52 protein-coding genes and 1 pseudogene (2 of these 53 only partly in view) are annotated in these 56,379 nt (G+C 64.7%); 30 read left to right on the forward strand and 23 right to left on the reverse strand.

The window, feature by feature from the left end; translation table 11 throughout:
• Positions 1–369, reverse strand: partial view of a stimulus-sensing domain-containing protein gene (locus ACKWRH_RS04240; RefSeq protein WP_445219449.1) — the beginning only. 1,434 nt of this gene lie to the left of the window's left edge; the window shows 369 of its 1,803 coding nt (coding positions 1–369); it begins with the start codon at positions 367–369; its stop codon lies off the left edge, out of view.
• Positions 370–486: 117 nt separating this feature from the next.
• The gene (locus ACKWRH_RS04245) at positions 487–1,188 is read right to left on the reverse strand and encodes a response regulator transcription factor (RefSeq protein WP_008542552.1); all 702 of its coding nucleotides are present in this window, start codon (positions 1,186–1,188) and stop codon (positions 487–489) included.
• 241 nt (positions 1,189–1,429) lie between these two features.
• Here ACKWRH_RS04245 and ACKWRH_RS04250 point away from each other — a divergent pair, with 241 nt between their 5' ends.
• The 3 genes from ACKWRH_RS04250 to ACKWRH_RS04260 all read left to right on the forward strand — a co-directional run bounded on the left by ACKWRH_RS04250 (position 1,430) and on the right by ACKWRH_RS04260 (position 6,735).
• Positions 1,430–2,164 (forward strand): HugZ family pyridoxamine 5'-phosphate oxidase, encoded by a 735-nt coding sequence (locus tag ACKWRH_RS04250; RefSeq protein ID WP_445219450.1) that lies wholly within the window; start codon positions 1,430–1,432, stop codon positions 2,162–2,164.
• A gap of 78 nt (positions 2,165–2,242) precedes the next feature.
• Complete coding sequence (locus tag ACKWRH_RS04255) at positions 2,243–4,834, forward strand: CHAT domain-containing tetratricopeptide repeat protein (RefSeq protein WP_445219451.1); 2,592 nt, start codon at positions 2,243–2,245, stop codon at positions 4,832–4,834.
• 284 nt (positions 4,835–5,118) lie between these two features.
• Entirely contained in the window at positions 5,119–6,735 is a 1,617-nt protein-coding gene (locus tag ACKWRH_RS04260; RefSeq protein WP_445219452.1) for a phosphoenolpyruvate carboxykinase, read from the forward strand.
• 173 nt (positions 6,736–6,908) lie between these two features.
• Here the strand turns inward: ACKWRH_RS04260 and ACKWRH_RS04265 are convergent, their stop codons facing one another.
• Positions 6,909–7,724, reverse strand: coding sequence for an acyl-CoA thioesterase (locus ACKWRH_RS04265; protein WP_445219453.1), 816 nt, complete (start codon positions 7,722–7,724; stop codon positions 6,909–6,911).
• Positions 7,725–7,952: 228 nt separating this feature from the next.
• The gene (locus ACKWRH_RS04270; RefSeq protein ID WP_445219454.1) at positions 7,953–10,469 is read right to left on the reverse strand and encodes a glycogen/starch/alpha-glucan phosphorylase; all 2,517 of its coding nucleotides are present in this window, start codon (positions 10,467–10,469) and stop codon (positions 7,953–7,955) included.
• A 204-nt stretch (positions 10,470–10,673) separates the two neighbouring features.
• Here ACKWRH_RS04270 and ACKWRH_RS04275 point away from each other — a divergent pair, with 204 nt between their 5' ends.
• On the forward strand, positions 10,674–10,907 hold the full coding sequence (locus tag ACKWRH_RS04275) for a hypothetical protein (protein WP_354113370.1): 234 nt from the start codon (positions 10,674–10,676) through the stop codon (positions 10,905–10,907).
• Positions 10,908–10,934: 27 nt separating this feature from the next.
• On the opposite strand, the gene ACKWRH_RS04280 is transcribed toward ACKWRH_RS04275, so the two are convergent.
• The 3 genes from ACKWRH_RS04280 to ACKWRH_RS04290 form a co-directional block, all read right to left on the reverse strand.
• Complete coding sequence (locus ACKWRH_RS04280; RefSeq protein WP_445219455.1) at positions 10,935–11,501, reverse strand: PAN domain-containing protein; 567 nt, start codon at positions 11,499–11,501, stop codon at positions 10,935–10,937.
• Positions 11,502–11,613: 112 nt separating this feature from the next.
• Positions 11,614–12,984 carry a glutamate--cysteine ligase gene (locus ACKWRH_RS04285; protein ID WP_445219456.1) on the reverse strand — a complete coding sequence of 457 codons (1,371 nt, stop codon included), beginning with the start codon at positions 12,982–12,984 and terminating at the stop codon, positions 11,614–11,616.
• Positions 12,985–13,086: 102 nt separating this feature from the next.
• Positions 13,087–13,581: a MarR family winged helix-turn-helix transcriptional regulator gene (locus tag ACKWRH_RS04290; RefSeq protein WP_014498535.1), complete on the reverse strand. Its 495-nt coding sequence runs from the start codon at positions 13,579–13,581 to the stop codon at positions 13,087–13,089.
• A gap of 127 nt (positions 13,582–13,708) precedes the next feature.
• Here ACKWRH_RS04290 and gstA point away from each other — a divergent pair, with 127 nt between their 5' ends.
• The 3 genes from gstA (at position 13,709) to ACKWRH_RS04305 (ending at position 15,302) form a co-directional block, all read left to right on the forward strand.
• Positions 13,709–14,323 carry a glutathione transferase GstA gene (gstA, locus tag ACKWRH_RS04295; RefSeq protein WP_445219457.1) on the forward strand — a complete coding sequence of 205 codons (615 nt, stop codon included), beginning with the start codon at positions 13,709–13,711 and terminating at the stop codon, positions 14,321–14,323.
• 119 nt (positions 14,324–14,442) lie between these two features.
• Positions 14,443–14,787: a hypothetical protein gene (locus ACKWRH_RS04300; RefSeq protein WP_445219458.1), complete on the forward strand. Its 345-nt coding sequence runs from the start codon at positions 14,443–14,445 to the stop codon at positions 14,785–14,787.
• Positions 14,788–14,993: 206 nt separating this feature from the next.
• Positions 14,994–15,302 (forward strand): hypothetical protein, encoded by a 309-nt coding sequence (locus tag ACKWRH_RS04305; protein ID WP_014498532.1) that lies wholly within the window; start codon positions 14,994–14,996, stop codon positions 15,300–15,302.
• A gap of 450 nt (positions 15,303–15,752) precedes the next feature.
• On the opposite strand, the gene ACKWRH_RS04310 is transcribed toward ACKWRH_RS04305, so the two are convergent.
• From ACKWRH_RS04310 to ACKWRH_RS04325, 4 genes are all read right to left on the reverse strand, one after another.
• Positions 15,753–17,966 carry an FAD-dependent oxidoreductase gene (locus tag ACKWRH_RS04310; RefSeq protein ID WP_445219459.1) on the reverse strand — a complete coding sequence of 738 codons (2,214 nt, stop codon included), beginning with the start codon at positions 17,964–17,966 and terminating at the stop codon, positions 15,753–15,755.
• Positions 17,967–18,121: 155 nt separating this feature from the next.
• Positions 18,122–19,330, reverse strand: coding sequence for an acetyl-CoA C-acetyltransferase (locus ACKWRH_RS04315; RefSeq protein ID WP_445219460.1), 1,209 nt, complete (start codon positions 19,328–19,330; stop codon positions 18,122–18,124).
• Positions 19,331–19,399: 69 nt separating this feature from the next.
• Entirely contained in the window at positions 19,400–21,190 is a 1,791-nt protein-coding gene (locus tag ACKWRH_RS04320; RefSeq protein WP_445219461.1) for an acyl-CoA dehydrogenase C-terminal domain-containing protein, read from the reverse strand.
• Between the two features lie 40 nt (positions 21,191–21,230).
• Complete coding sequence (locus ACKWRH_RS04325) at positions 21,231–21,617, reverse strand: nuclear transport factor 2 family protein (protein WP_028151642.1); 387 nt, start codon at positions 21,615–21,617, stop codon at positions 21,231–21,233.
• A 196-nt stretch (positions 21,618–21,813) separates the two neighbouring features.
• Here ACKWRH_RS04325 and ACKWRH_RS04330 point away from each other — a divergent pair, with 196 nt between their 5' ends.
• Positions 21,814–22,416, forward strand: a complete 603-nt coding sequence (locus tag ACKWRH_RS04330) for a PadR family transcriptional regulator (RefSeq protein ID WP_445219462.1) — start codon at positions 21,814–21,816, stop codon at positions 22,414–22,416.
• Positions 22,417–22,428: 12 nt separating this feature from the next.
• Here ACKWRH_RS04330 and ACKWRH_RS04335 read toward each other — a convergent pair whose 3' ends face one another.
• Complete coding sequence (locus tag ACKWRH_RS04335) at positions 22,429–23,178, reverse strand: outer membrane protein (protein ID WP_445219463.1); 750 nt, start codon at positions 23,176–23,178, stop codon at positions 22,429–22,431.
• 322 nt (positions 23,179–23,500) lie between these two features.
• Here ACKWRH_RS04335 and ACKWRH_RS04340 point away from each other — a divergent pair, with 322 nt between their 5' ends.
• The 3 genes from ACKWRH_RS04340 (at position 23,501) to ACKWRH_RS04350 (ending at position 29,076) form a co-directional block, all read left to right on the forward strand.
• Positions 23,501–27,010 (forward strand): hypothetical protein, encoded by a 3,510-nt coding sequence (locus tag ACKWRH_RS04340; protein ID WP_445219464.1) that lies wholly within the window; start codon positions 23,501–23,503, stop codon positions 27,008–27,010.
• A gap of 381 nt (positions 27,011–27,391) precedes the next feature.
• Positions 27,392–28,309, forward strand: a complete 918-nt coding sequence (locus ACKWRH_RS04345; RefSeq protein WP_445219465.1) for a sulfite exporter TauE/SafE family protein — start codon at positions 27,392–27,394, stop codon at positions 28,307–28,309.
• Positions 28,306–29,076 carry a TIGR02186 family protein gene (locus tag ACKWRH_RS04350; RefSeq protein ID WP_445219466.1) on the forward strand — a complete coding sequence of 257 codons (771 nt, stop codon included), beginning with the start codon at positions 28,306–28,308 and terminating at the stop codon, positions 29,074–29,076. Before ACKWRH_RS04345 ends, ACKWRH_RS04350 begins: the two co-directional genes overlap by 4 nt.
• A gap of 159 nt (positions 29,077–29,235) precedes the next feature.
• On the opposite strand, the gene ACKWRH_RS04355 is transcribed toward ACKWRH_RS04350, so the two are convergent.
• Positions 29,236–30,009, reverse strand: a complete 774-nt coding sequence (locus tag ACKWRH_RS04355) for an MBL fold metallo-hydrolase (protein WP_445219467.1) — start codon at positions 30,007–30,009, stop codon at positions 29,236–29,238.
• Positions 30,010–30,022: 13 nt separating this feature from the next.
• Positions 30,023–30,934, reverse strand: coding sequence for a DMT family transporter (locus ACKWRH_RS04360; RefSeq protein WP_445219468.1), 912 nt, complete (start codon positions 30,932–30,934; stop codon positions 30,023–30,025).
• 98 nt (positions 30,935–31,032) lie between these two features.
• Between ACKWRH_RS04360 and ACKWRH_RS04365 the strand changes: the two genes are divergently transcribed.
• Positions 31,033–31,896, forward strand: coding sequence for a LysR family transcriptional regulator (locus ACKWRH_RS04365; RefSeq protein WP_445219469.1), 864 nt, complete (start codon positions 31,033–31,035; stop codon positions 31,894–31,896).
• 135 nt (positions 31,897–32,031) lie between these two features.
• Here the strand turns inward: ACKWRH_RS04365 and ACKWRH_RS04370 are convergent, their stop codons facing one another.
• From ACKWRH_RS04370 to ACKWRH_RS04385, 4 genes are all read right to left on the reverse strand, one after another.
• Positions 32,032–32,373 (reverse strand): MmcQ/YjbR family DNA-binding protein, encoded by a 342-nt coding sequence (locus tag ACKWRH_RS04370; protein ID WP_445219470.1) that lies wholly within the window; start codon positions 32,371–32,373, stop codon positions 32,032–32,034.
• Between the two features lie 9 nt (positions 32,374–32,382).
• Positions 32,383–33,159 carry a signal peptidase I gene (gene lepB / locus ACKWRH_RS04375; RefSeq protein ID WP_028151632.1) on the reverse strand — a complete coding sequence of 259 codons (777 nt, stop codon included), beginning with the start codon at positions 33,157–33,159 and terminating at the stop codon, positions 32,383–32,385.
• Entirely contained in the window at positions 33,156–34,583 is a 1,428-nt protein-coding gene (gene tldD, locus ACKWRH_RS04380; RefSeq protein WP_212453083.1) for a metalloprotease TldD, read from the reverse strand. The genes lepB and tldD overlap by 4 nt, the downstream gene beginning before the upstream one ends.
• A 120-nt stretch (positions 34,584–34,703) precedes the next feature.
• Complete coding sequence (locus ACKWRH_RS04385) at positions 34,704–35,249, reverse strand: invasion associated locus B family protein (RefSeq protein WP_445219471.1); 546 nt, start codon at positions 35,247–35,249, stop codon at positions 34,704–34,706.
• A 447-nt stretch (positions 35,250–35,696) separates the two neighbouring features.
• Here ACKWRH_RS04385 and coxB point away from each other — a divergent pair, with 447 nt between their 5' ends.
• The 13 genes and pseudogenes from coxB to ACKWRH_RS04450 all read left to right on the forward strand — a co-directional run bounded on the left by coxB (position 35,697) and on the right by ACKWRH_RS04450 (position 47,692).
• On the forward strand, positions 35,697–36,539 hold the full coding sequence (coxB, locus tag ACKWRH_RS04390) for a cytochrome c oxidase subunit II (protein WP_445219472.1): 843 nt from the start codon (positions 35,697–35,699) through the stop codon (positions 36,537–36,539).
• An 88-nt stretch (positions 36,540–36,627) separates the two neighbouring features.
• Entirely contained in the window at positions 36,628–38,253 is a 1,626-nt protein-coding gene (gene ctaD / locus ACKWRH_RS04395; protein ID WP_445219473.1) for a cytochrome c oxidase subunit I, read from the forward strand.
• Positions 38,254–38,314: 61 nt separating this feature from the next.
• Positions 38,315–39,259 (forward strand): heme o synthase, encoded by a 945-nt coding sequence (locus tag ACKWRH_RS04400; RefSeq protein WP_028151627.1) that lies wholly within the window; start codon positions 38,315–38,317, stop codon positions 39,257–39,259.
• Positions 39,256–39,432: a hypothetical protein gene (locus ACKWRH_RS04405; RefSeq protein ID WP_014498510.1), complete on the forward strand. Its 177-nt coding sequence runs from the start codon at positions 39,256–39,258 to the stop codon at positions 39,430–39,432. Before ACKWRH_RS04400 ends, ACKWRH_RS04405 begins: the two co-directional genes overlap by 4 nt.
• 5 nt (positions 39,433–39,437) lie before the next feature.
• The gene (locus tag ACKWRH_RS04410; protein WP_445219474.1) at positions 39,438–40,100 is read left to right on the forward strand and encodes a cytochrome c oxidase assembly protein; all 663 of its coding nucleotides are present in this window, start codon (positions 39,438–39,440) and stop codon (positions 40,098–40,100) included.
• A 79-nt stretch (positions 40,101–40,179) separates the two neighbouring features.
• Positions 40,180–41,076: a cytochrome c oxidase subunit 3 gene (locus tag ACKWRH_RS04415; RefSeq protein ID WP_208067435.1), complete on the forward strand. Its 897-nt coding sequence runs from the start codon at positions 40,180–40,182 to the stop codon at positions 41,074–41,076.
• Between the two features lie 188 nt (positions 41,077–41,264).
• On the forward strand, positions 41,265–41,666 hold the full coding sequence (locus ACKWRH_RS04420; protein WP_445219475.1) for a DUF983 domain-containing protein: 402 nt from the start codon (positions 41,265–41,267) through the stop codon (positions 41,664–41,666).
• Complete coding sequence (locus ACKWRH_RS04425; RefSeq protein WP_445219476.1) at positions 41,663–42,415, forward strand: SURF1 family protein; 753 nt, start codon at positions 41,663–41,665, stop codon at positions 42,413–42,415. The genes ACKWRH_RS04420 and ACKWRH_RS04425 overlap by 4 nt, the downstream gene beginning before the upstream one ends.
• A 117-nt stretch (positions 42,416–42,532) precedes the next feature.
• A complete protein-coding gene (locus ACKWRH_RS04430; RefSeq protein ID WP_445219477.1) occupies positions 42,533–42,898 on the forward strand; it encodes a nuclear transport factor 2 family protein in 366 nt (121 codons plus the stop codon).
• Positions 42,899–43,214: 316 nt separating this feature from the next.
• A pseudogene (locus tag ACKWRH_RS04435) lies at positions 43,215–45,574 on the forward strand (TonB-dependent receptor).
• A gap of 28 nt (positions 45,575–45,602) precedes the next feature.
• Positions 45,603–45,878, forward strand: coding sequence for a hypothetical protein (locus ACKWRH_RS04440; protein ID WP_445219478.1), 276 nt, complete (start codon positions 45,603–45,605; stop codon positions 45,876–45,878).
• 3 nt (positions 45,879–45,881) lie between these two features.
• The gene (locus ACKWRH_RS04445; RefSeq protein ID WP_445219479.1) at positions 45,882–47,417 is read left to right on the forward strand and encodes a PepSY-associated TM helix domain-containing protein; all 1,536 of its coding nucleotides are present in this window, start codon (positions 45,882–45,884) and stop codon (positions 47,415–47,417) included.
• Entirely contained in the window at positions 47,414–47,692 is a 279-nt protein-coding gene (locus ACKWRH_RS04450) for a DUF3325 family protein (protein ID WP_445219480.1), read from the forward strand. Before ACKWRH_RS04445 ends, ACKWRH_RS04450 begins: the two co-directional genes overlap by 4 nt.
• Here the strand turns inward: ACKWRH_RS04450 and ACKWRH_RS04455 are convergent.
• Positions 47,676–49,004, reverse strand: a complete 1,329-nt coding sequence (locus tag ACKWRH_RS04455; RefSeq protein ID WP_445219481.1) for a histidine kinase — start codon at positions 49,002–49,004, stop codon at positions 47,676–47,678. The two genes, ACKWRH_RS04450 and ACKWRH_RS04455, sit on opposite strands and share 17 nt — an antisense overlap.
• 86 nt (positions 49,005–49,090) lie before the next feature.
• Here ACKWRH_RS04455 and ACKWRH_RS04460 point away from each other — a divergent pair, with 86 nt between their 5' ends.
• The 5 genes from ACKWRH_RS04460 to ACKWRH_RS04480 all read left to right on the forward strand — a co-directional run bounded on the left by ACKWRH_RS04460 (position 49,091) and on the right by ACKWRH_RS04480 (position 54,403).
• Entirely contained in the window at positions 49,091–49,735 is a 645-nt protein-coding gene (locus ACKWRH_RS04460) for a response regulator transcription factor (protein ID WP_014498503.1), read from the forward strand.
• Positions 49,736–50,298: 563 nt separating this feature from the next.
• Positions 50,299–51,717 (forward strand): threonine synthase, encoded by a 1,419-nt coding sequence (thrC, locus tag ACKWRH_RS04465; RefSeq protein WP_445219482.1) that lies wholly within the window; start codon positions 50,299–50,301, stop codon positions 51,715–51,717.
• Positions 51,714–53,003 carry a M16 family metallopeptidase gene (locus ACKWRH_RS04470; protein ID WP_028148714.1) on the forward strand — a complete coding sequence of 430 codons (1,290 nt, stop codon included), beginning with the start codon at positions 51,714–51,716 and terminating at the stop codon, positions 53,001–53,003. Before thrC ends, ACKWRH_RS04470 begins: the two co-directional genes overlap by 4 nt.
• Positions 53,004–53,042: 39 nt before the next feature.
• Positions 53,043–53,630: a GNAT family N-acetyltransferase gene (locus ACKWRH_RS04475; protein WP_008139934.1), complete on the forward strand. Its 588-nt coding sequence runs from the start codon at positions 53,043–53,045 to the stop codon at positions 53,628–53,630.
• A gap of 119 nt (positions 53,631–53,749) precedes the next feature.
• Complete coding sequence (locus tag ACKWRH_RS04480) at positions 53,750–54,403, forward strand: hypothetical protein (RefSeq protein WP_445219483.1); 654 nt, start codon at positions 53,750–53,752, stop codon at positions 54,401–54,403.
• A gap of 197 nt (positions 54,404–54,600) precedes the next feature.
• Here the strand turns inward: ACKWRH_RS04480 and ACKWRH_RS04485 are convergent, their stop codons facing one another.
• The 4 genes from ACKWRH_RS04485 to ACKWRH_RS04500 all read right to left on the reverse strand — a co-directional run.
• Positions 54,601–55,086 carry a F0F1 ATP synthase subunit B family protein gene (locus ACKWRH_RS04485; RefSeq protein ID WP_445219484.1) on the reverse strand — a complete coding sequence of 162 codons (486 nt, stop codon included), beginning with the start codon at positions 55,084–55,086 and terminating at the stop codon, positions 54,601–54,603.
• A 5-nt stretch (positions 55,087–55,091) separates the two neighbouring features.
• Entirely contained in the window at positions 55,092–55,658 is a 567-nt protein-coding gene (locus tag ACKWRH_RS04490; RefSeq protein ID WP_445219485.1) for a F0F1 ATP synthase subunit B, read from the reverse strand.
• A gap of 66 nt (positions 55,659–55,724) precedes the next feature.
• On the reverse strand, positions 55,725–55,955 hold the full coding sequence (locus ACKWRH_RS04495) for a F0F1 ATP synthase subunit C (protein WP_007599451.1): 231 nt from the start codon (positions 55,953–55,955) through the stop codon (positions 55,725–55,727).
• 53 nt (positions 55,956–56,008) lie between these two features.
• Positions 56,009–56,379: the 3' end of a F0F1 ATP synthase subunit A gene (locus tag ACKWRH_RS04500; protein ID WP_007605089.1), read on the reverse strand. Its footprint extends 379 nt past the window's final position; 371 of the gene's 750 nt are visible here — the last part of the coding sequence; its start codon lies beyond the right edge, outside the window — the gene reads right to left on this strand; the stop codon is at positions 56,009–56,011.

The following is a 56,379-nucleotide window of genomic DNA, read 5'->3' on the forward strand; positions in this document are numbered from 1 at the left end:
GAGCAGGCGGTCAGGATCGACCGTGATCGCGTTGGTCTGCACGGTCGCCGACGCTCCGATGGCACCGGCGATGATCTCGGCCTGCACCAGCAGGCTCTGCGCACGCGCGTCGATCAGGCCGGCTCGGAACTGCGAGAGATAGAGAATGCTCGCGACCAGCGCGACGAGGCCGGCGAGGTTGAGCGAGACGATGCGGCGGGTCAGGCTCGAGAAGGAGAGCGCGAAGAAATACTGACCGGCGCGCGTCAGCCAGGACAGCGGCCGCCAACCTTGTGCGGCCGGCTTGTCGTCGGCGACGTGCTCCGGTACGCCGTCGGATGCGATATCCCCGGCATTCTGGCTCTCATCAGGCTGCGTTCGGTCAAGCAATGCTTATGCCCGCGTTAGGACATCTCGTGCGAAGGGTCCCCGCATCCTAGAGCCATCCCGGTCCCGATGGAACGAGAACCGGCGATGCTCTCAGTCTTTCGTGAAGGCGCGTGAGCCTCAGGCTTCCTTGAAGCGGTAGCCGACGCCGTAGAGTGTCTCGATCATCTCGAACTCGTTGTCGACCACCTTGAACTTCTTGCGCAGCCGCTTGATGTGGCTGTCGATGGTGCGGTCGTCGACATAGACCTGGTCGTCATAGGCGGCGTCCATCAGCGCGTTGCGGCTCTTCACCACGCCGGGCCGGGTCGCCAGCGCCTGGAGGATCAGGAATTCGGTGACGGTCAGCGTCACCGGCTCGTTCTTCCAGGTGCAGGTGTGCCGCTCGGGGTCCATGCGCAGCAGGCCGCGGTCGAGCGCCTTGGCATCGTTCTCCTTCGGCGCGACGGTCGGGTCCTTCGGCGCTGAGCGGCGCAGCACGGCCTTGACGCGCTCGACCAGCAGGCGCTGCGAGAACGGTTTGCGGATGAAGTCGTCGGCGCCCATCTTGAGGCCGAACAGCTCATCGATCTCTTCGTCCTTGGAGGTCAGGAAGATCACCGGCAGGTCGGATTTCTGCCTGAGACGGCGCAGCGTTTCCATGCCGTCCATGCGCGGCATCTTGATGTCGAGGATGGCAAGATCGGGCTGGGTGGTGCGGAAACCGTCGAGCGCGGAGGCGCCGTCGGTGTAAGTCATGATGCGGTAGCCTTCGGCCTCCAGCGCGATCGAGACGGATGTGAGAATGTTGCGGTCGTCGTCGACCAAAGCGATTGTGGGCATGAGCCTCTGCTTTCTGCTTTCCGTTTGGGTCGTGGCTTAAAACGGCGAGCAATCCACTGATGCGCCGCATACATGGGTGCCGAAGTCGGCGGTCGAACCTTGTCACCGAGCAATGCAAGCTGGGCTGAAGTGTGACCAAGTTCCACGAAGCGCGGCAGATTCGCCGCGTTTCGACCCTTAACCTGACCCCCGTTTACCCGAAAAAAGACCTCCCTTGCAACCACCTGACCCGAGAAAGCCGATGCAACCGACCCCCGATTTCGACCCCGGAACGCTCGCCAAATCGCTGCTCAGGCGCTCGCGCCAGGGGGCGCTGGCGACGCTGATGGCCGGCAGCGGCGATCCCTATTGCTCCCTGGTCAATCTGGCGAGCCACCCCGACGGCTCGCCGATCCTGCTGATCTCGGGCCTGGCCGTGCACACCAGGAACATCCTGGCGGATCACCGGGTCTCCCTGATGCTGGACGAACGTGCGGCCGGCGATCCGCTGGAGGGTGCCCGAATCATGCTGTCCGGCCTGGCGGAACAGGCCGATGCCGACAAGGATGTGCTCCAGCGGCGGTATCTCAATGCCCATCCATCGGCCGAAGCGTTTGTTTCGTTTAAGGATTTCTCTTTCTTCAGAATTCGGCCCACGGGAACCCATCTGGTCGCCGGGTTCGGCCGCATCGTCGATCTCAAGCCCGAGCAGTTCCTGACGGACCTTACCGGTGCCGAGGGTCTGCTGGCGGCGGAGGAGGGGGCGGTCGCGCACATGAACGCCGACCACCGCGACGCCATGGGCCTCTATGCAACAAAACTCCTCGGCGCGGCGGAGGGCGACTGGCGCTGCACCGGCTGCGACCCCGAGGGCCTCGACATGCAGGATGGCCAGACTGCGCTGCGGTTGGACTTCCCGGAGCGGGTGACTGATGGCACGGCGCTGCGCAAGATGCTGGTCCGCCTTGCTGGCGAAGCGCGCGCGAAGGTGGACTAGCGCGCAACAATTTGAACGCCGCCCCCCATCGCTGCGACCCAAGACCGTAATGGTTCGAAGCCGGCAGCGAGAGGGTTCATGATACGTCGTCGTTTGACGCTGGTTGCGGGCTTGGCGCTCGCGATCACCGCATCGCTTGCCACGCCCGGCTTTGCCCAGAAGGGTCTCGCCTCGGAGAGCGCGCGGATCAACGCACTCCGAAGCGCCGGCAAATATTCGGAGGCGCTGCCGCTGGCGCAGGCCATGGTGGCGTCTCTCGAGAAGACCACCAACAATCGTGATCTCGCGGGCGCGCTCAACAACCTCGCGCAGATCTACGCCGACCAGGGCCACGACGACCAGGCCGAGCCGCTCTACAAGCGCGCCATTGCACTGATGGAGAAGGGGACCGGTCTCGACAGCGTCGAGATCGCACCAGTGCTGACCAACCTCGCCGCGCTCTATCAGAGGCAGAGCCGCTTTGCAGAGGCCGAGCCGCTGTTCAAGCGTGCGCTCGCCGTTCGCGAGAAGGCGCTGTCGCGCGAGCATCCCGACGTCGGTCAGTCCCTCAACAATCTCGCCACATACTATGTGAAGCAGCAGCGTCAGGCCGAAGCCGAGCCGTTGTTTCAGCGCGCGCTCGCGATCTACCAGAAGGCCGGTGGCCCCGAGCATCCGGCGGTCGCGACGCTCCTGAACAATCTCGGCCAGCTCGATCGCGACCTCAATCGCGATGCGGATGCCGAGGCGCCGATCAGGCGTTCGCTCGCGATCCGCGAAAAGGTGCTGGGACCGGACCATCCCGACGTCGCGCGCTCGCTGAACAATCTCGCCGGTCTCTACGAGCACCAGCGGCGCTATGCCGATGCGGAGCCGCTCTATCGCCGTGCGCTGTCGATCCGCGAACGTGCGCTCGGTCCCGATCATCCGGACGTCACGACCTCGACCAGCAATCTCGCTTATTTCCTCTACGTCTCCGGGCGGAACGCCGACGCGCTGCCGCTCGCGGAAAAGACGCTTTCGACCAATCGCGCGCAGCTGCGCGTCGTGCTGCCGGTTCTGTTCGCCGCGCGACGGCAACGTCTGCTGGCTGACGACAAGGCGCTGGACGAGGCGCTCGCCGCGATCCAGCGCGGCACGCAATCCTCCGCCGCATCCGCCGTGAACAAGCTGGCCGTGCGCCTTGCTGCCGGCAGCGACCGGCTGGCCGAGCTCGTGCGCCGGGACCAGGATCTTGCGGCCGAGTCCGAGGCGCTCGACAAGGCGATCATCGCCGCGGTGTCGAAGCAATCGGCCCAGCGCGACGTCGCGGCCGAGCAGCGCAGCCGGATGCGGATCGCGGCGATAGCGAACGAGCGCACGGGCTTGCAGAAGACGCTCGCGGTCGAGTTTCCCGATTACGCGTCGCTCTCCAACCCCCTGCCGCTGGCGGTCAAGGATATCCAGCCCTTGCTGTTACCCGACGAAGCGATGGTGCTCTACTCCGTCGTCGACAAGCAGAGCTATGTCGTCGCGATCACGCGCGAAGGCGTCGAATGGAGGGAGATTCCGCTCGGCGCGGACGCGCTGACGCAGAAGGTGACAGCCTTCCGCAAGGGGCTCGATGTCGGCAAGGCGCGCGATGCCTCCGGCAAATCAGGATTGTTCGATCTCGGGCTCGCCAACGAGCTCTATGTCGCACTGCTCGGCCCGGTCGAAGCACTGACGAAGGACAAGCGCAACCTGCTGGTGGTGCCGTCGGCCGCGCTGACGGCGTTGCCATTTCATCTGCTCGTCACGGAGACGCCGCAAGCTGCGATCCCGGACACGCTCGAAGGCTATCGCAGCGCCGCCTGGCTGTTGCGGCGTCAGGCGGTGTCGGTGCTGCCCTCGGTGGTCAGCCTGAAATCGCTGCGTGCCGTCGCGCGTCGGGAGCAGGGCGTGAAGCCGATGACCGGCTTTGGCGATCCCGTGTTCAATCCCGCGCTGGAAGGGCCGGCCGATCGTCGCGCTGCAGGCGGCAAGGTCGCTGCACGCAACATTGCAACAATTGCCTATAGCGATTTTTGGCGCGGTGCCGGCGTCGATCGCGCGCGGCTTGCGCAGGCGCTCCCGCAACTGCCGGACACCGCGGACGAGTTGAACGCTGTGGCAAAGGATGTTGGCGCGGCCGAGGCCGACATCCATCTCGGCCGCGATGCCAGCGAAACGACGCTGAAGCGTGCAGCGCTTGCTCAATACAGCATCATCTACTTTGCCACCCACGGTCTCGTGGCCGGCGATATCAAGGGATTGGGCGAGCCCTCGCTTGCGCTCTCCATTCCCGATCGGCCGACGGAGCTGGATGACGGCCTGCTCACGGCAAGTGAAGTCGCTCAGCTCAAGCTCAACGCGGATTGGGCTGTGCTGTCGGCCTGCAACACCATCGCCGGCGACAAGCCCGGCGCCGAGGCCCTGTCGGGACTGGCGCGCTCGTTCTTCTACGCGGGTGCACGCGCGCTGCTGGTCTCGCATTGGGCCGTGGATTCGGAAGCTGCCACCCGCTTGACCATTTCGACTTTCGATCTGCTCAAGAACGAACCAAAAATCGGCCGTGCCGAAGCCTTGCGCCGCGCGATGTTAACGTACGTCGATGACACCTCGTCACCGCGCAACGCCTATCCCGCGATGTGGGGGCCGTTCGCACTCATCGGCGAAGGCGAGGTACGATAGGACGGTCCTGCGATTGTGCGTCGCAATAACCACAGGAAACGCCGAATTGCGTATTTGGTTGCGCGATCATTTGTGATTTTTTGACGCGGACGCACAGGGCTGACATGCGCGACGTTTGGCGCGGTCCTTGAATAAACCAAATCCTGCGGGATCGGCTTGGCAACGCCAGCGTTCACCATTATTACGTCGTTCAACCGAGGCCGGACGGCCTGTAATTCACGGTGACTGCGATGGCGCCAAAGCTTGGTCGCGCTGAGTGTCGCGGGTTCTAGGAGGATTTTTTCGTGCAAGAGACGGGCGTGCGCAACGGTGCCTTCGGTGCCGACAAATTCGGCTTAAAGAATCTCAAACAGGTTCACTGGAACCTCGGCGCGCCGCAACTCTATCAATACTCGCTTTCCGCGGGCGAGGCGGTGCTGTCGGCTGACGGTTCGCTTTGCGCCGACACCGGTGAGTTCACCGGCCGCAGCCCGAAGGACAAGTTCACGGTGCGTGACGCCACCACCGACAAGAAAATGTGGTGGGCGGGCAACCAGTCGATCACCGCCGAACAGTTCGAGACGCTCTACCAGGACTTCCTCAAGCACGCTGAAGGCAAGAGCCTGTTCGCGCAGGATCTCTATGGCGGCGCCGATCCGGCCTACCGGATCAAGACCCGCATCTTCACCGAGCTCGCCTGGCACTCGCTGTTCATCCGTACGCTGCTGATCCGCCCCGAGTCGGTCGAGCTGCCGAGCTTCACGCCGGAGCTCACCATCATCGACATGCCGAGTTTCCGCGCCGATCCCAAACGCCACGGCTGCAAGTCGGAGAACGTCGTCGCGATCGATTTCGCCCGCAAGATCGTCCTGATCGGCGGGTCTTATTATGCCGGCGAGATGAAGAAGTCGGTCTTCACCACGCTGAACTATTATCTGCCCGAGCGCGGCGTGATGCCGATGCACTGCTCTGCCAATGTCGGCGCCAATGGCGACACCGCGATCTTCTTCGGGCTATCAGGCACCGGCAAGACCACGCTGTCGGCCGATCCGAACCGCACGCTGATCGGTGACGACGAGCACGGCTGGGGCCCGAACGGCGTCTTCAACTTCGAGGGCGGCTGCTACGCCAAGTGCATCAAGCTCTCGCAGGAAGCCGAGCCCGAGATCTACGCGGCGTCGACGCGCTTCGGCGCGGTGCTCGAGAACTGCGTGCTCGACGAGGACACCCGAATCGTCGATTTCGACGATGGCTCCAAGACCGAGAACACGCGTTCCGCGTACCCGCTCGACTTCATCCCGAACGCTTCGCGCACTGGCCGCGCGCCGCAGCCGAAAAACGTGGTGATGCTCGCCGCCGACGCCTTCGGCGTGCTGCCGCCGATCGCAAAGCTCTCGCCGGCGCAGGCGATGTATCACTTCCTGTCCGGCTACACCGCCAAGGTCGCCGGCACCGAGCGCGGTCTCGGCAACGAGCCGCAGCCGGAATTCTCCACCTGCTTCGGCTCGCCCTTCCTGCCGCTCGATCCCAGCGTCTATGGCAACATGCTGCGCGACCTCATCGCCCAGCACAATGTCGATTGCTGGCTGGTCAACACCGGCTGGACCGGCGGCAAGTACGGCACAGGCTCGCGCATGCCGATCAAGGTGACGCGCGCGCTGCTCACCGCCGCGCTCGACGGCTCGCTTCGCAACGTCGAATTCCGCACCGACAAATATTTCGGCTTCGCGGTCCCGACCGCGCTGCCCGGCGTGCCGGCCGAGATCCTGAACCCGGTCAACACCTGGAAGGACAAGGACGAGTTCGACAAGACCGCCCGCGCGCTGGTCGGCATGTTCCAGAAGAACTTTGCCAAGTTCGAAGCCCAGGTCGACGCCGAAGTGCGCGCAGCCGCGCCGGACGTGAAGCTGGCGGCGGAGTAATCTCTCGCTCTGTCTTCAATGCAAAAGGGCGGCCGCGAGGCCGCCCTTTTTTCGTGCGCGAACTCTCTCCACCGTCATTGCGAGCGCAGCGAAGCAATCCAGAATCCCTCCGCGGAGACAGTCTGGATTGCTTCGTCGCTACGCTCCTCGCAATGACGAGCTTGCGGAAGCAGTCACGCCTTGAAATACGCAATCTGCGTCGTGGTCGCGAGCAGCCTGCCGTTCGGCGACCACAGCTCGGCGTTTTGATCGGCGTAGCTCTTGTGCATGATCTTCGAATCGGCTGTCGCGAGCACGCGCGTGATGTCCTCGGCGGCGAGCTCTTCGCTGTCGGTGTGAAAATACGTCGTCAGCGACACCGTGCCGAACGGCACCAGCTCGCGCCTGGCGTGGAAGATGCGGCCGAAGAAGGCGTCGGACATCGACATCAGCGACAGCATGTCGAGCTTGCGCGGCGTGCGGTCGCCGATCCAGAGCTTGGAATAGGTGCCAGAGAGCTCGGTCTGCGGCGGGCCGATCCGCATCTCGCCCTCGACGAAGCGGAATTCATACTGGTTGGCCCAGGACGCTGCGATCTTCGGGAACGGCAGCGTCTGCTCGAACGGTTTCGCGTCCGGATATTGCGCCACCCTGTGCTCCCAGGACGGCCGGCGCTCGGCAAACACGGCGGTGGCGAGCGTTGCGACCTCGCCGCCGCCCTGCGACAGTTCGACGCTCCAATGCTGGCTGGAGCGATTGGCCTTCACCAGCCGCACGTCCAGATCGAACGGCCCCTTGGCGATCGGCGCGCAGTAATTGACGGTCAGCGCCAGCGGATCGCCGGCGCGCTGCGGATGGTCGATCAGCGCGCGCAGGATGGTCGCTGCCGTGGCACCGCCGAACGGGCCGACAAACGCCCAGTAGTCGTCGCTGGTATGCCCCTGCCAGCTGGAGTCACCGGCACTGATGCGGGTGGCGTCGTCGAACGGGTGCGGGAGCTTGGCGTGCATTGTATTCCTCGGTGCCGACCCCATCGTCATTGCGAGCGCAGCGAAGCAATCCAGAGTCTTTGCGCGGGGACAGTCTGGATTGCTTCGCTGCGCTCGCAATGACGGTGTTTGAGGTTGCCGCGTCAGTATCGCTGACATCGCCTCTTGGGGATGATGACGATCATATCATCATCCTCCCCGCGAGATGCAATAACCTCGCAGGTCAAACCGATTTCACGCCGCGGAAAATCAACCCGCGACGTCGCGCAGATCCGGCAGCAACGGCGTGGTCGGATTGACCGGCACGTTCCAGATTTCCTCGGCATATTCGCGGATGGTGCGATCCGAGGAGAACCAGGCCATGCGCGCGACATTGAGGATGGAGGCGCGCGTCCAGGCCGGCGCCACCTGCCAGCGAGCGTCAACGCTGCGCTGCGCTTCGTAATAGGAATCGAAATCGGCGCTGACCATGTAGTGGTCGAGATAGCGCAGCGCGTGCGCAATGGATTCGAAGCGGCCGGGATCGCCGGGCGAGAACTCGCCGGTGCCGATCGCGTTGATGGCGCGCTGGAGCTTTGGCGAATTGCGGATCACGTCGGAGGCATCCAGCCCCTGCTTGCGGCGGATCATCACGTCGCCGGCCTCCATGCCGAAGATCGCGATGTTCTCCGCGCCGACATGGTCGCGGATCTCGATGTTGGCGCCGTCGAGCGTGCCGATGGTGAGCGCGCCGTTCAGTGACAGCTTCATGTTGCCGGTGCCGGAGGCCTCCATGCCGGCGGTCGAAATCTGCTCAGACAGGTCGGCCGCGGGAATGATCACCTCCGCAAGGCTGACATTGTAGTCGGGCAGGAAGACGACCTTGAGCTTGCCGCCGATCGCGGGATCGTTGTTGACGACCTCCGCGACGTCGTTGATCAGCTTGATGATCAGCTTGGCGTATTTGTAACTCGCGGCGGCCTTGCCTGCGAAGATCTTGACCCGCGGCACCCAATTCCCGTTGGGATCATCCTTGATCGACTGGTACAGCGCGACGGTCTCGATGACGTTGAGGAGCTGGCGCTTGTATTCGTGAATGCGCTTGATCTGCACGTCGAACAGCGCGGTCGGATCGACCTTGATGCCGAGCCGCTCGCCGATCAGGCGCGCCAGCGCGGTCTTGTTGTGAAGCTTGACGCTGCGGAACTTCTTCTGGAATTCGACGTCGCTGGCGCGGGCTTCGATCAGGCTGAGCTGGGTCGGATCGTCGAGCACGGCTTCGCCGCAGGTCTCGCGCAGCAGGTCGGTCAGCTTCGGATTCGCCAGCATCAGCCAGCGGCGGAAGGTGATGCCGTTGGTCTTGTTGGTGATGCGGCCGGGATAGAGATGGTTGAGATCGTGGAACACGGTCTCGCGCATCAGGTCCGAATGCATCGCCGAGACGCCGTTGATGCGGTGCGAGCCGACGAAGGCGAGCTGGCCCATGCGCACGCGGCGTCCGCTCCTCTCGTCGATCAGCGAAACCGAGGCACGGAAATCGATGTCGCCGGGCGCGCGCGCTTCAGCCAGCGCGAGATGCTGCACGTTGATGCGGTAGATGATCTCGAGATGGCGCGGCAACAGCCGCTCGAACAGTTCGACCGGCCAGGTCTCCAGCGCCTCGGGCAAAAGCGTGTGGTTGGTGTAGGACAGCGTCGCGACCGTGATCTTCCAGGCCTCGTCCCAGCGGAAATTGTGCAGGTCGACCAGGATGCGCATCAGCTCGGTGACGGCGAGGCTCGGATGGGTGTCGTTGAGCTGGACCGCGACCTTCATCGCGAGGCTGCGAAGCTGGCCGTCGGAGGTGAGGTGGCGATTGACCAGGTCCTGCAGCGAGGCGGAGACGAAGAAATACTCCTGGCGCAGCCGCAGCTCGCGGCCCGCCGGGCTCTCGTCGTTCGGATAGAGGAATTTGCAGATCGCTTCCGCGCGCGACTGTTCGGCGCTGGCGCTGACATAGTCGCCCTTGTTGAAGGCGTCGAGCTTCAACGGATCGGGCGAGCGCGCCGACCACAGGCGGAGCGCGTTGACGTGCTGGCCGCGCCAGCCGACGATCGGTGTGTCGTAGGCGATCGCCTGCACGGTCTCCGCCGGATGCCAGATCGCGCGGTCGCGGCCCTTGTCGTCGACATGCTCGACGCCACCGCCGAAATGGACGTGATAGATCACCTCGGGCCGCTGCAATTCCCAGGGATTGCCGAAGCTCAGCCATTCGTCCGGATATTCCTGCTGCCAGCCCTGATTGATGATCTGGCGGAACAAGCCGTAATCGTAGCGGATGCCGTAGCCGATCGCGGGGATCGAGAGCGTGGCCATGCTCTCCATGAAGCAGGCGGCGAGCCGCCCCAGGCCGCCATTGCCGAGCGCGGCATCCGGCTCGCATTTGCGGAGCTCAGGCAGCGACACGCCGAGATCGCCGAGCGCGACCTCGAAGATCTTGAGCAGCCCCATGTTGTTCAGCGCGTCGGTGAAGAGACGGCCGATCAGGAATTCGAGCGAGAGATAATAGACGCGCTTGCGTCCCGCATCGTAGCTGTGCTTCTCGGCCGTGAGCCAGCGATGCACGATGCGGTCGCGCAGCGCGAGCGCTGCGGCCTGGTACCAGTCGTGCTTGGTCGCCATGCCAGCATCCTTGCCGATGGCAAGGCGCAGCTTCGCCAGGATCGCGCCCTTGACGTCAGCCAGCGCGAGCTCGTCGATGGGCTCGCCGGAGGCCGGCAAACTTGGCTGGAACGATTGATCTTGCAAGGCCGTCACTTCCTGGTCGCGAGAACACCACTAACTTACGCGTCTTGCCCCTGCACCGGAACCATCGCTGGCGCGGCCGTGCACTGCGCTGGCGTAAATTTATGCAAGGAACGGGCCGATTTGGGAACCCGGAAGCGTACGGAGAGATGCGGATTCGGTGCTAGATTGAGGGCAGATTCAGCCATCAGTGTGGAGGAAACGTCCATGAGACTGCTGATCGAAATCGCCGCCGCGGCCTTCCTCGTCGTCTGCATCACCGCCTCCAGCGCCGCCTTTGCCGCCGGCAAGACGGGCCGCAGCGCCGACGGCCTGAGCTGCGGCTTCAGCGTTCCGGAAAATGCGTCTCCCGCGGTGCGCTGCGCCGCCATCAAGCGCCAATGCGGCGGCAAGTTCTACGCGAATGCGTGCGGGGACAGGCTGGTGTCGGCAGCGAATTGAGGAGCGGGTCGCTGGAATCGCTGCGCGCTATCTGACCACGCCCGACGTGAAGCCCGCCTTGCGGCGCGGCGGCTTGATTTCCTTTTTCAGGAAGCAGCGTGCTTCACGCCCGGTGTAGCCGGGACGGGAATAGGTGAAGGCGCGACACTTGTTGTCGGCGATGCAGGCGGCCTTGCAGGCTTCTTCGCCTTCGCCGTCCTTGATCTCGAAATTGCGCAAGTCGCCGCCGGGGCGGTCGATCGACGTTTCAACGCCTTCGATCCGCGGCTCGATCACGCCGGCGCCACGCACGCCGGAGATGCAGCAGCTGCCCGGGACACGCGGCGGCACCGTATTCTTGAGCCAGCACACTGCCGAGCCGCCTTCGACGTCGGGATAGTTGAAGCTCCAGGAGCGGCAGCGGCGGTCACGCTCGCAGAGCAGCGCACAATCCTCGGGGTCACCTGACGTCACCGGCGAGCTGAAATAGTCGCCGCCGGGCCGGTCGAACGCCGTCTGGGCGCGCGCAGGCACGCTCGCAAACACGAGCAAAAGCAACGTGGCGCAGGCCACGACGTTTGCCATGACGGCCCCACGCAGGCGGCCCTTCCCCATCGGAACAGCTTTCGAGTTATTGACGGCGCTCAGGTTTTTTCAGCCGGTCATTTGATCGCCGCAAACCTGTATGGGCGATGAACGGCTCCGGTCCTGGTCGTCGGCCTCTGGCCTAGAACGCGTATTCCGCGTAGGCCGGTTCCACGGAGCCGTTCCAGGCGCCGTTGAACTTCTCCAGCATCTCCTCGGCCGGGGTCCGGCCGGAATCGATGATGCGATCGAGCGGCTCCAGATGCCGGGTTTCGTCGCGGCCGAGCTGGTCGATCCGGCCGCGACGGCGCAGGCCGGCATGGGCCAGAACGAGGGATTCCTTGGCGATCTCGAACAGATAGCGGTCCTTGATCCGCGCCTTGAAGCCGAACCGCGGCACGTCGTCGCGCAGGGCCTGGCGCTCATGCGCGGTCCAGTGCTTCACGAGGTCCCATGCGGCATCGAGCGACACATCGTCGTAGAGCAGCCCGGCCCAGAACGCCGATAGCGCCGGCAGGCGGCCCCACGGGCCACCATCGGAGCCGCGCATCTCGAGATAGCGCTTGAGGCGCACCTCCGGGAAGATCGTCGAGAGATGGTTGGCCCAATCGGACAGCGTCGGACGTTCGCCGGGCAGATTGTTGTTGCGGCCGTCGAAGAAGGCGCGGAACGAGGAGCCCGAGACATCGATGTAATCCTCGTCGCGCTTGACGAAATACATCGGCACGTCGAGCGCGTAGTCGACATAGCGCTCGAAACCCATGCCGTCCTCGAATGCCCACGGCATCATGCCCGAGCGCGCATTGTCGGTGTCGCGCCAGATCTCGGAGCGGAACGACAGGAAGCCGTTCGGCTTGCCCTCGGTGAACGGCGAATTGGCAAACAGCGCGGTCGCGACCGGCTGCAGCGCGAGCGAGACGCGCAGCTTCTTGACCATGTCGGCTTCGGAGGAGAAGTCGAGATTGGTCTGCACCGTGCAGGTCCGGTACATCATGTCGAGGCCGTATTGGCCGACCTTCGGCATGTAATTGGTCATGATCTTGTAGCGGCCCTTGGGCATCACCGGGATGTCGGCGCGCGACCAGGACGGCGTCATGCCGAGCCCGAGGAAGCCGATGCCGAGCGGGGTCGCGATCTCGCGCACCTGCGCCAGATGCGCCATCAGCTCACCCTGGGTCTGATGCACGTTCTCGACCGGCGCGCCGGAGAGCTCGAACTGTCCGCCGGGCTCGAGCGAGATGGCGCCGCCGCCGGTGACGTCGTAGAGGCCGATGATGTTGCCCTTCTCCATGATCGGCTCCCAGCCGAGCAGGAGCTTCATGCCCTCGAGCAGCGCGCCGATGCCCCGCGCGCCCTCGTAAGGCACCGGACGGTGGCCTTCGAGCGTGAACGGCGTCTTCTCGTGCTCGGTGCCCATGCGGAATTCGGACGGGTCCTTGCAGCCGGCCTCGAACCACGCGACGAGCTCGTCGCGCGACTGCAGCGGCGTCATATCGATCTGGTCTCGCGCCATATCAAACTCTAATCAAAAAGGGCGCTTCGATCGAAGGCGCGCGGGTGACGGGGTGGTCCGCGAACCCAAGGGGGGGCACGGACGAGCTGGTGTGCCGCACGATCATCGCGACGGCGTGGTTTCGTTGACGTGGACGGGCGGCAGTTTCATCTCGCCGCACGAGCAGCCGAGACGGTCGAGCAGACCGCTGAGCTTGACGGCATCCGCATCGGACAGTTTCGAGCCGACATACTTTTCGATTGCGGCCGAATAGGCGCCCCACATCCGCTTCTGCAACTCGCGGCCGGCTTCCGTGATCTCCACGAACTGGCCGCGCTTGTCGATCTTGCATTCGCGCCGGGAGGCGAGCCCCTCGTCGACCAGGCGGTCGATCAGCCGCGAAGTTGAGTATTGCGGGATCAGCATTTGCCGCTCGAGTTCCACCGGCCGCAGCTCACCCGAGGGCGCTCGCGACAATTCGAGCAGCGCGTCGTACCAGGCCAGCGGCGGGAACCCCGCCTTCTTCAAGTCCTGCTCGACGCAATCGAGCACGCGGCTCTGCACCCGCATCAGGCGGATCCAGGCGGAAGTTGCCTCGGTCGATGGTTTGCGTTTCATGGTCCCGCTCAAGCTCGTCGTTCCGTCTCTTACCCCACTCGATGCACCTGCATCAATCTTGACTATTGGATGCAGATGCATGTAGGCGTTCCTTCGGCCCAACCAAGCGTCAAGAGAAGGAAATTCCATGAAACTCTATTACTCGCCCGGCGCCTGCTCCCTGTCCCCCCACATCGCGCTCCTGGAAGCCGGCCTGCCCTATGAGCTGGTCAAGGTCGATATCCGGGCCAAGAAGCTCGAAAATGGTGAGGATTATCTGAAGCTGAACCCGAAGGGCCAGGTCCCTGCGCTGGGCCTCGACAGCGGCGAGATCGTGACCGAAGGCCCGGTCATTGTCCAGATGATCGCCGACCTGGCTTCGGCCGAGGCGCTGGCGCCAGCTCACGGCAGCTCCGAGCGCTACAAGCTGCTCGAATGGCTGAACTTCCTCACCTCGGAGGTGCACAAGAGCTTCGGCCCGCTGTTCGCGCCGGCGCTGAACGACGAGGCCAAGGCCTTCTTCAAGGACCGCGTCATGGGCAAGCTGACATACATCGACAGCCAGCTCGCCGGCCGCGACTACCTTATGGGAAAGCAGTTCACGGTGGCCGACGGCTATCTCTTCACGATGCTGACCTGGGGCGACCGGATGAAGTTCGACCTCTCGGCCATGCCGAACCTGACCGCCTACAAGGCTCGCGTTGCAGCGCGGCCGCAGGTGCAGGAGGCGCTGAAGAAGGAAGGCCTTGCGCAGGCGAAGTAAGCGCTTTGCACGATGCAACATGCGAAAGGCCGGATCGACGATCCGGCCTTTTTCTTGTGAACCATTCGATCGGCGGCCACGTCGAAATCGCGGAGCACCTCCACGAGACAGCCGCCGCCATGAACATGATCGTCCTTATGACCGCCGCGGGCGCGCCGCTCGCGATGCTTGGCCTGTCGACGCCGGACCTGCCGCAGCGCAATTGCATCTTCATGATCCATCCGCAGGTCACCTCGGCCGTGTTCGAGAGCAAGGAAGGAATGATCGTCTTTCCCGATCGGCCGACCGAATATCCGTGCAGCTATGCCAGGAAGGAGGGCGGAACGGACATCTCCTTCACCAACCAGAATGGCTGGCGCTTCGAAGTCCGCATTGGCCGCGGCGATGAAGGCGGCTGGAGAGCGAGTCTTGCCGACGATGCGATCTCGGGCCGGGCGTTCTCGCCGCTCGGAGACCGCAAATAAAACGGACCGGATCGTCGATCCGGCCCCTTTTTATTCTGCCCCGGGCAGGTGGGCGCGAACCCATCTCGCCGGATCATCGTACCTATCATTAGACTTATGAACTACTGTTCGCCGAATGTAAGTAGTGCTGTCTTGTCAGTACCCGTAAAGCGCGCGAGCTTGGCGGAATTGTTAGAGGATTATTTGTACTTTCATCGGAGTTGAACTTGACGATTGCCTTGGTCCTGATCGTCGCAAGTGCATTGGTGGGAATAGCGACAGGTTATGTTTTCAGGATCTGGGCGCTGATATTGATTGCGCCGGCGATCGCGGTTTTCTCGGCAATCATTCTTCGCGCTTACGAATTCGGCATGATGGCGGGTGTTACCGTCATCGCCATCTGTCTTGCCGTCTGCCAGCTCGCCTACTTCGCGGCGGCCTACCTGCTGCACGCGCGCGGGGTCTCAGCCCATGACGAAGTCGACGGCGAGCCAGGCGAGGGAAGCCAGCATAAAATCCGCCGCCAGCACAAGTAACGCCAAAGCGGCCCAAAGCATCGGCCCCTTGCGGCGCAGGCGCGCCGGCTTCTGTTGCGGGGAGAGGCGGCGAGTTGCGGGTTCAACAGCATACTTCGCGGTAAGATCGCGACCGAGCGCGGTCTTCCGCAGCACCAAAGAGTTCATCAAGGATACTTTCTTATTTTGTCTTCAACCTGCCGATGGCTCGGCAAGTGTCCCAACCGGGTTCGTGGCCCTGACCCAGAGCAAGACTAGTGCCAGGGCCGAGCAAAAGAACGGCGCCGCTTTGACACGCCTATGACAATTGCGCGACGCTGCGGCAGCAGGGACTCTGGCACGGTTCCTACGCGAATTCTGTGACTGGTTCCACAAGCCGGGAACAAATCTGACGCAACCGTGATGACGTCTCCCCAAACAAAAAAGGCCGGATCGACGATCCGGCCTTTGTTCTCAAATGACCTTGGATGATCAGGCTGCAGCCCTCTTCGGCGCGAAGCGACCGTAGAAAGTTTCTCCCTTCGCGGCCATCTCCTCGAGAAGCTTCGGCGGGGTGAAGCGCGAGCCGTACTTCGCCTCCAGCTTGTGGCAGAGCTCGACGAATTTCTTCGTGCCCATGAAGTCGATGTAGGACAGCGTGCCGCCGGTGAACGGCGCGAAGCCGAAGCCGAGGATCGAGCCGACATCCGCCTCGCGCGGGTCGGTGATGACGTGGTCTTCGACCGTGCGCGCGGCTTCCACCGCCTGCACCACCAGGAAGCGCTGCTTCAACTCCTCGATGTCGAGCGTATCGGGGTCGAGCTGCTTCGGCTGCAGCGCCGAGAGGCCCGGCCACAGGCTTTTCTGGCCCTTGCCCTTCTCGGGGTAGTCGTAGAAGCCCTTGCTGTTCTTGCGGCCGAGACGGCCCTGCTTCTCGACCATCTCCACCATCAGCTTCTTCTGATCGGGGTTGATGGCGTTCGGGCCGAGATCGGCTTCCGTCGCCTTCATGATCTTGAGGCCGAGATCGAGCGCGACTTCGTCCGAGAGCGAGAGCGGGCCGACCGGCATGCCGGCCATCTTGGCGCAGTTCTCGATCATCGCCGGCGGCACGCCCTCCAGGAACATCTCGTTGCCTTCGGCGACGTAGCGGCCAACGCAGCGATTAGCGAAGAAGCCACGGCTGTCGTTGACGACGATCGGCGTCTTGCCGATCTGCCGGACGTAGTCAAGCGCGGTCGCGAGCGCAACGTCGCCGGTGTTCTTGCCTTTGATGATCTCGACCAGCATCATCTTCTCGACCGGCGAGAAGAAGTGGATGCCGACGAACTTGCCCTGGTCCTTGAAGCCCTCGGCCAGCGAGGTGATCGGCAGCGTCGAGGTGTTCGACGCGAAGATCACGTCCGGCTTCATGTGCTCCTGGGCCTTGGCAAAGGTATCCGCCTTGACCTTGCGATCCTCGAACACGGCCTCGATGACGAGGTCGACGTCCTTGAGTGCAGCATAATCGGCAGTCGGCGTAATGCGCGCGAGCAGCGCATCGGCGTCACCGGGCTTGGCGCGGCCCTTCTTGATCTGCTCCTCGATCACCTTCTGAGCGTGCGCCTTGCCCTTGTCGGCACTCTCCTGGTCGCGGTCGATCAGAACGACGTCGAGGCCGGCACGGGCCGAGACGTAGCCGACGCTCGCACCCATGAAGCCGGCGCCGATCACGGCGATCTTCTTCACCTTGGTCGGGGCTACGTCCTTCGGACGGCGCGCACCCTTGTTGAGCTCCTGCATCGACAGGAACAGGCTGCGGATCATCGCGGCTGCTTCCTTCGAACGCAGCACCGAGGTGAAGTAGCGCGACTCGACGCGCAGCGCCGCGTCGATCGGCAGCTGCAGGCCTTCATAGACGCAGCTCATGATCGCACGCGCGGCCGGATAATTGTCGTAAGTCTCGCGGCGATAGATCGCGTTGCCGGCCGGGAACATCATCATGCCGGCCTTGGAGAACACCGGACCGCCCGGCAGCTTGAAACCCTTCTCGTCCCAGGGTGCGACGGCCTTGCCGCCGCCCTTGATCCAGTCCTTCGCTGCCTTGACGAGATCAGCCGCAGGGACGATGGCGTGAATGAGGTTCAGCGCCTTGGCCTTCTCGACCGTGACCGGATCGCCCTTGAGCAAAATGGTCATCGCGTCCTGCGGCGGCACCAGGCGCGGCACGCGCTGCGTGCCGCCGGCGCCGGGGAACAGGCCGACCTTGACCTCGGGCAGGCCGAGACGCGACTTGGGATTTTCCGCCGCCACGCGATAGTGGCAGCACAGCGTGATCTCGAAACCGCCGCCGAGCGCGAGGCCGTTGATCGCGGCCGCCCACGGCTTGCCGGAGGTCTCGATCGAGCGCAGCACCTGCGAGAAGCGCCGGCTCTGGTCGAACAGCATCTGGTTCGCCGCAGTCTCGTCCTGCTCCTTCAAGACCTTGGCGTAGGCCTGGTTCATGCCCTCGAGCATCGACAAATCGGCGCCGGCGCAGAATGCCTCCTTGGCGGAGGTGATGACGACGCCCTTCACCGCGGCGTCGGCTGTGGTTTCCTTGACGATCGCATCGAGCTCGCTGGTCGAGGTCTCGTCGAGCACGTTCATCGAACGGCCCGGGATGTCCCAGGTGACGAGCGCGATGCCGTCGGAATCGGTCTCAACCTTGAAGTTCTTGTAAGCCATGTTGGTTGCTCCTCGGTGCCGCAGCCGATCTCAGGCGCGGCGGTTGATCTGGATCTCGTAGGGTGGATTAGCCGAAGGCGTAATCCACCACTGTCTTCCTCCGCAGAAACAGAAGAGGTGGGTTACGCTGCGCTAACCCACCCTACGGCAGCTCGTTAGACCCGCTCGATGATGGTCGCAGTGCCCATGCCGCCGCCGATGCACAGCGTCACCAGCGCGGTCGCCTTGTTGGTGCGCTCGAGCTCGTCGAGCACGGTGCCGAGGATCATCGCGCCGGTGGCGCCAAGCGGATGGCCGAGCGCGATCGCGCCGCCATTGACGTTGATCTTGGCGTTGTCGATGTCGAAGGCCTGGATGTAGCGCAGCACGACCGAAGCGAAGGCTTCGTTGAGCTCGAACAGGTCGATGTCCGACTTCTTCATGCCCGAACGCGCGAACAGCTTTTCGGTGACGTCGACCGGACCGGTCAGCATCATCGCCGGCTCGGAGCCGACATTGGCAAACGCGCGGATCCTTGCGCGCGGCTTCAGGCCGTATTTCGCACCCGCTTCCTTGCTGCCGAGCAGCACGGCGCCGGCGCCGTCGACGATGCCCGACGAGTTGCCGGCGTGGTGCACGTAATTGACGCGCTCGATTTCCGGGTGCGACTGCACCGCGACGCCGTCAAAGCCGCCCATCTGCGCCATCATCGTGAACGACGGTTGGAGCTGTGCCAGCGACTGCATCGTCGTCGAGGGACGCATATGTTCGTCCTTGGCGAGGATGGTGAGGCCGTTGATGTCCTTCACGGGCACGATGGACTTGTTGAACCGGCCCTCGTCCCAAGCCTTGCCGGCGCGCTGCTGGCTCTGCACGGCATAGGCGTCGACGTCGTCGCGCGAGAAGCCGTACTTCGTGGCGATCAGGTCGGCCGAAACGCCCTGCGGCATGAAGTAGGCCGGCACCGCCATCGACGGGTCCATCGGCCAGGCGCCACCGGAGGCGCCGATGCCGACGCGGCTCATGGATTCGGCGCCGCCGCCGATCACCAGTTCATGCTGGCCGCTCATCACCTGGGCTGCGGCAAAATTCACGGCGTCGAGGCCGGAAGCGCAGAAGCGGCTGATCTGCACGCCGGGCACGGCTTCACCGAGGCCGGCCTTGAGCGCCGCGAAGCGCGCGATGTCGGAGCCGGCTTCGCCGACCGGATCGACCACGCCGAGCACGACGTCGTCGACGGAATCTTCCGGCAGATTGTTGCGGTCCTTCAGCGCCTTCAGCGGCACGGTGGCGAGCGCGAGCGCGGTCACCTCGTGCAGCGCGCCGTCCGCCTTGCCGCGGCCGCGCGGGGTTCGGACGTGGTCGTAGATATAGGCATCTGCCATGGGAGCCTCCTGATTGCAGTTATTGGTTACGACCGCGGCGCGGTCGGATCATTGGCGAAGCGGGAAGCCTCAGAAAGCTTCCGCCGGCAGTTCCATGATGGTGGCGCAGCCGGCCTGGATGCGGGCGAGATTGGCGGCGGTCTCCGGCAGCACGCGCTCCATGAAGAAGCGGCCGGTGACGAGCTTGGTCGAGAGATAGGGCGTCGCTCCGCTCTCGGCAATCTTCGCCTGCGTCACCTTGGCCATCTTCGCCCACATGTAGCCGAGCGCGACGAAGCCGAAGAGATGCAGGTAATCGGTTGCGGCAGCGCCAGCATTGTCCGGCTTCGCCATGGCGTTCTGCATCAGCCAGGTCGTGGCCTGCTGGAGATGGCCGAGCGAGGCGGAGAGCGGGGTGATGAAGGGTTTCAGCGCCTCGTCGCCGCCGTTCTCCTTGGCGAAGGTCATGACCTCGCCGAAGAAGGCCATGATGGCGCGGCCGCCGTCGCGCGGCAGCTTGCGGCCGACGAGGTCGAGCGCCTGGATGCCGTTGGCGCCTTCATAGATCATCGCAATACGCGCATCGCGCACGAACTGCTCCATGCCCTGCTCGGCGATGTAGCCGTGGCCGCCATACATCTGCTGCGCCTGCACCGCGTTGGCAAAGCCGTAATCAGTAAGGAAGCCCTTCAGCACGGGCGTCATCAGGCCCATGTGGTCGTCGGCGGCCTGACGGTCCTTGGAATCCTCGGAACGATGGGCGACGTCGCTCTTCAGCGCGGTCCACATCACGAAGGCGCGCGCGGCCTCGTTGAAGGCGCGGATCGAGAGCAGCGTGCGGCGCACGTCGGGGTGCACGATGATCGGGTCGGCCTGCTTGTCCGGCGCCTTGGCGCCGGTCAGCGAGCGGCCCTGAATGCGCTCGCGGGCATAGGCGACCGCGTTCTGATAGGCGACCTCGGACTGCGCGAGACCTTGAACGGCGACGCCGAGGCGGGCCTCGTTCATCATCACGAACATGCCCTGCATGCCCTTGTTCTCTTCGCCGATCAGCCAGCCGGTGGCGCTGTCGTAGTTCATCACGCAGGTGGAATTGCCGTGGATGCCCATCTTGTGCTCGATCGAGCCACACACCACGCCATTGCGTGCGCCGACCGAACCATCAGCATTGACCAGGAATTTCGGCACCACGAACAGCGACACGCCCTTGATGCCGGCCGGTGCGCCCTCGATGCGGGCGAGCACGAGGTGGATGATGTTGGGGGCGAGGTCATGCTCACCGGCCGAGATGAAGATCTTCGTGCCCGTGATCTTGAAGCTGCCGTCGGGCTGGCGGACCGCCTTGGTGCGGAGCATGCCGAGATCGGTGCCGCAATGCGGCTCGGTCAGGTTCATGGTGCCGGTCCACTCACCCGCCACCATCTTCGGCACGTAGGTCTGCTTCTGCTCGGGCGAGCCGTGCACGATCAGCGCCGCGGTCGCGCCCATGGTGAGGCCGCCATACATCGAGAACGCCATGTTGGCGGAGATCTGGAATTCGTTGACCGCCTGGCTCAGCGTCACCGGCAGGCCCTGGCCGCCGAACTCGGTCGGCGCCGACAGGCCAAGCCAGCCGCCCTCTGCCACTTGCTTGAAGGCGTCCTTGAAGCCCTTCGGCGTGGTGACGCTGCCGTCATCGGCGCGCTTGCAGCCTTCGAGATCGCCGACACGGTTGAGCGGCTGCAGCACTTCTTCCGCAAGCTTCGCGGCTTCGCCGAGAATGGCTTCGCGCACGTCGCTCGACGCATCGGAGAAGCCGGCCAGATTGTCGTAGCGATCGATCTGGAAGACGTCGTTGAGCAGGAAGTTCACGTCTTCGACGGGGGCTTTATAGATCGGCATAATGGTCTCCCGGCAAGCGGTCTGAAGTGATGATGTAGGCTTATGACTGGGCGGCGGCCAACTGCTCCGCCATCAGGCGGTGCAACATGTTGATCGCCTTGAGCGGACGCACCATCACCTTGAAATGGGTGATGCGTCCCTCGGCATCGAAGGTGATGATGTCGACACCGTTGATCTCGATGCCGTCGATGACATTCTTGAATTCGAGCACGGCGCCGTTGGCGCTTTTCCACTCGCCGACATAGGTGAAGCCGGGGCCGCCGAGTACTTTCTCGGCACTGGCGAGATATTTGAAGGTGATGTCGCGTCCGCGCTGCGGCGAATGCACGACGGGGCTTTCGAACACGGCGTCAGGATGGAGCAGGTCCCAGAGCGCGGCGCGGTCGTGGGATTTCATAAAGGCGTACCAGGAATCGAGGCCGGTCATTCTCAGGTGCCTCCCTTGATCAAAGGCCTTCTTGATCAAAAGGCCTTGGCAAAAACGCGAAAACAACCCCATGCACAGTAGCGCGATGGCCGATAAGGGCGGGTCTGGAGCCCGCTTCATATGCACATTGACGCATATGCACCAATGCGCATAAAGTCAAGTCAATTGGTCGAGACTTCTAAAGGGAGCTGGTGCCATGGCGCTCGGCGACGCAATCCTCGCATGCCTGACGGAACGCCCGATGACGGGCTACGAGCTCGCCAAGACATTCGATTCCTCGATCGGCTTCTTCTGGAAGGCCGACCACCAGCAGATCTACCGCGAGCTCTCCAAGCTGCGCGACCGTGGCTACATCCAGGGCCGCGAGGTCGTGCAGACGGGCAAGCCCAATAAACTGATTTATACGCTGACTCCCGAGGGCCGAACAGCGCTGCGGCACTGGGCCGCGCGGCCGAGCACACCGCCCTCGATCAAGGACGACCTGCTGGTGCGGCTGCACGCGCTCGACAGCATCGACATCGAGCCCATGCGCACCGATCTGATGGCCCGGCTGGAGCACCACCGCGACCGGCACGAGAATTACGAGCGCATCCTCAAGAAGCGATTTCCGGAGGGCTCGGCGTCGGGCGTGCTCGACCTCGGTAATTTGCTGCTGCTTCAGCTCGGTGCCCGCCACGAGCAGATGGTGGCCGATTTCTGCGAGGAGGCGCTCCAGGCGCTGTCGGCGATGAGCGGCAAGGATAAGGGGACCGGCACGGTCGTGCCGCTGGACGACGGCAAGCGCGAGGGGAAGGGCTGAGCCTGCGCAGCCCTAGTACTTCGTGACGACCGGCCTATCCCAGTTGAACCGGACATTGACGCCGGCGCGGACAATGTCGTCCGTCAGCCTGACGTCGCGCGTGACGGCGCCGCTGATCGGCGGATCGACATATCGTTTGCTGCCAAAATCGACGTGCACATATTCGAGCTTGAGGGTCACGGCGCCCCAGGTATCGACATAGGCCGCCCATTCACCACCGAGCCCGGCCGCCAGGCCGGTGCGGGTCTGGGAGCTGGTGACCTGCACCACCTGGTTGGACACGGTGACCTCGGTGCCGGCGAAGGCGATACCGGCCGTGCCATAGAACAGGAACTGATCGAGCGCGTAACCGACACGGCCGCGGAACATATCGATCCACTTTTCCCGCGTGCCGCTCGTCACCCCGACGTTGAAGGGCGGCAGATCCTGCACCTTGCCGTGCTGGTTGGTCCATGATGCGTCGTTCTCGAAGCCGAGCACGGTCTTTTCGATCTGGAAATCGCAGCCGAAGACACCGCCCGCGACAACAGCGCCGCTGAGATTGAAAGTCCCTGTGATCGTCGGCCCGGAGACGTCGCCGGCGCGCCGGACATGCTCGCTCTTGCCCCAGTTGCCGCCGCCCTGGATGCCGACATAGCAGCTGGTCCAATTGTATCCCGCGGGCGCCGGTGCCTTCACCGCAGGCGCTGCCGCCGGGGCATCGGCGGCAACAGCATGCGATGCCAGTCCGGCCGCCATCGCAGCCACGAGCAACCTTTTCATGTCAGCCAACAATCCAGTCAGGCAAGAACCCGCCCGTGGATCGGGCCGTTCTCTATCCCTTGAGACGTGCGGATCGGGCGCGCGGCGAAATCTTTGTCAGGGCGCGCGGCTTTTGGAGCGGGGCCAACGGCGGCAATCGGGTTCCCGACGCCCAACTTTAAGACACCGGCAACGCGTTCCTTAACCCGTTATTTACCGTAACAGGAAAAAGTCGGTTTTCGAGGCAGACGACCCGCGCCAAATCCGATTGTCTTTGCAACCGGCACGCGTGGGGAGGCTGGAGGCGCCGGGTGGGGCGCCGGAGTCGGAACCGGACAGAGTCATGAATTCGCGCGTATCGTGGAGTGTTGACGGCATCGATCCATCCGTCAGGGAGCGGGCCGAAGCTGCTGCGCGTCGCGCCGGCATGTCACTCAACGATTGGCTGAACTCCACGCTCGGCGAGACGGCCCCGCCGAACTTTCGCGGACCTTACGATCAACGCCAAGATCAGCGTCAGGATCAGCGCCCGCAACAGATGCCGAGCCAGGAGAGCCGCGACGTCGCCGACATCCACCAGCGGCTCGACGCGATCACCCAGCAGATCGAACGGATTTCAAAGCCCGCGCCGCGCCAAGACGCTTCACGACAGGACGCGTCGCGGCCAGACGTCTCGCGCGAGCAGGGCGTCGCGCGCCAGCTCAACGACGCTATCTCGCGGCTCGATGCGCGGCTGTCGCAAATCTCAAAGCCGCAGCAGCCTCAGCCGCCGCGGCCCGCACCGGTCGAAACGCGCCAGCGCCAGGCCGATGCGGTCGAGCGCGCGGCCGCACAGGTCTATCGCAATTCACCGCCCTTGAGCCCCGCGTCGTTCGACGTTGCGGTCGCCGAGATCACGGCTCGGCAGAGCGAGCTCGACGGCTTTGTGCCGCGGCAGATGCCGCCGCGCGCCGCACCGTCGATTGCACCGACGGCAGCTCCTTTCGCGCCCCCCATGACATCAATGGCGGCGCCGCCCGCGCCTGCCTATGCACCGCCGCCCCCGCAGCCGGGGCCGGATTTCTCGTCGCTCGAGCGCCATTTGCTCAAGATCACGAGCCAGATCGAGTCGCTCCAGCGCCCTGACAACACCGAGCAGGCAATCAACGCTTTCCGCAGCGAGCTTGCCGAGATCCGCCACGCCATCACCGAGGCGATGCCGCGCCGCGCGATCGAATCGATCGAGAACGAGATCCGCTCGCTGCATCGTCGCATCGACGAGACCCGCTCGTCCGGGACGGATGGCCAGGTCCTGTCGGGCATCGAGCACGCGCTGTCCGAGATCAAGCAGGTGCTGCGCACGCTGACGCCGGCCGAGCAGCTCACCGGCTACGACGAGGCGATCCGCAATCTCGGCGCCAAGCTCGATCTGATCCTGCGCGCCAATGACGACCCGTCGACGGTGCGCCAGCTCGAAGGCGCGATCTCGGCGCTGCGCGGCATCGTCTCCAACGTCGCCTCCAACGAAGCCCTGGCGCGTCTTTCCGAAGACGTGCAGCTGCTGTCGTCCAAGGTCGACCAGGTCACTCGCTCGTCCGGCCCCAGCGACAGCTTTGCCGTGCTGGAGCAGCGCATCGCGGCGCTCACCGCTGCGCTGGAAACGCGCGAGCGGCCGGCGCCCACCGAGAGCAGCGAGCATCTCGAAGCCGCGATCCGGGCGCTGTCGGACCGTTTCGACCGCATGCAGGTCGGCAACGATTCCGCATCGACCTTTGCGCATCTCGAACAGCGGGTCTCGTATCTGCTGGAGCGGATCGAAGCCGCCTCCGATCCGCGCAACGGCAACTTGAGCCGCGTCGAGGACGGGCTGCACGACATCCTGCGGCATCTGGAGCGGCAGCAGGCGACCTATTCTGCGCTGGCGGAGAGCCGCAATTCGGCGCCGTCTGCCGATTCCGGCATGGTCGATCTGGTCAAGCGCGAGCTCTCCGACATCCGCTTCAGCCAGGCCGAGACCAACCGCAGCACCCAGGATTCGCTCGAGGCCGTGCACAGCGCGCTCGGCCATGTCGTCGATCGCCTCTCGATGATCGAGGGTGATCTGCGCGCGGTGCGCACGGCGCCGCCGGCACCCGCACCGCAGCCGATGCCCATGTCGACGTCCATGTCGATGCCGATGGCCGCGCCCATGGAGCCCGCGCCTGTCGCGCGCGAGCCGCGGCAGCAGCCACAGCAGCAGCAGCCGAAATACGATCCGAAGCCGGAGCTGCAGAACCCGGCCGCCGCGCAACAGCCGCCACAGGGCGCCTTCGTCGCCGCGCCGCGCGAATTCCATGCCGCCGCACCGGCCGCGCCGCCGCCGGTGCCAACCGCACCGCAAGTCACAGCACCCTTGCCGCCGCGTGCGATCAGCGAGATCCTCGAGCCGCACACGGCGCCCGCGCGCGCCGCGCTCGCACCGGAGTTGCCGCCGGACCATCCGCTCGAGCCGGGCACGCGGCCGGGCGGCCGCGTCGCCACGCCGTCGGAGCGCATCGCCGCGTCCGAAAGCGCGATCAGCGAAATCCCCGCCGCGCCGAAAGAGCCGGTGTCGTCGTCGAGCTTCATCGCGGCCGCACGCCGCGCCGCGCAGGCCGCCGCCGCGCAGCCGGAAAAGCCGGCCCGTGGTGCCAAGGCCAGTGCCAAGGCAGCTGCCAAGGCGGCCATCGCAGGCCGCGCCAAGGACAAGGGCCAGGAAGGCGGCTCGACCATCACCTCGAAGATCCGCGCGCTGCTGGTCGGCGCGAGCGTGGTCGTGATCGTGCTCGGCACGTTCAAGATGGCGATGAATCTGCTCGATGGCGGCGGTCCGCCGCCGTCACCGCAGGCGATGGAGAATTCGTTGAGCGCACCCGCGCCGCAGGCTCCTCCGCCGCCGGTTGAGACCAAGCCCGCCACGCCCGAGCAGGTCACGCCGTCGATGACCTCGCCGACGCCGATCGGGAAGCAGTCGCTGAATAATCCGGCGCCGGCTCCCATGGCAGGGTCGGGCAGCTCGGCTTCGGTCGAAATCCCGCCGGTCCCCGCGACGCCACCACCGCCTGCGGCGAGCAACGACGTCACCGGCGCGCTGTCGGGCGCGAGCCGCGCGAAGCTTGGCATGATCCAGGTGCCGCCGAGCGAGAAGCTCCCTGACGGCATCGGCGGTCCGGTGCTGCGCACCGCCGCGATGAAGGGCGATGCGACCGCGGCCTACGAGATCGGCGTGCGCTTTGCCGAGGGCAAGGGCGTCGCCGCGAATTACGATGAAGCCGCCAAATGGTACGACCGCGCGGCGCAGGCCGGCGTGGTGCCCGCGACCTTCCGCCTCGGCACGCTCTATGAGAAGGGCCTCGGGGTGAAGAAGGACGCCGACATCGCCCGCCGCTACTACACGCAGGCCGCCGAGCGCGGCAACGCCAAGGCGATGCACAATCTCGCGGTGCTCGACGCCGACGGCGGCGGACGCGGCGCCAATTACAAGAGCGCGGCGCAGTGGTTCCGCAAGGCCGCCGATCGGGGCGTCGCCGACAGCCAGTTCAACCTCGGCATTCTCTATGCCCGCGGCATCGGCGTGGAGCAGAACCTCGCCGAGTCCTACAAATGGTTCGCTCTCGCGGCCGGCCAGGGTGACGCGGATGCGTCCGGCAAGCGCGACGACGTCGCCAAGCGGCTCGATCCGCAGTCGCTCGCCGCCGCCAAGCTCGCGATCCAGACTTTCAGCGCCGAGCCGCAGCCCGACGACGCCGTCAACGTTCCCGCCCCGAACGGTGGTTGGGACAGCGCGCCGCAGGCGAACGCAAAGCCCGCGCCGAAGCCGGTTGCGACCAAGCGCGCAGCCTCGGCGGCGCACTAGACAGTTTTAGTACGCACTTTCCTCTTGTCGTCGCCCGGCTTGCCGCCTTCGCTGAAGCTTCGGCGTGCCGAGCGCTCGTGTGGGCCTCGACGTAGCCTTGGCGGAGCCGGGACCGGGCGACCCAATATTCCAGAGACGCCGGCTTGATGCGGAGAGGCTGCTGGATGCCCCGGTCAAGCCGGGGCATGACAGCGGAGCAAGTGGCGAAATCCCGGGCTCGAAGTGAAACAGCCATCTGATCCTGCTTAGCTCGTTCACCACGCCCAAAATTCCTGATCCGCGCCCCCGCGAATTCCGCTATTGAGGGGCGCGGCAATCGTTCCGACCGTCCGGCGAGCATTCCCGCGCAATTGATCCGTCTCGCCGGAGCTTGGTCCTTCGATGCAGCTCTATCTCCCGATCGCCGATCTGCCGGTCAACATCTTCCTGGTGCTGGCGATGGGTGCGGCGGTCGGCTTCGTCTCCGGCATGTTCGGGATCGGCGGCGGCTTCCTGATGACGCCGCTTCTGATCTTCATCGGGATCACGCCGGCGGTCGCGGTCGCCTCCGTTGCGAGCCACATCGCGGCCTCCTCCTTTTCCGGCGCGCTGTCCTACTGGCGGCGGCGTGCGATCGATCCGGCGCTGGCGAGTGTGTTGTTATGCGGCGGCGTCACCGGCACGGCGCTTGGGGTCTGGACCTTCACGCAGCTTCGCGCGCTCGGCCAGCTCGATCTGATGATCGCGTTGTCCTACGTGGTGCTGCTCACCACCGTCGGCAGCCTGATGTTCTCCGAGGGCCTGCGCGCGCTGATGCGGACCCGTCGCGGCGCGGTGCCGCCACGGCGCACGCACAGCTGGATCCACGGCCTGCCGCTGAAAATGCGGTTCAAGCGCTCGAAGATCTACCTCTCGGTCATTCCGGTCGTGATCGTCGGCATCGTGATCGGCTTCATCGGCGCCATCATGGGCATCGGCGGCGGCTTCATCCTGGTGCCGATCATGATCTATCTGCTGCGGGTGCCGACCTCGACCGTGATCGGGACCTCGATGATCCTGACGCTGGTCACGATGCTGTTCGCGACCTTGCTGCACGCGGTGACCAATCACCTCGTCGACGCGGTGCTGGCGCTGATCCTGATGGTCGGCGGCGTCACCGGCGCGCAGTTCGGCGCCCGCGCCGGCCAGAAGATCCGGGGCGAGCAGCTGCGGCTGTTGCTGGGCCTGCTGATCCTTTCGGTCGGCGTCCGCTTCGCCATCGAGCTGGTGATCCGGCCCGAGGATCTCTTCACCATCCGTGAATTGGGAGTGAGCGGATGATGCGCGCAGCTCTCGCAGTCCTTCTCGTCCTGCTGCTCGGATCGGCCGCGCGTGCCGAGCGACTGATCGTGTCGGTCTCCAACCATCGCGTCACGGTGACGCCGAACTATTCCGGCGAGGAACTGGTGCTGTTCGGCTCGGTCGAGAAGGACGCCTCAACGCCCGCGGACCGCAAGAGCTACGATCTCGTCGTCACCGTGATGGGCCCGCGCGCCGACATGGTGACGCGGCGCAAGGAGCGCACCTTCGGCATCTGGATCAACACCGACTACCGGCAGTTCCTGGCGGTGCCGAGCTATCTCGCGCTGTTCGCCAACCGCCCCTTCGATGTCATCACCTCGCCCGAGATCGCGCGGCGGCAGCAGATCGGGCTCAACAACGTGCTGTTGACCCAACGCGTCAGCGGCGACTATGCCGACGTGGTGCCGAACGATGCGTTCCGCTCGGCCTTCATCCGCCTGCGAACCCAGAAAGGTCTCTATCGCGAGGACCCGAGCGCGGTGACATTCCTGACACCGACGCTGTTCCGCACCGGCATTCCACTGCCGGAGGAGGTGCCGATCGGCACCTATGAGGTGGAAATCAAGCTGTTCGCGAACGGCGCGTTGGTCACCAAGACCGAGACCGCGTTCGAGATCGTCAAGGTCGGCTTCGAGCAGTTCGTCGCGACCAGCGCGCGGCAGCACGGGCTGATCTACGGTCTCGTTACCGCGGCAATGGCGCTGATGTCGGGCTGGATGGCGTCGATCGTGTTTCGGAAGGATTAGCGTCCGTCATTGCGGGGAGCACCACTCTCTCCTCCCGTCATCGCCCGGCTCGACCGGGCGATCCAGTATTCCAGAGGCCTTCGTCGAATAGCTCGCTCTCGCAACGACCGCCGCGGCGTACTGGATGCCCCGGTCAAGCCGGGGCATGACAGCTGAGGCTCACGGCGCCTCAACCACCGTCGGCACGCCCGGCACCAGCAATCGCAACCGGGTCCCGAAGCCGAGCACATCAAAGGTCTTGCGCAGATCCTCGCTGTTCTGGCGGAAATGCGCCCAGCCCTCGGTATGCACCGGCACGATCATCGCATCGGGAAAGGCGCGCGCTGTCTCGATGGTGTCGTTGGTGTCCATGGTGAGGTGGAACGGCCCGCGCGTTTGCGCGGCGCCCGCGAACGGCAGCACCACGCCGCATTTGAAGCGGCGCGCAACCTCGGCGACGCCGTCGAACCAGGTGGTGTCGCCGCTGATGTAGACGTCGCTCGTATCCGTCCGGCTCGAGGACACCACGAAGCCGATGACGTCGCCCGACAGCGGCTCGATGCCGGCCGGGCCGTGGCGCGCCGGCGTCGCGGTGATCGTCAGCGTGTTGCCGTCACGGTCCTTCAGATGCGAGGTCGCCCAGGGCGCGAGGCCCTCGACATGGCCGCCGAGCCGTTTTGCGCCGGCCTCGGTCGTCAGCACGCGCTTCGCGTGTTTGAGAAACGCGCGGCCGGAATTGTCGAGATTGTCGGAGTGCTGGTCGTGGCTGAGCAGGACGGCATCGATCGGGCCGATCGCGTCGGCCTTCAATGCGGGGCCGATTGTCTTCTCCAGCGTCACATGCGGCAGCTGATAGGCGCCCGGCGCATCGAAGGTCGGATCGGTGAGCAGGCGGAAGCCGTCGATCTCGATCAGCGCAGTGGGGCCGCCGATCAGGGTGATGGAAATGGGCATGAGAAAGCTCCTCTTACGCGACGGGCTTTGCGGGGCGCGTCACCAGGTAAATGCCGAGCGCGACCGGAATGATCCCGAGCAGGTCGCGGGCCTCGACATGCTCGCCGAGCACGATGTAGGCGAACAGCATGCCGAGCGGCGGCATCAGGAAATGATAGGCGCTCGCAGCCGTTGCGCCACACACTTTCAGGAGATGAAACCAGAGCCAGTAGGCGAGGATCGAGCCGCCGAGCACGAGGAAGGCGAAGGCGCCGACCAGGCCCGGGGTGAAATCAATCGCGTGAGCGTCGGCGAAGGTGAACGCGACCGGCGTCAGCACGATGCCGCCGGCGAGGTTCTGTACGCCGTTGCCGATCCACAGGCTTCCCTTCGGCGCGAGCAGCTTGAACAGAATCGTACCGGCGACGATGGAGGCGAGCGAGGCCAGGGTGAAGACGATGCCGTGCAGGGAGTCGGTGCCGACCGACAGGCGATGCCAGACGATCAGGGTCACGCCGATGATGCCGAGCAGGAGACCGCCCGCCTTGCGCCAGGTCATGCCTTCGCCAAGCAGCAACGCGGCGAGCGCCGCCGTGAATACCGGATTGGCCGACACGATCAGGCCGCCGAGGCCGGCGGAGACCGATTGCAGGCCGGTGTAGCCGAGCCCGAGATAGAGCGCGTTGTTGGCGATGCCGAGCGCGGCGAAGATCGCGGCATCGCGCCAGGACAATGACCAGCCATCGCCGCGGATCAGCGTCGCGCCGAGGATCAAAATGCCGGCGAGCGAGAAGCGCGCGGCGAGCAGGATCAGCGGCGGGCAATGGGTGACGCCGATCTTGCCGGCGACGAAGGCATAGCTCCAGAGCAGGCAAAACAGCCCGATGGCGAGCGGCAGCGTATTGAACCGGCTGCGGGGAACGGACATCGAAGGGGCGAGGGACATGTGGGCATTCTCCTGAGCCCTCGATCTAGGGAGACGGCTTGCCATTTGGAAATTAAATGATTAACTTTCGATCAGTGGATTTTCGAATGGAGGCGGCCATGCTCGACCTGGAGCTCCTGCGCAGCTTCGTCTCGGTGATCGAGGCCGGCGGCTTCACCCGCGCCGGCGAGCGCGTCCACCGCACGCAATCGACCGTCAGCCAGCAGATCAAGCGACTGGAGGAGGACGTCGGCCAGGTGCTCTTGCACCGCGATGGCAAGGACGTGCGCCCCACTGAGGCCGGCGAACGGCTGCTGTCCTATGCCCGGCGGCTGCTCACGCTCGCCGAGGAGGCGCGCGACGTGCTGCGCGAGCCCGACAGCGAAGGCGCGATCCGGCTCGGCATCCCCGAGGATTTTGCGGCGTACCGGCTGGCAAAACTGCTCGGCGCCTTCTCGCGCTCACATCCGGGTCTGCGAATGGATGTGCGCGCCGACCAGAGCAAGAACCTGTCCCGCGACCTCGAACGCGGCGAGCTCGACCTGGCGCTGTTCAAGCGCGAGGCCGGCGCGAAAGGCGCCATCGCGGTGTGGCCGGAGCGGGTGCACTGGGTCACCAGCAAGAGCCATCCGGTCGACGTCAACGCCTCGTCGGTGCCGCTGATCGGATTTCCGCTCGGCTGTCTCTATCGCGCCGGCGCCATCCACGCGCTGGAAAGCGCGGGCCGAGCCTGGCACATGTCTTACTCGTCATCGAGTCTCGCGGGCATCCAGGCTGCGGTCGCAGCCGGCATGGGCTTAAGCATTTTGTCGGAGATGTCGATCCAGTCCGACCACCGCGTGCTGACGGCGAAGGACGGTTTTGAGCCGATCAATCGCACCGAAGTGGCGCTGATGGCCTCGCCCGGTGCCGGCCCCGCAACGTTGCGGCTGGCGGATCGGCTCGCTGAGTTCTGCGACAACGTACAGGCGAAGGCGGCGTGATTGCGCGAGATGCGTAGGGTGGGTTAGCCGAAGGCGTAACCCACCTCTTGTGCTGCCGCGGAAACATAAGAGGTGGATTACGCCGAGCAGATGCGCTTCGCGCATCTGCAGGGCTAATCCACCCTACGCCACCGTTTACGCGCCGGTATCGAACGCGGCGCGTGCCGTCTTCGAGGCGAGGCCACGCCAGCGCCGCCGCAGGAACGGCTCCACGATCGCGCGCCTGGTCTTGGAGAGGCGGATCAGCACGATCGGATAGTCGGCATAGTGATCGGTGAAGTAGAAGATCTTTGGCTGGCTCTCGACCAGCATCGCGCGCTCGTCGACGGGGACGTCGGGCACGACGAGACTGTCGCCGTCCTCTCTCAGGCGCGCCAGCATCTTCTTGCGTACTTTCAGCGCGGGCGTGCCGTAAGAGGTGCCGTCCTCGACCTCCGGCCACGTCAGCGCAAATTTTCTGACGTCGTCGAAGGTCACGAGATCAGCTCAGTGCACGGCGGTGAAGAACCGCGCGAGCCGGAAGCCGGAGAGCCAGGTCCACACCGGCTGGCCGCGCATGCCGAGATCCCAGGAGCCGAGCACGGCATCCGCGCGCCCGACCAGATTGTCGATCGGCAGCAGGCCGACGCCGCCGGAGCGCAGGGGCACGCGGCTGTCGGCGGAATTGTCTCTGTTATCGCCGAGCACGAAGAGGTGGCCGGGCGGCACCGTCACTTCAGGCGTGTTGTCGAGCGGACCGTTGTCGCGCATCTTGAAGATCAGATGCGACACGCCGTTCGGCAGGGTCTCGACATAGCGGTAGGCGGGCTCGCTGCCGCCATTGTCGTCTTCGGCGGCGCCGACACCATCCGGCTTCAGCTCGGCGGGACGGTCGTTGATGAAGAGCTGGCCCTGCCGCATCTGGATGCGGTCGCCGGGCAGACCCACGACGCGCTTGACCCACGCCTGCGAGCGATCGCCGGGCCAGCGGAACACGACGACGTCGCCCTGCTTCGGCGTCTCCGCGAAGACGCGGCCGCTTTCGGGCAGGTTGATCTGGATCGGCAGCGACGAGGTGCCGTAGCCATAGGGGAATTTCGAGGCGAGCAGCGCATCGCCGATCAGGAGCGTCGGCTCCATCGAACCCGACGGCACGTAGAACGGCTCGGCGAGGGCGCCCTTGGCGATGAACACGGCGGCGACGATGCCGGCGAGCTGCATCAGCTGACCAGCCCAGCCGCTGCTCTTCCGCTTGGCGGGGACAGTTACCTTCTCAACGCTCATGCGCCCGTTCCACCTACAGTAATACGTTCCATCAGAAGCGACGGCTGGCCGACGCCGACGGGCACGCCCTGACCGTTCTTGCCGCAGGTGCCGATGCCAGTGTCCAGCGCGAGATCGTTGCCGATCATGCGGATGCGGTGCAAATCGGTCGGCCCGTTGCCGATCAGCATGGCACCCTTCAGCGGCGCGCCAATCTTGCCGTTCTCGATCTTGTAGGCCTCGGTGCACTGGAACACGTATTTGCCCGAGGTGATGTCGACCTGGCCGCCGCCGAAATTCGCGGCGAACACGCCGTTCTTCACGGAGGCGAGGATCTCGGCCGGATCGCGGTCGCCGGCGAGCATGTAGGTGTTGGTCATGCGCGGCATCGGCACGTGGGCGTAGCCCTGGCGGCGGCCGTTGCCGGTCGGCTTCATGTTCATCAGGCGCGCGTTCTGGCGGTCCTGCATGTAGCCGACCAAAATGCCGTCCTCGATCAGTACGGTGCGGTTGGTCGGCGTGCCCTCGTCGTCGATCGACAGCGAGCCGCGGCGCGAGGCAATGGTGCCGTCGTCGACCACGGTGACGCCCCTGGCTGCGACCTGCTGGCCCATCAGGCCGGCGAACGCAGACGTCTTCTTGCGGTTGAAGTCGCCTTCGAGGCCATGGCCGACCGCTTCATGCAACATCACGCCGGGCCAGCCGGCACCAAGCACGACGTCCATCTCGCCGGCGGGGGCGGGGATCGATTCCAGATTGACCAGGGCTTCGCGCAGCGCGCCGTCGGCGGCGTCGCGCCAGGACTTCGTCTCGATGAATTCGGCATAGCCGGCGCGGCCGCCATAACCCTTGCTGCCGCTCTCCTGGCGGTCGCCCTGACCGGCGACGACGGAGACGTTGACGCGCACCAGCGGGCGGATGTCGCGATAGCTCTCGCCGTCGGGCCGCAGGATCTCGACGACCTGCCAGGTCGCCCCCAGGCTGACGCTGACCTGCCGCACCCGCGGATCCTTGTCGCGCAGATAGGCGTCTATCTCGGCGAGCAGCTTCACCTTGGTCTCGAAGCCCGGCGCATCCAGCGGATTGTCGTCACTATAAAGCCGCACGTTGGTATGCGCCGGCGGGGCCGCAAAGCTGCCCGAATAGCCGCCGCGCACGGCAGCGACCGCGTCGGCGGCGCGAATCAGCGCCGGCAGCGACACGTCGGAGGAATGGGCATAGCCGACCGCGTCGTCCTTGACGGCGCGCAGGCCAAAGCCCTGCGAGGTGTCATAGGTCGCCTGCTTCAGCCGCCCGTTGTCGAACATCAGCGCTTCGGTCTGGCTGTACTCCAGGAACAATTCGCCGTCGTCGGCACCGGCAAGCCCGCGTGCGACCTCGTTGCGAACCTGGTCGCGGTCGAGATTGGCGCGGTCGAGCAGGGAGGTTGTGGCTGGATTGGTCATGCGTCCGTCCATTATCGGAAGATGTAGGGCAAGATAATGGTTTCCCGGCGGTTCCGCGAGGGTGCCAGGTGCCACATTACGAAACGATAGGATTCGCCGGGCGCGGACGCGCCTGCCGCCCTACGGCAGCTTGTCATAGCCCTCGCCGAGCCCGTTCAGGCTGAGCGGGAAGCCGATGCCTTCTTCCGGGGTCTCGAAGATGATGAAGGTCGCCGTCTTGGCGGTGCGGAGCTGGCCGAGCAGCTTGTCGTCCATGACGACCTCGGCGACGCAGCCATTGGGCAGGCAGCGGACGAAGCCGGCGCGGCCGACGTCCTGGTTGTCGAGCTTCAGCCCGAGGCCGGAGGGCAGCAGCACGCCGAGCGGGGCGACCACCCGCATCAGCCGACTCTTCTGGTCGGCGGTCTTGAGCACGATCACGGTGAGGCCGGCATTGGAGCGGTCTTCGGCCACCACGCTCTGGATCAGGGCGCATTGCTCGGTCTGGGCGCCCGGCGGGGTGTCGCAGCGGATCTGCCAGTCGCCGTGGACGGAGCGCACCGCGCCCTGCGCATGGGCGAGGCCCGGCAGCGCCAGGACGACGACCGCGGCCAAGAGGGCGGCCAGCATCGTGAGGCCGCTCGCCTGCCCTTTAGCCCGCCTTGCCATGCCTCTCGAAAACCCCATCGGGTCGGTCCCTCTGCTCGCCTGGGTCGCTTGTGCCTGGCGGACTGATACGGGAATGACGGCGTCTTGAAGGCGATTCGCAAGCAAATTCCGCGCCGCCCACACCGCCGTCGCCCGCACGAATCAGGTTCCTGCGCGGCTGTCTGCCAGTGCGTACCGCGGGCAATTCCGCTGTCAAGCCGCGGCATCCCGGGAAACGGCATTTTTCTCTGATGTTACTAGGAAATATCTTGCGGGTGATGGCTGACAGACGGGTATCAAGACTGCATTGCGATAGATCAAGAATTATGGTTTGAGAGGCTTGATTTCGGCGTTCTCGCGATCTGGCCCCAATTCCTCTTAGAGGTATTCTTGCGCGGCGGTTTGTCAGACGGGCGGATCGAATAAGCGTTTCCCAAAAATAGGGGAACGCACTTGGGGTGATTTCGTAAGGGGAGCGCGAACGGCATGAGGATGTCGATGGGCCAGGTGGGCCGGCACTTGCTGGGATTGGCCGTGGCGGGTCTGACGCTGGCGACGGGCGGTGCGACATTCGCCGCTGAGCTCGGGCAACCGGCGCCGTGGGAGTGGACGCTTCAGCAATCCGCCTCCCCGGTGATGGACAACATCGTCTGGTTCCACAACTTCCTGTTCGTGCTGATCACGCTGATCACGCTGTTCGTTCTGGCGTTGCTGGTGATCGTGGTCATGAAGTTCAACGCGAAGGCCAATCCGGTGCCGTCGCGGACCACGCACAACACGCTGATCGAGGTGGCTTGGACGCTCGTTCCTGTGCTGATTTTGGTCGGTATCTCGGTGCCGTCGTTCCGCCTGCTGTTCCTCGAGCTCGACGTGCCGAAGGCGGATTTGACCATCAAGGCCACCGGCAAGCAGTGGTACTGGTCCTATGCCTATCCTGATAACGGCAAGTTCGAGTTCGACTCGCTGATGGCCCAGGACAAGCAGCCCCGCCTGCTCGGCGTCGACAACGAGATGGTGGTGCCGGTCAACAAGGTGGTTCGTGTCCAGGTCACCGGCGCGGACGTCATCCACGCCTTTGCGCTGCCGGCTTTCGGCGTCAAGATCGACGCCATTCCGGGGCGGCTGAACGAGACCTGGTTCAAGGCCACCAAGACCGGCATGTTCTACGGCCAGTGCTCGGAGCTCTGCGGCAAGGACCACGCCTTCATGCCGATCGCGATTCGCGTCGTGGAGGACAAGGACTTCGCCTCCTGGGTTGAAACGGCGAAGAAGAAATTTGCGAGCGGCGGCACCAGCACTTTCGCCTCCGCGGCCGGCCCGACGCAGTAAGCGCCGGGTCAAGGCTCGAGGGACTGAAAGCGACATAAAGGGCGGGACCTCCAAAGGGTCCGAACGGGACGCAAGGCAGGATTTGAAAATGGCAACGAGCGCAGCGGCACACGGCGATCACGCGCAAGACCACGGACATGACGAGCACGCCCATCCGACCGGATGGCGGCGCTATGTCTATTCGACCAACCACAAGGACATCGGCACGATGTACCTGATCTTCGCGGTCATCGCCGGCGTCATCGGCGCCGCGATGTCGATCGCGATCCGTGCCGAGCTGATGTATCCGGGCGTGCAGATCTTCCACGAAACGCACACCTATAATGTGTTCGTGACCTCTCACGGCCTGATCATGATCTTCTTCATGGTCATGCCCGCGATGATCGGCGGCTTCGGCAACTGGTTCGTGCCGCTGATGATCGGCGCGCCCGACATGGCGTTCCCGCGCATGAACAACATCTCGTTCTGGCTGCTGCCGGCCTCCTTCGCGCTGCTGCTGATGTCGACCTTCGTCGAGGGCGAGCCGGGTGCCAACGGCGTCGGCGCCGGCTGGACCATGTATGTGCCGCTGTCGAGCTCGGGCCATCCGGGCCCGGCCGTCGACTTCGCGATCCTGTCGCTGCATCTGGCGGGCGCCTCGTCGATCCTCGGCGCCATCAACTTCATCACCACGATCTTCAACATGCGCGCGCCGGGCATGACCCTGCACAAGATGCCGCTGTTCGTGTGGTCGATCCTGGTAACGGTGTTCCTGCTGCTGTTGTCGCTGCCGGTGCTCGCCGGTGCGATCACCATGCTGCTCACCGACCGCAATTTCGGTACGACGTTCTTCGCGCCCGACGGCGGCGGCGATCCCGTGCTGTTCCAGCATCTGTTCTGGTTCTTCGGCCACCCCGAAGTCTACATCCTGATCCTGCCCGCCTTCGGCATGGTCAGCCAGATCGTCTCGACCTTCTCGCGCAAGCCCGTGTTCGGCTATCTCGGCATGGCCTACGCAATGGTTGCGATCGGCGGCATCGGCTTCGTGGTCTGGGCGCACCACATGTACACGGTCGGCATGTCCTCGGCGACGCAGGCCTATTTCGTCGCGGCGACGATGGTCATCGCGGTTCCGACCGGCGTGAAGATCTTCTCGTGGATCGCCACGATGTGGGGCGGCTCGATCGAGTTCCGTGCCCCGATGATCTGGGCGGTGGGATTCATCTTCCTGTTCACCGTCGGCGGCGTCACCGGCGTCGTGCTGGCGAACGCCGGCGTCGACCGCGTGCTGCAAGAGACCTACTACGTCGTCGCGCACTTCCACTACGTGCTGTCGCTCGGCGCGGTGTTCGGGATCTTTGCCGGCTGGTACTACTGGTTCCCGAAGATGTCGGGCTACATGTACAGCGAGACGCTCGCGAAGGCGCATTTCTGGGTCACCTTCATCGGCGTCAACTTGGTGTTCTTCCCGCAGCACTTCCTCGGCCTGTCCGGCATGCCGCGCCGCTACGTCGACTATCCCGACGCGTTCGCGGGTTGGAATCTGGTCTCGTCGGTCGGCTCCTACATCTCCGGCTTCGGCGTGCTGATCTTCCTTTACTGCGTGATCGACGCCTTCGCGAAGAAGGTGCCGGCTGGCGACAATCCGTGGGGTGCGGGCGCGACCACGCTGGAATGGACGCTGCCTTCGCCGCCGCCCTTCCATCAGTTCGAAGTGCTGCCCCGCGTGCAGTAAGCCAACGTTCGCGGCGCCCGTGACGGGCGCCGCGGCTCTTTACCGAAGTGAGTCAAAACTAGTGTCCGTCCTCGACCATAACGCCATCGACATCGATCCCCGCATCTCCGAAGCGGAGGTGGGCGACTACATTGCGCTGCTCAAGCCGCGGGTGATGTCGCTGGTGATCTTCACCGCGCTGGTCGGACTGGCGATGGCGCCCGGGCATTTCCACCCGGTGCTGGCCATCACCTCGCTGCTCTGCATCGCGGTCGGTGCCGGCGCTTCCGGAGCGCTCAACATGGCGCTCGAGGGCGATATCGACGCCAAGATGTCGCGCACGGCAAACCGGCCGATTCCGCGCGGCCGCATCACCCGTCCCGAGGCGATGGCGTTCGGCATGACGCTCGCCTTCTTCTCGGTGATGACGCTCGGCATCCTCGTCAACTGGATCGCGGGCGCGCTGCTCGCCTTCACCATCTTCTTCTACGTCGTGATCTACACGATGATCCTGAAGCGCAGGACCGCACAGAACATCGTGATCGGCGGCGCCGCCGGTGCGCTGCCGCCGGTGGTGGCGTGGGCCGCGGTGACGGGCACCGTCGACGTCGAGCCGCTGCTGCTGTTCGCCATCATCTTCTTCTGGACGCCGCCGCACTTCTGGGCGCTGGCGCTGTTCCGCTCCGACGACTACGCGCGTGCCGGCATTCCGATGCTGCCCAACGTCGCCGGTCCCGACGCGACGCGGCTTCAGATCCTGCTCTACACCATCGTGCTGATCGCGGTCGCCGCCGCCCCGTGGGCGCTCGGCTATTTCGACGCCATCTACGGCATCGTCTCGCTGATCCTCGGCGCCGGCATGCTGGTGCTCGCGATCAACGTCTATATGCGCCGCGAGCGCAGCCAGTCGCTGCGCGCGACCCGCAAGCTGTTTGCCTTCTCCATCCTTTATCTGTTCGCGCTGTTTGCGACCCTGCTGGCCGAGGTCGTGTTTCGGGCGCTTGCTCCGATGGTAGGGGGCGCATGATCGCGGGAATGGCCGACAAACCTGAGATGAACGGAATCGTCCTCACGGAGGCGCAGAAGAAGAGCCGTCGTCAGCGCTCCATTGCCATTGCTTTGGCGCTCGGCGTGCTCGTGGTGCTGTTCTTCGCCGTCACCATCGTCAAGGGACCGGCAGTCCTCGTCCGGCCGATGTAGGAAACATGGATCGAGAGCCCACCATATCGCGGGATCAGAGCCGGACAGCCAAGCAGGGGCGTGGGCCTTCCAAGGGTCTTGCCAAGGGTCTTGGCCGCGACGTGCTGGTCGCCTCGATCTGCGGCGGCGTGGTGGCGCTGATGGTCGGTGCCTCCTACGCGGCGGTGCCGTTCTACAACTGGTTCTGCCGCGCCACCGGCTTCAACGGCACGACCCAGGTCGCGACCTCCGCGCCCGCCACCGGCCCGATCGCGCGCAAGATCGCGGTGCGCTTCGATTCCAACGTCGCGCCCGGCCTGCCCTGGAAGTTCGAGCCGGAGCAGAGCGAGATCGAGGTCAATATCGGCCAGGTCGTGACCGTCTTCTACACCGTGACCAACCAGGCCGCGCGCACCACCGCAGGCCAGGCGGCCTACAACGTCGCCCCGCTGACGGTCGGCTCCTACTTCCAGAAGATCAACTGCTTCTGCTTCACCGAACAGACCATGGCGCCCGGCGAGAAGCGCGAGATGCCGGTCGTGTTCTACGTCGATCCGTCGATCGCCGACGATCACGAGAACGACGGGCTGAACACGATCACGTTGTCCTACACGTTCTATCCGGTGCGCGATCCCGTGGTGAAGCCGCTGGCGTCGGGCGAAGACGACAAACGCAAGGGAAATCTCTGACCGCCGGGCTCACGTCGCGGGGGTTGGACACAAGGGGATAAGTGCCGGACAGGCACGGGATTGAGGAGAGAGACCGCAAATGGCAACGGCGCACACCAAGCATCACGACTACCACCTGGTGGATCCCTCCCCGTGGCCCGTCGTCGGCTCTATCTCGGCCTTTGTCATGGCGGTCGGTGCGATCACCTGGATGCACCACATGTTCTCGGCCGCGCCGATCATCTTCGGTGCCGGCACCGTCGGCGTGATTTATACCATGGCTAGCTGGTGGGCCGATGTGATCAAGGAAGCCCAGTACAAGGGCGATCACACCCGCGTCGTGCAGCTGCATCACCGCTACGGCATGATCCTGTTCATCGCCTCCGAGGTGATGTTCTTCGTCGCCTGGTTCTGGGCCTATTTCAACGCAGCGCTGTTCCCGGCCGATGCCGTCCACGCCACGCGCGACGCCGTGTTCGGCTGCGGTCTCGGCACCGCGGCTGGTGCCTGCGCCGTGCCCGGCACCTGGCCGCCGCATGGCATCGAGACCTTCGATCCCTGGCATCTGCCGCTCCTGAACACGCTGATCCTGCTGACGTCGGGCACCACCGTGACCTGGGCGCACCATGCGTTGCTCGAGAACGATCGCCAGGGCCTGAAATACGGCCTGATCCTCACCGTCGTGCTCGGCGCGCTCTTCACCTGCGTGCAGGCCTATGAGTACAGCCACGCGGCGTTCTCGTTCGGCGGCAACGTCTATGGCGCGACCTTCTTCATGGCGACCGGCTTCCATGGTTTCCATGTGCTGGTCGGCACCATCTTCCTGCTGGTCTGCCTGTTCCGCGCCTATGCCGGCCACTTCACGCCGACACAGCACCTCGGTTTCGAGTTCGCCGCCTGGTACTGGCACTTCGTCGACGTGGTCTGGCTGTTCCTGTTCCTCTGCATCTATGTGTGGGGACACGGCGCCGAGACCATGGCCCACGGCGCGCACTGAGCCGAATTGGACCGATCAGAAAGGGCGGCCCCAGGGCCGCCCTTTCGCTTTTGGGCCGCCGGAAGCTGTGATTGAGCGTTTTCGAGCGAAGTGGATACCGGTTCGCGTGAAGAAAACGCGTCAAAACAAGAATCTAGAGCTTCGGTTCTGATTCAATCAGAACCGATAATGCTCTAGAGTCCGTCACCATGAACGACACCACCGGCCCATCCGAGCCCGAGACGACTGTCCTGCAAAGCGCGATGCGCGGCCTTGCCTGCAAGTGCCCGCGCTGCGGCCAGGGCAAGCTCTATGCGGGTTTCCTGACGCTCGCGCCCAGCTGCGACCGCTGCGGCCTCGACTATGCCTTCATCGATACCGGCGACGGTCCTGCGATCTTCATCATCATGCTGGCCGGCGGGATCGTCGTTGCGTGCGCGCTGATCGTCGAGGTCAAATACCAGCCGCCGTACTGGCTGCATGCCGCGCTGTGGCTGCCGCTGATCCTCGCGACCACGCTCTTGCCGCTGCGCGCGATGAAATCGCTGCTGATCGCGCTGCAATTCCACCACAAGGCGGCGCCGGGCCGGCTGGTCGACCGCGCGAAATGAACGAGACCGCGCGCAAGCCCCGCGTGGCCGGCTTCGCGCTGTTCACGCTTTTCCTCACGGCGGTGTTCGTCGCGCTCGGTGCCTGGCAATTGCAGCGCCGCGTCGCCAAACATCAGTTGATCGCAGCATTGACCGAGCGCCTCGCGGCGGCACCGGTTGCGTTGCCGCCGCCGTCGCAGTGGAGCACGCTGACGCCGGAGCGGGACGAATTCCGCCGGGTCACTTTTACGGCGACCTACGAGTCCCGTCTGGATGCGATGGTCTACAGTTCCGGCTCTGCCATTCGCCCCGACATTTCCGGTCCCGGCACCTGGGCTTTCCTTCCCGCACGGCTGCCCGGCGGCGATATGGTCGCGGTCAACGCGGGCTTCGTGCCAAACACCAAACAGGATCGCGCCCTGCAGGATCGGGCGGTCGCGCGGCTCGTTACCAACAAGCCGGCGATGTTGACCGGCTACGTCCGTTTCCCCGAGGCGGCCAGCGTGCTCATGCCTGACGCAGAGCACGACAAACGGCTGTGGTTCACTCGCGATCATCTCGCCATGTCCCGGGCGCTCGGCTGGGGCACGGTCGCACCGTTCTACGTCGACCTCGAGCAACCCGTACCCGAGAACGGCATTCCGCGTCCCGGCCCGCTCGAGGTGCATCTGAAGGACGATCATCTGCAATACGCCATCACCTGGTTCGCGCTCGCCGGCGCGGTGCTGATCGCATTCGGCGTCTGGGCGAGGGGACGGCGCCCGGCCTGAAATTCTCCGTAGGTCCCCGGCGGGAACCCGGTATTGCCCGGGGTTTATTATTCAGGACATATTCACGAGGGTGGTCCTAAGCCGCACGCAAATTTTCGCGGCAGACAGGATTTCGGTGTGAGCGATTTCGACCAGATGGGAATTGTCGTCGACTGGGTGGACGCCTGCCGGAAGGGCGACCTCGCGACGCTGCTCGATCTCTATGCGGACGACGCCCGGGTCGAATGCATGTGCAACGGCAAGCGACATTATCGCGGACGGCGCGAGCTCGAAACCTATTGGGGACCGCGGCTCAGCACCTTCTCGTCGGCAGGCTTCGGCCTGGAGGAAATCAATCCGGTGCCGCACGGCATCGATCTCGAATATTCCGTCGCGGGCTCGCTGCGTATCCACGCCTCGTTTCGCTTCAGCCCCGAAGGCAAGATCTACAGCACCATGTGCGAGCCGGCACGGCAGAATCCGCACGACGGCTGCGCCTGCTGATCACACCACGTAAATCGTCCATCTCTCGACATCGCGCTTCAGCATCGTTCGTCGCAAAAGCCGGTAAGCGCGCTTGGCGACATCGCGACACGCATCTTTCGTTCCGCAGCTTGATACACTCTTCATCTCTTTCCCGATTAAGCTGCTTCTCTTTCCTTCGAAGTGTGCATCTCTTTCCTGTTTGCTCTGCGCGCATCGTTTTGTGCGGCATGATCGCTAAACTTAGACATCTTCCATCTCTGCGTTGCTCCACTCACCGAAATGCACGTGTTAGGGGACCCATGGGACCTGCGCGTTTGCAGGATTGGGGTGCCGTATGGAATGCGTCGTTGCGTCGAGACCTGTGGTCCGCGCGGTTTTACTTGGGGCCGTCAGCTTTCTCGCTCTGTCGTTGAGTTTTCCGTCCGACCAGAGAGTCTACGCGCAAGGCACGTTGCCGCCGGTGACGGTGGATGCCCCCGGCAAACCGAAGCCGCGGCAAACCATCCAGCGGTCGCAATCATCGCGCGAACGCGTGCAAAGGCGGCCTGCTGCGTCGGCGCCGGGTAACGTTGCCCCGGTGATGTATGTGACGCCTTCGACAGGCACGCTCGGAGCGCCGCCCGCAGCCTATGCCGGCGGACAGGTCGCCACCGGCGGAAGTCTCGGCCTTCTCGGCAATCGCAGCGTGATGGACACGCCGTTCAACCAGACCAACTACACGGCCGAGCTGATCAAGAACCAGCAGGCGCGCACGATTCGCGACGTCCTCGCCAACGATCCTTCCGTACGCGTGGTTCAGGCCGCCGGCGGAGGCGCCGATACCTTCTTCATCCGCGGCTTCTACTACGACAGCGGCGATCTGGGGCTGAACGGGCTCTACGGGATCGCGCCCTATTACTCCACCGGCGCAAATTTCGTCGAGCGCGTCGAGGTCCTGAAGGGGCCGAGCGCGGTGCTCAATGGAATGACGGTCGGCGGCACCGGCGCGACCAGCGCGGGCGCCGTGGGCGGCAGCATCAACCTCATCACCAAGCACGCCCCGGATGTCGACATCACTCAACTCACGGGGACATACGTCTCCAAATCGCAATTCGGCGAGCAGATCGACGTCAGCCGGCGCTATGGCGAGCACAAGGAGTGGGGCATTCGGCTGAACAACACCTATTCGAACGGCAACACGCCATGGAATCGCCAGAACGACGAGTTCGGCAACGTTGCGCTCGGCCTCGATTACCGCGGTGAAAACGCGCGCTTTGCCGTCGACCTCGGGTACCAGGCCGACGTTCTCAATCCGCCCATGCGCTTCTTCACCGTGGGTTCGACGTCATTCCCCCGCCGCCGAAGGCCGGGCTGAATTTTCAGGTGCCATGGGCCTACTATCAGCCGACGGACTTCTTCACGACCGTCAAGGGCGAGGTCGATCTCGCCGACTGGATCACGGCATACGCGGCGTTCGGCTACCACGATAGCAACATCAACTATGCCTATCCGTCGCCGATCATCAGCAATGCCATTCCGGGTGTGGCGGTAGCGACCCCCGCCACATTCCAGCTAGGCGGCCTGCGCTCGACGCCATTCCAGGGCAAGGAGACCTTCGAAACCTTTGCCGGCGAGGCGGGTGTCCGCATCAATGCCGACACCGGTCCAGTCAATCACGCCGTCAACGTCGGATATTCGATCAATGACAGAACCTACACCCAGAGCGTGCTGACGCCGACGCCGGCGCCGGGAACGATTTACTGGAATCTCTACACCGAGCCCACGAACATACCGAAGTCGACATTCGCGAATCTGGCTGCCAATCAGCTCACCAATGTTGATCTCTGGAGTGTCGGCGTCTCCGACACGATGTCGCTCTGGAACAAGCGTCTCCAGTTCACGGTCGGCGTTCGTCGCCAGACCGCCGGAAGCTCGGTGACAAATTATCTCGCTCCGGCATCGAGCAGGCCGGAGCAGGATATGTCGGTGTGGACTCCTGCCTACGCCATCGTCGTGAAGCCGATCGAGAATATCTCGCTCTACGCGAACTACATCGAGGGATTGCAGACGCCCGTCGTCGTGGCCGGCACGTTCGCGAATGTGGGTACGGTTTTCCCGCCCGGGCAGACCAAGCAGGTCGAGGCCGGCATCAAGATCGATGCGGGCCGCATCACTGCGACGATGAGCGGGTTCGACATCTCGCAGCCGAGCATCGTTTCGGTGGCCGGGGTGCCGCTGCCCTCACAGCAACTCAACGGGCGGCAGCGTAACCGCGGCGTCGAGCTCAATGTGTTCGGCGAGGTGACCCCGGCGATCAGGTTGCTCGGCGGCGTCGCGCTGATCCATGGCGTGCAGGAAAATGCAACGCTTCCCGCCAATAACGGCAAGGACGCCATCGGCGTGCCGGCGATGAACGCAAATTTCGGCGTGGAATGGGACCCGTTCTTCCTGCGCGAACTGACCTTGACGGGACGCGTGATCTACACGAGTTCGCAATATGTCGATCTGGCCAACACGCTGACGCTGCCGGAGTGGACGAGATTCGATATTGGCGCGCGCTATACGTTCACCTCGCCGTGGAACGGCAAGCCGATCGTGGTTCGCGCCAACATCGAGAACCTCTTCAACAAGGCCTATTGGGCGTCCGCCTATAGCGGCGTGATCACGCTCGGTGCGCCCCGGACCTATTTGGTCTCGACCACATTCAACTTCTGACGGGCTTTGCCGCTGTGACCATCGCCACATGAAGACCTTCGCCAGAACCGCTCTTGCCATCGTCGGAGGTTATCTCGGAACCTCCGCGATCATTGCCGCGCTGGCGATGATTGCGGTGGCCATGGTAGGCATGGAGCGGAGCGAAGCCGCGACGCTGGGCTCGATGTTGGGATTCGTGATCTATCTCGGCGTCATGATCTGGTCGTTTGCCGAGCCGGCTTTGATCCGCGTCACGCTCTGGCTCGGGGCCGTCACGGCGCTCAGCCTGACGCTGATTCTCCTGCTCAGCCAGCTCTCGGCCTAGACCATGGAGCCGACATTCCGCGCATCGATGAACTGGCTGCACACCTGGTCGGGGGTGATGCTGGGCTCGCTGCTGTTCGCGATCTTCTGGATGGGAACGCTGTCGGTCTTCGACAAGGAGATCGACCGCTGGATGATGCCGGCATCGCGCCTCGCGCTTCCGGCTGATTTTTCCTACGAGACGATGCGACCGGCCTATCAGGCCGCGGTGGCGGCGAAATCGCCCAGCGTACTCCTGCTCGTTCCGAACGAGCGCAATCCGGTCATCACGGCGCTGTGGCGGGCGGCGGATGGCTCGTTTGCCCAGCACATGTTCGATCCAGGGACGGGTGCCGAGCTGCCGGATCAGGGCACGCTTGGCGGAAGCCGGTTCATCTATCCCTTTCACTACAGCCTGAACCTGAAGGTGCTGGGCCTCGGCTATTGGATCGTCGGCCTCTGCGGCATGATGATGATGGTGCTGTGCGTGTCCGGCGTCGTGATCCATCGCAAGATCTTTGCGGACTTCTTCACCTTCCGGCCCGAGCGCAAGATCCGGCGTGCGACGCTCGACCTGCACAACGTCGCAGGCGTGCTCGGTCTTCCCTTTCACGTCGTCATCAGCGTGTCGGGCCTCGTGATCCTCTTCTCGCTGTATTTTCCCAGCAGCATATGGGCGGTCTACCGGCAGGATGCGCGCCTGTTCGGGCGCGAGGCCTACGGCTCCTTTGTGCGGCCCCCGGCCAAGCGTCCCGCAGACCTGATCTCGTTCGACACGATCGTCGCGAAGGCGAAGTCGGTCTGGGGGCAGGGGCAGCCGAATTATCTCTATGTCTTTCATCCGGGCGATGCCGCCGCCTATGTCCAGGTGAACCGCTCGTCGGAGGACGTTGTCAGCAACATCTCCCATGTGGCCTATGTCGATGGAGCGACCGGCGAGCTGCTCTCGGCAAGCAAGCCCGAGAAGCCGGCCGCGATGACCCAGCGCTTCATCGCCGGCCTGCATTTCATCCAGTTCAGGCACTGGACGCTGCGATGGCTGTACTTCGCGCTCGGACTTGCCGGATGCGTCCTGATCGCGACCGGGCTGCTGTTCTGGGTCGAGTCCCGGCGGGAACGGCATCGCAAGCTCGGTCGTTCCGGAGCGTGTGTCGTCGAGGCGGTGACGATTGCGAGCGTGACCGGGGTCCTGATCGCGACGCTGGCCTTCATGGTGACAAATCGTGCGCTACCTCTCGGCGCGTCGGCCTTCGGCATCGAGCGCGGCGTGATCGAGGTCGTTGTCTTTCATCTGACCTGGCTGCTCACGTTGCTGCATGCATGGGTGTCCGCGGGCCGGGCCTGGATCGGCCAGTGCTGGACTATCTCCGTGCTCGCTGTGGCGGCTGTGCTGCTCAACGCGGTGACGACGGGCGACCATCTGATCAGAACCATCGCTGCCCGGCAGCTCTGGCCGGTCGCAGGGATCGACGCCACGCTGCTGATCGCAGCTATCATCGCGGCCTGGGTTGCGTGTCGTCTCTCGCGCAGCGGACGGCTCGACGCGGCGGGTGTGCGATGATCGCGATGGCGTTGCTCTTCGCCGGATGTAGCTTACTGGCGGGCAGCCAGCCAAAACAGTTCAGCCGTATCGTCCGCCATGGCCATCTTTCCAACCCGGCCAGGATCGCGCTGCGATCGCTTGGTGCAGTCCTGCTGTTGGCAGCGCTCGTGATCCTGATCCGGACTGAGGGACCGTCCTTTGGCGCGCTCGTCTGGGCTTGTCTGCTGAGCATCAGCGCGATCGCTGTCGCGCTGATCCTGGCGTGGCTGCCGAGGTTTACGTCGGCGACCTAGCCTCTCCGACCGGCAGGCGGCAGCGCACATAGGTTCGCTCGTCCGCGCGCAGCAGTGACAGCGATCCGCTGAGCGCGCGCACGCGCTCGTGCATGCCCGTCAGGCCGCGGCCGAAGACGTTGTCGGCGGGAAAGCCGCCGCCGTCGTCGGAGATCTCAATCGTGAGCACCTCGCCGGCAATGGTCGCCTGCACATGGGCATTGTCCGCGCCGGCGTGGCGCAGCACGTTGGTCAGCGCCTCCTGGATCAGGCGATAGACGGTCTGGGCCAGCGGTCGGTCGATCTCGTTCAGACCAGGATCGATCGTGGCCGTCAGGCTGATATGCGGCGCCTGTCTGCGAAAGTTCTGGAGCAGCGTCTGCACGCTGGTCTCAAGCCCCAATTCCTCGATGTAGAGCGGCCGCAGCCGGTCGAGGATGCGGCGGTTGGTCTGCTGGAGCGCCTCGACCGATCGCATCACCTCCTGCGCCGGGTTGCCGAGATTTCCCGCCGGCGAGGCCTCGCTCAGCGCGATCGTGCTGGCGCGGATGCCGAACAGGAGCGGTCCGAGCTCGTCGTGCAGCTCGCGCGCGAGATCGCGCCGCTCGTCGTCCTGGAGCGACACCAGGCGGTGCAACAGGTCGCGATTATCCTGACTCAATTGCGCGAGCGTCATCGCCAGCGCATTGGCCTCCTGGCAGCTCTGCTGGATCTCCTGTGGTCCTGCGACCGGGATAGGCGTTGCATAATCGCCGCGCCGGATTCGCGTGAGGCCCGCGCCGAGATCTTGCAGGGGACGCAGCGCCGATCCCGCAAAGAGATAGGCAATGGTCCCAGTCAGGGTCATCAGCACGGCGATGAGGCTCGTCAGCGCCAGGAAGCCGACCCATTTCTCGAACAGATCGGCTGACAGGTCCGGCATGAACACGATGTCGCCGACGCGCCTGCCGCCGATGATGACGGGAGATGCCGCGTCCATCTCCGGGATGGCGATCAGGTCCACGAACCAATGCGGCACGCCATGCAGATCACGCAGGCTGTCCTTTGGAGAGGGCGCGGGACCCGCTTCCGCTGAACGGAATTGAATATCCGAGGAGCTGTCCAAAGAATGGACAAATGCGTCGAGTATCTTCCGCGGGTCGTCCGAGACCCTCAGGCTGTTGTTGAGCGCCTCGGCGACCGTCCGGGTCGAGCGTCGGCCCGGCTCATTCTCGTCGGCAAGCTGCCCTGTCGCAAAGGTCTGGAGCAGCACGCCGCCCATGACCAGCGCGGCAAGGAAGCTCAAGCCGAGCGGGAGAAACAATTGTGTTCTGAATGAGAGCCGCTGCCACATTAGGTCAATTCTAACGCGCATTGGCGGGATTTGCTCTTTCCATTTGTTCCCGCCGGTCTATGAGTCGAAAAACAAGAGAGCGCGCGATGCAAGATACCGCCAAACCGGCGACCCGAGTTCTGATCGTCGACGACCATCCCGTGGTGCTGTCGGGATGCCGCACCCTTTTCGCGTCCGACCACTCGATCCGGATCGACGAGGCGACCGACGCCAAATCCGGGCATCGCGCCTATATCAGCAAGCGGCCCGACGTCACCGTCATCGACATCAGCCTGCCCGACGTCTCCGGCTTCGAGCTGATGCGGCGGATCCGCAAGGACGACCCTGACGCCAAGATCATCATGTTCAGCATGAACGACGATCCGGCCTTCGTGGTGCGGGCGGTCGAGCTTGGCGCGCAGGGGTATGTCTCCAAGGGCGACGATCCCCGGATTCTGCTCAAGGCGGTGCGCAAGGTGGTCGCGGGCGACAATTTCATCTCGCCGCAGCTCGCGGAGGCGGTCACGTTCTCCGGTGCGGCGATCAAGGCCAATCCGGCCTCGCAGATGACGCCGCGGGAGCTCGAAATTCTCCGCCTGCTCGGCCGTGGCGACAAGATCGTCGAGGTCGCCGAGGCGCTCGGCATCTCCTACAAGACGGTCGCCAACACCACGTCCCTGCTCAAGCAGAAGCTCGGCGCCAAGAACCATTCCGACCTGATCAGGATCGCGGTGGAAATCGGGATGAGCTGACGCCCGGGGGCACTCGCGGCCCGGCACCGAACCGGCTGCTCCAGGATGCAGCCGGTCCGGCCGGGCGGATCGGGTCTCGGCGCGTAGCCGGGCAATGCATGGACCGCGCCGACACCATCCGCCGACACAATGGGCCGGAGTGATATTCGTTCCTGAATCGCCCGAAATTTCGGGAAAAAGCGGCAATAGCGCGTGATCGCTCGCAGGGATGCCTTTGCGAAACCCGAAACGCGCCGGGAAAAATAGGAACATTTTCTTGCACCCGCCGTTTTGGCTCTTGACGATTTCGTGACGGGCGCCGAGAACTTGGCCGACAGTTTTGGCGGGCCGGCAACCCGCACGAGGCAAACCGGGTCTGCACAAATCAACGACAGACCTTCCAAGAGAAGGGCTGCGGCATCGCCGCAGCCCTTTTTCGTTGAGCGGGGCACAGGCGGGAAGCGGTTTCCCGATGCCGCAAAACACTTTATGGTGGCCCAACGCCTCTGGCCGTTAACAAGTAGTTTCATGAAATCAAAGGCTTATGGATCTGGCTCAAGGCCGGCCGGCCTTTGGAGGGCAGTTTGACTCGCTATATCTCGACCCGGGGCGAGGCCCCAGAACTCGGCTTCTGCGACGTGATGCTGACTGGGCTTGCCCGCGACGGCGGCCTGTATGTGCCGGTGACCTGGCCGCAGCTCTCGACCGAGGCCATCGCTGGCTTCTTCGGCCGCCCCTATTGGGAGGTTGCGGTCGATGTGATCCGTCCGTTCGCCGGCGGTGAGATTTCGGATGCCGAGCTCGGCCGCATGGCGAATGAGGCCTATGCCACCTTCCGCCATCCGGCGGTGGTGCCGCTGCGCCAGATGACGCCGCATCAATTCGTGCTGGAGCTGTTCCACGGCCCGACGCTCGCCTTCAAGGACGTGGCGATGCAGTTGATCTCGCGGCTGATGGATCACGTGCTCGCCAAGCGCGGCCAGCGCACCACCATCGTGGTCGCGACCTCCGGCGACACCGGCGGCGCCGCGGTCGAAGCTTTCGCAGGGCTCGAGAATGTCGATCTCATCGTGCTGTTTCCGCACGGCCGCATCTCCGAGGTGCAGCGGCGGATGATGACCTCGACAGGCGCGGCCAACGTCCATGCGCTCGCCATCGAAGGCAATTTCGACGACTGCCAGGCGCTCGTGAAGGGGATGTTCAACAACCATCGCTTCCGCGATGCGACCTCGCTCTCCGGCGTCAACTCTATCAACTGGGCGCGCATCGTCGCCCAGGTGGTCTACTACTTCACTTCCGCCGTCGCCGCCGGCGCGCCGGCACGTACGGTGGATTTCGTCGTGCCGACCGGAAATTTCGGCGACATCTTTGCCGGTTATGTCGCCAAGCGCATGGGGCTGCCGGTGCGCACGCTGCGCATCGCCGCCAACGTCAACGACATCCTGGCGCGCACGCTCAAGACCGGGATCTACGAGGTGCGCGAGGTGCACGCCACCGCGTCGCCATCGATGGACATCCAGATCTCCTCGAATTTCGAGCGGCTGCTGTTCGAGGCCGGCCGGCGCGATGCGGCGGGCGTCCGCCGTCTGATGGACTCGCTGAAGCAGTCGGGGCGCTTCGTATTGCCTGACGCGACGCTGGCCGCAATCCGCGAAGAATTCGACGCCGGCCGGGCCGACGAGACCGAAACCGCAGCCGCGATCCGCGCCGCCTGGCGCGAGGCGGGCGAACTGGTCGATCCCCATACCGCGGTCGCGCTTGCTGTCGCCGACCGCGACACCACCGATACGACGGTGCCCAGCATCGTGCTCTCCACCGCCCATCCGGCCAAATTCCCCGATGCGGTCGAGGCAGCCTGCGGCCAGCGGCCGCAATTGCCCGCCTGGCTCGACGGTCTCATGACCAAATCCGAACACATGAAGGTGATGAAGAACGATCAGGCCGAGGTCGAGCGGTTCGTGCTGTCGGTCAGCCGGGCCGCAAAACAGGGAGTTGCCGGATGAGTGTCGAGATGTCCAAGCTTGCCTCCGGCCTGACCGTCGTCACCGACGAGATGCCCCATCTCGAGACCGCGGCGCTCGGCGTCTGGGCCGGCGTTGGCGGGCGCGACGAGAAGCCGAATGAGCACGGCATCTCGCATCTGCTCGAGCACATGGCGTTCAAGGGCACGACCAAGCGCTCCTCGCGCGAGATCGTCGAGGAGATCGAGGCCGTCGGCGGCGACCTCAATGCCGGCACCTCGACCGAGACCACGTCCTATTATGCGCGAGTGCTGAAGGCCGACGTGCCGCTCGCGCTCGACGTGCTCGCCGACATCCTCGCCAATCCCGCTTTCGAGCCCGACGAGCTTGAGCGCGAGAAGAACGTCATCGTGCAGGAGATCGGTGCCGCGCAGGACACGCCCGACGACGTCGTGTTCGAGCATCTCAACGAGCTCTGCTATCCCGATCAACCGATGGGCCGCTCGCTGCTCGGTACCGCCAAGACCTTGCGTGCCTTCAACCGCGATATGCTGCGCGGCTATCTGTCGACGCATTATCGCGGCCCCGACATGGTGGTGGCGGCAGCCGGCGCGGTCAATCACAAGCAGGTCGTCGCCGAAGTCGAGAAGCGCTTTGCGAGTTTCGAGGGGACGCCGGGTCCGAAGCCGCAAGCCGCCCAGTTCGGCAAGGGCGGCGCCAAGGTGGTGCATCGCGAACTCGAGCAGGCGCATCTGACGCTGGCGCTGGAAGGCGTGCCGCAGAGCGATCTGTCGTTGTTCTCGCTCCAGGTCTTCACCAACATCCTCGGCGGCGGGATGTCGTCACGGCTGTTCCAGGAGGTGCGCGAGAAGCGCGGCCTCTGCTACTCCATCTACTCGTTCCACGCGCCCTACACCGACACGGGCTTCTTCGGCCTCTACACCGGCACCGATCCGGCTGACGCGCCGGAGATGATGGAGGTCGTGGTCGACATCATGAATGATTCGGTGGAGACGCTGACCGAGGCCGAGATCGCGCGGGCCAAGGCGCAGATGAAGGCGGGCCTCCTGATGGCGCTGGAGAGCTGCTCCTCCCGCGCCGAGCAGCTCGCCCGGCATGTGCTGGCCTATGGCCGGCCGCAGACGGTCGAGGAACTGGTGGCCCGGATCGACGCCGTCAGCGTCGAATCGACCCGGGATGCCGCGCGTGCGCTGCTTTCGCGGAGCCGCCCTGCGGTTGTCGCATTAGGCAGTGGCAGGGGTCTGGACACGGCGGTGTCTTTTGCGGAAGGATTGACCCGGGCACGTGCCAAGGCGCGGCTGCATTAGGAGCCGCGCACGGGCTGATCTGCCCCGGGAAGCATCACCATGGCCCTGTTTCGCCTGCCATCCAGTGGACCCGCCGCCCTCGCGCCGCGCGGCAACGGCCTGTTGCTGCGCGCGCCGCAGATGTCGGACTTCTTGCAGTGGGCGCATTTGCGCGAGTCCAGCCGCGACTATCTCACGCCCTGGGAGCCGATCTGGCCGTCGGATGACCTGACCCGGTCCGGCTTCCGCCGCCGCCTGCGCCGCTATTCCGAGGACATTGCGGCGGACCGCTCCTATCCCTTCCTGATCTTCCGTGAGCTCGACGGCGCCATGGTCGGCGGCATCACGCTCGCCAATGTCCGCCGCGGCATCGTCCAGGCCGGCACCATCGGCTATTGGGTCGGGAAGCCTCATGCCCATCGCGGCTACATGACGGCGGCGCTGCGGGTGCTGCTGCCGACGCTGTTCGGCGAGCTCAATCTGCACCGGGTCGAGGCCGCCTGCATCCCAACCAATGCGCCGTCGATCCGGGTGCTGGAGAAGTGCGGTTTCTCCCGCGAGGGCCTGGCGCGCCGCTATCTCTGCATCAACGGGGTCTGGCAGGATCACCTGCTGTTCGGCCTGCTGCACGAGGATTTCCGCGGCTGAGCTGCCGCTCGTGCTGCCAAAGTCTCCTTGTTTGCTGCCTTGGGTTCGCCGATTTTGGCGATATAAACCGCTGGCCAGCCGGCAATCGGCCGGACAATTGTCATGGAGTATGGGCGTTGATGGTGAAGAAGCTTCGGTCATCGCGGAATGCGTTGCGGCGGGGGACGGGGATCGCGCTGGCGTTGTCGGTCGCGCTCGTCGCCGTCTCGCCGGTGGCGGCCCAGTCCTTGAGCGACCGCTTCAAGAGCCTGTTCGGCGGTAAGTCCGACGAGCCGGCCCAGCCCAAGCCGGCGCCCGCGCCCGGCCAGCCGGCGGCTGATGACGATGTCGATTGTCCGCAGGTCACGGTGCGCGCCGGGGCCTCGACCTACGCGGTCGGCGCTGCCGGCAAACCGGCCGTCGGCAATGAGATCCGCTTCCAGGCCACGATCACCAAGATGGCGCGTGAATGCGCCCGGAACGGCGGCGATATCACCGCCCGGATCGGCATCCAGGGCCGGGTCATCGCCGGTCCCGCCGGTGCGCCTGCGACCGTCGAGGTGCCCTTGCGCATCGCCGTGGTGCAAGGCGGCGTCGGTGAGAAGGTGATCGCCTCGAAGGCTTACCGGACCACGGTCGAGATGTCGGAGGGCGGCAGCGTGCCCTTTACCTTCGTCGCCGAGGATCTGGCCTATCCGACGCCTTCGGCCAAGGTGGCCGATTCCTACATCTTCTATGTCGGCTTCGACCCGCAGGCGCTCTCGCCCGAGCCGAAGGCAAGGAAGAAGAAGTAGGGCAAGATCTCGTGCCCCGGACGCGGCACAGCGCGTAGCGGTGCGACGCAGAGCCGGGGCACAGGAGCTGCGGATACATGGGTCCCGGCTCAGCGTCGCGTCATTTCATGCCGCGCCGCGTCCGGGACACGAGAGTCTTTCTGACAAAAAAGCCGGCGCTCGCGCGCCGGCTTTTTGATTGGTGAAGGCAAAGCCCCTCAGTTCAGCTTCTGCCGAACCTCGTTGATGCCCTTGGCGAGCAGGTCGTCGGCGACCTGGCCCTTGACCGACTGCGACAGGATCGTGGAGGCGGCCTGGACGGCGGCTTCCGCGGCTGCGGCGCGGACGTCTGCGACGGCCTGGGCCTCGGCGAGCGCGATCTTGCTCTCCGCGGTCTTGGTGCGGCGGGCGACGAAGTCTTCCATCTTCACCTTGGCTTCGGTCGCGATGCGCTCGGCTTCGGACTTGGCGTTGGCGATGATGTCGGCAGCTTCGCGCTCGGCGGTGGCACTGCGCGCCTTGTAGTCGGCGAGCACCTTGGCCGCTTCCTGCTTGAGGCGCGTCGCGTCGTCGAGCTCGGCCTTGATACGGGCGGCACGATGATCCAGCGCCGTCATCGCCGACTTGAAGACCCCGAGATAGCCGAACACGACCATCAGGATCACGAAGGCGATGGCGACCCAGGTTTCAGGATCGAAGAACATCTCGACTAACCTTTCAGGGACGCATCGACCGCGGCATTGACCGACGCAGCGTCGGGAACGACGCCGGTAAGCTGCTGCACGATCTGACCTGCCGCATCGGCCGCGATGCCGCGGACGTTGCTCATGGCGGTGGCGCGGGTCGAGGCGATGGTCTTCTCCGCCCCGGCGAGCTTGGCCGCCAATTGTTCTTCCAGCGTCTTGCGCTCGGCTTCCGCCTGCGCATTCGCCTTGTCGCGGGATTCGTTGCCGATCGCCTGTGCCCGCGTGCGCGCCGAAGCGAGCTCGCTCTCATAGGCCTTCAGCGCCGCGTCGGACTGGTCCTTCAGCGTCTGCGCTTCGGCGAGGTCACCCTCGATCTTGTTCTGACGCGCCTCGATCGTACCGCCGACGCGCGGCAGAGCGAGCTTGGACACGATCACGTAAAGCAGGACGAAGAAGATCGCGAGCGACACCAGCTGTGAAGCGTAGTTGCTGCTCTCGAACGGCGGAAAACCGCCACCGTGGTGACCACCGTCAGCCTCGGTGTGAGCGCCCGCCGCCGGACCTTTTGCGCCGCCATGACTTTCAGCCACGGAGTTCTCCTGTTGCTGTCACACGCGCCGTCCCAATGGAATGGAACGGCGCGAAAAACGTCGTCCTCAGAGCGGAACGAACAGCAGCAGCAGCGCGATCAGCAGCGAGAAAATGCCGAGCGCTTCGGTCACGGCGAAGCCGAAAATCAAGTTGCCGAACTGGCCCTGAGCGGCCGAGGGGTTGCGAACGGCTGCGGCGAGGTAGTTGCCGAAGATCACGCCGACGCCGACGCCCGCGCCGCCCATGCCGATGCATGCGATGCCCGCGCCGATAAGTTTTGCTGCTGCCGGATCCATTTTAGACTCCTTGGAAGAAAGATTGGGTTGTGGGTGGAAATTCCCCGGACCGCTCAGTGTCCCGGATGAATGGCGTCGTTGAGGTAGATGCAGGTCAGGATCGCAAACACATAGGCTTGCAGGAACGCGACCAGGATCTCGAGCGCGTACAGCGCGACCGTGAGCGCCAGCGGCAGCACGCCGCCGACCCAGCCGAGCGCGCCGAGCGAGAAGCCGAGCATGGCGACGAAGCCCGCGAACACTTTGAGCGCGATGTGGCCGGCCAGCATGTTGGCGAACAGACGGACGCTGTGGGAGACCGGCCGCAGGAAGAACGACAGGATCTCGATGAACATCACCAGCGGCAGGATGTAGCCGGGGACGCCGTGGGGCACGAAGATCGAGAAGAACTTCAGGCCGTTCTTGGCGACGCCGTAGATCAGGA

The organism is Bradyrhizobium sp. Pa8, from assembly GCF_052588265.1.

Coding starts and splice junctions, on each gene's coding strand:
- ACKWRH_RS04245 (WP_008542552.1), bottom strand. CDS start 1,188: ATGCCCACAATCGCTTTGGTCGACGACGACCGCAACATTCTCACATCC.
- ACKWRH_RS04250 (WP_445219450.1), top strand. CDS start 1,430: ATGCAACCGACCCCCGATTTCGACCCCGGAACGCTCGCCAAATCGCTG.
- ACKWRH_RS04255 (WP_445219451.1), top strand. CDS start 2,243: ATGATACGTCGTCGTTTGACGCTGGTTGCGGGCTTGGCGCTCGCGATC.
- ACKWRH_RS04265 (WP_445219453.1), bottom strand. CDS start 7,724: ATGCACGCCAAGCTCCCGCACCCGTTCGACGACGCCACCCGCATCAGT.
- ACKWRH_RS04275 (WP_354113370.1), top strand. CDS start 10,674: ATGAGACTGCTGATCGAAATCGCCGCCGCGGCCTTCCTCGTCGTCTGC.
- ACKWRH_RS04280 (WP_445219455.1), bottom strand. CDS start 11,501: ATGGGGAAGGGCCGCCTGCGTGGGGCCGTCATGGCAAACGTCGTGGCC.
- ACKWRH_RS04285 (WP_445219456.1), bottom strand. CDS start 12,984: ATGGCGCGAGACCAGATCGATATGACGCCGCTGCAGTCGCGCGACGAG.
- ACKWRH_RS04290 (WP_014498535.1), bottom strand. CDS start 13,581: ATGAAACGCAAACCATCGACCGAGGCAACTTCCGCCTGGATCCGCCTG.
- gstA (WP_445219457.1), top strand. CDS start 13,709: ATGAAACTCTATTACTCGCCCGGCGCCTGCTCCCTGTCCCCCCACATC.
- ACKWRH_RS04300 (WP_445219458.1), top strand. CDS start 14,443: ATGAACATGATCGTCCTTATGACCGCCGCGGGCGCGCCGCTCGCGATG.
- ACKWRH_RS04310 (WP_445219459.1), bottom strand. CDS start 17,966: ATGGCTTACAAGAACTTCAAGGTTGAGACCGATTCCGACGGCATCGCG.
- ACKWRH_RS04315 (WP_445219460.1), bottom strand. CDS start 19,330: ATGGCAGATGCCTATATCTACGACCACGTCCGAACCCCGCGCGGCCGC.
- ACKWRH_RS04320 (WP_445219461.1), bottom strand. CDS start 21,190: ATGCCGATCTATAAAGCCCCCGTCGAAGACGTGAACTTCCTGCTCAAC.
- ACKWRH_RS04325 (WP_028151642.1), bottom strand. CDS start 21,617: ATGACCGGCCTCGATTCCTGGTACGCCTTTATGAAATCCCACGACCGC.
- ACKWRH_RS04330 (WP_445219462.1), top strand. CDS start 21,814: ATGGCGCTCGGCGACGCAATCCTCGCATGCCTGACGGAACGCCCGATG.
- ACKWRH_RS04335 (WP_445219463.1), bottom strand. CDS start 23,178: ATGAAAAGGTTGCTCGTGGCTGCGATGGCGGCCGGACTGGCATCGCAT.
- ACKWRH_RS04340 (WP_445219464.1), top strand. CDS start 23,501: ATGAATTCGCGCGTATCGTGGAGTGTTGACGGCATCGATCCATCCGTC.
- ACKWRH_RS04345 (WP_445219465.1), top strand. CDS start 27,392: ATGCAGCTCTATCTCCCGATCGCCGATCTGCCGGTCAACATCTTCCTG.
- ACKWRH_RS04350 (WP_445219466.1), top strand. CDS start 28,306: ATGATGCGCGCAGCTCTCGCAGTCCTTCTCGTCCTGCTGCTCGGATCG.
- ACKWRH_RS04355 (WP_445219467.1), bottom strand. CDS start 30,009: ATGCCCATTTCCATCACCCTGATCGGCGGCCCCACTGCGCTGATCGAG.
- ACKWRH_RS04360 (WP_445219468.1), bottom strand. CDS start 30,934: ATGTCCCTCGCCCCTTCGATGTCCGTTCCCCGCAGCCGGTTCAATACG.
- ACKWRH_RS04365 (WP_445219469.1), top strand. CDS start 31,033: ATGCTCGACCTGGAGCTCCTGCGCAGCTTCGTCTCGGTGATCGAGGCC.
- lepB (WP_028151632.1), bottom strand. CDS start 33,159: ATGAGCGTTGAGAAGGTAACTGTCCCCGCCAAGCGGAAGAGCAGCGGC.
- tldD (WP_212453083.1), bottom strand. CDS start 34,583: ATGACCAATCCAGCCACAACCTCCCTGCTCGACCGCGCCAATCTCGAC.
- ACKWRH_RS04385 (WP_445219471.1), bottom strand. CDS start 35,249: ATGGGGTTTTCGAGAGGCATGGCAAGGCGGGCTAAAGGGCAGGCGAGC.
- coxB (WP_445219472.1), top strand. CDS start 35,697: ATGAGGATGTCGATGGGCCAGGTGGGCCGGCACTTGCTGGGATTGGCC.
- ctaD (WP_445219473.1), top strand. CDS start 36,628: ATGGCAACGAGCGCAGCGGCACACGGCGATCACGCGCAAGACCACGGA.
- ACKWRH_RS04405 (WP_014498510.1), top strand. CDS start 39,256: ATGATCGCGGGAATGGCCGACAAACCTGAGATGAACGGAATCGTCCTC.
- ACKWRH_RS04410 (WP_445219474.1), top strand. CDS start 39,438: ATGGATCGAGAGCCCACCATATCGCGGGATCAGAGCCGGACAGCCAAG.
- ACKWRH_RS04415 (WP_208067435.1), top strand. CDS start 40,180: ATGGCAACGGCGCACACCAAGCATCACGACTACCACCTGGTGGATCCC.
- ACKWRH_RS04420 (WP_445219475.1), top strand. CDS start 41,265: ATGAACGACACCACCGGCCCATCCGAGCCCGAGACGACTGTCCTGCAA.
- ACKWRH_RS04425 (WP_445219476.1), top strand. CDS start 41,663: ATGAACGAGACCGCGCGCAAGCCCCGCGTGGCCGGCTTCGCGCTGTTC.
- ACKWRH_RS04440 (WP_445219478.1), top strand. CDS start 45,603: ATGAAGACCTTCGCCAGAACCGCTCTTGCCATCGTCGGAGGTTATCTC.
- ACKWRH_RS04445 (WP_445219479.1), top strand. CDS start 45,882: ATGGAGCCGACATTCCGCGCATCGATGAACTGGCTGCACACCTGGTCG.
- ACKWRH_RS04450 (WP_445219480.1), top strand. CDS start 47,414: ATGATCGCGATGGCGTTGCTCTTCGCCGGATGTAGCTTACTGGCGGGC.
- ACKWRH_RS04455 (WP_445219481.1), bottom strand. CDS start 49,004: ATGTGGCAGCGGCTCTCATTCAGAACACAATTGTTTCTCCCGCTCGGC.
- ACKWRH_RS04460 (WP_014498503.1), top strand. CDS start 49,091: ATGCAAGATACCGCCAAACCGGCGACCCGAGTTCTGATCGTCGACGAC.
- ACKWRH_RS04470 (WP_028148714.1), top strand. CDS start 51,714: ATGAGTGTCGAGATGTCCAAGCTTGCCTCCGGCCTGACCGTCGTCACC.
- ACKWRH_RS04475 (WP_008139934.1), top strand. CDS start 53,043: ATGGCCCTGTTTCGCCTGCCATCCAGTGGACCCGCCGCCCTCGCGCCG.
- ACKWRH_RS04480 (WP_445219483.1), top strand. CDS start 53,750: ATGGTGAAGAAGCTTCGGTCATCGCGGAATGCGTTGCGGCGGGGGACG.
- ACKWRH_RS04485 (WP_445219484.1), bottom strand. CDS start 55,086: ATGTTCTTCGATCCTGAAACCTGGGTCGCCATCGCCTTCGTGATCCTG.
- ACKWRH_RS04495 (WP_007599451.1), bottom strand. CDS start 55,955: ATGGATCCGGCAGCAGCAAAACTTATCGGCGCGGGCATCGCATGCATC.